The organism is Streptomyces aquilus (assembly GCF_003955715.1).
Lineage (GTDB): Bacteria > Actinomycetota > Actinomycetes > Streptomycetales > Streptomycetaceae > Streptomyces > Streptomyces aquilus.
The window spans coordinates 9111755-9168074 of sequence record NZ_CP034463.1 but is presented as its reverse complement, the minus strand read 5'-3'; the positions used below and the strand labels follow the sequence as shown (position 1 = coordinate 9168074).

Here is a 56320-nt window from a genome sequence, read left to right as displayed (position 1 = left end):
GAAGCGATGACCATGACTGTGACGACGACGACACGCATCAGCCCGGACTGGCCCTGCCAGGTCAAGCCGCCCGGCAGCTACGACTGGGAGCGCTCGGCCGCCCGGTGGCTGCGCGAGCTGGTGCCGGCGCGCTACGCCAGCTACCCGGCGCTCATCCGCCACCCCGTCCTGCTCGCCCGGCATGCGCAGATCCAGGTCCAGCACGAGATCCGGGTCGCCCGCACCGCCCTGCAGACGGCCCGCGCCGACCTGCCGGGGCTCGGACTGCCCGAGTCGGTCATCGAGCACACGATCAAGCTGTACGCGGCAGAAGTGATGCAGCTCCAGCACATCGCGCGCAGCGTCCGCGCGGTCACCGGCGCCCTGATCGACCACAGCGCCGGGCGCTGACGCCGCACGTCGGCGAAAGCTCCCCGAGCCGGCGCTGTCGAGCGAAGACGGTCCCGGCAAGACCGCCGTCGTGGTGCGCTGCGTGTGCGATGCTCTTGGCGTGACGAGCGAGCCCGCCATCCCTCCGGATTCCGGTTCCACGCCCGACACGGTCGCATTGGCCAAGATCGTCGCCAGACAGCGTGCCGAGATGGACCGGTTGCGGGACCAGGCTGCGACCTCGGCGGTCGTGGAGCGGGCGAAGGGGGCCGTGATGGCCCTGACCGGCTGTTCCCCGGACGCCGCCGGGGAGGAGCTGGCCAAGCGGGCGAAGGCCGCCCACCGCACGCTGCTCGAGGAGTGCTGGCTCACCCTCGGCGAGCTGGTGCCGCCGCTGACCGTCGCGGTGCCCGCCCCCGGTCCCCGTTCCGCCCTGCCCGAGGTCCCGTTCGCCCTGCGCAGCACGGCCGACCTCGGCCGGCTCGGCAAGGCCCTGGTCCGCGTGGGCACTCCTCAGGACCTGGCCCGCTGCCTGCTGGAACACCTGTCGCCGGGCGCCGAGGCCGACGCGATCATGATCTTCGCGCAGCTGCCCGCCGGGGGCCTGGAACTGATCGGGCACGCCGGCATCGACGACAGGCTCGCCGCCCAGTGGCGCCGGGTGCCGCCGGTCAGCGGGATCGCCGCACTCGAAGCGCTCCGGAACCGGGAGCCCCTCTGGCTGGAGGACCTCGGCTCGGACAGCGGGCGGCACCTCCTGATCGGCGACCCTCCCGAGCGTTGGCGGTCCCGCGCCTGGGTGCCCGTGGTCGCGCGGGAGGCGGCCGAGATCTGCATCGGCTTCCTGCGCGCCCGGGGCGGGCCGTTCGCCGCGCACGAACGGGAGCACCTCCTGGCGGCCGCCCAGCTGTGCTCCGGCCGGCTGCGCGCCTTCGACGCCCGCACCGAGCCGACCGGCGCCAGCCCCGTGCAGGAGGTGTTCGACGCACTGCCCGGCGCCAGTCTGCTGCTCAGCCCGCTGCGTGCCACGTCCGGCGAGGTCGAGGACTACCGCATCGCCGCCGCGTCCGCGGAGGCGTTCGACGCACTCGGCCGCACCGGCCGCGAACTGATCGGCCTGCGGCTCCTGGAGTGCTTCCCCGACCTCGCGGGCGAACCCCTGTGGCACGGCTGCCTGCACACGCTGGCCACCGGCGAACCGTACGACGGCGAGCCCTTCGTCCAGCAGGCGATGGTCGCCGGGGTCGCCGAACTGTCCACCTACACGGTGCGGGTGGCGAAACTGGGCGACGCGCTCACCGTCACCTGGATCCGCCACGACTCCTCCGACCTCCAGGAGCAACGGCTCGCCGACGTCCAACGGCTCGGCAACCTCGGCTGGGCGAACTGGAACCTGCTCACCCACGAGGTGGGCTGGTCCTCCCAGGTCTACGCCGTCCTCGACCGCGATCCCGCCGACGGCCCGCTGCGGATCACCGCGCTGCCCGAACTCGCGCTGGCCGAGGACGTGCCCGCGCTGGCCCGCGCCGTCGGGGAACTCGTGCGCCGCGGCCGACCGCTCGCCATGCCCTTCCGGATCAGGGCCGCGGACGGCGTCCGGCACCTGCGGATCGTCGCCGAGGCGGTCACGGACGTGCACGGCAGCCCGGTCGAGGTGCACGGCTTCCTCCAGGACCTCACCGCGCAGCGCAGCGCCGAACTGGCCCTCGTCGAGAGCGAGCAGGCCATGCTCACGCAGCACGACGTCCTGCGCGCCGAGCGCACCCTCGCCGCCAGCCTCCAGCACGCGCTGCTCCCGTTGCCCACCCGCCCGCTGCGGTTGTCCGGGCTGCGCGTCGAAGTCGCCTATCTGCCCGCCCAGTCGGGGGTCCATGTCGGCGGAGACTGGTTCAGCGCCATCGAACTCCCCGACGGCGACGCCCTGTTCGTGGTCGGCGACGTCGCCGGGCACGGCCTCGACGCCGTCGCCACCATGGCCCAGCTCCGGTTCACCGCCAAGGGCATGGTCATCACCGGCTCCTCGCTGACCGGCGCGCTGGCCCGGCTCAACACCCTGCTGCTGCACTCCCGCGACTCGCACGGCACGGCCACCATGGTCCTGGCCCGCTACTCCCCCGCCGAGCACCGGCTGGTGTGGGCCCAGGCCGGGCATCCGCCGCCGTTGCTGCACCGCGGCGGCGAGGTCCGCTATCTGGAGCGGCCGGGCGGCATGCTGCTCGGGGCGAGTGCCTCACCGGCCTTCGAGGAGGCCGACATCCGGCTGGAACCGGGCGACCGGCTGCTGCTCTACACGGACGGGCTGGTGGAGCGGCCGTCGGAGGGCATCGACCGGGGACTGAAGCGGCTCTCGGAGGCGGTCCTGAGCCACCCGGCCGACGGGCCCGGCTCGCTGCGCCCCCTGCTGACGGACCTGCTCGAAGAGGAGCGGCGCGACGACGTGTGCGTGCTGGACATCCGGGTGCCGGAGTTCGAGATCTGACGTCCCGCGGCGACGGGGGTTCCGGTCAGGGCGCGTCGTCGTCGCGGTGTCGCCAGTACCAGATCGCGCCGATGACGAGGGCCAGCAAGAAGACGGTCGGCAGGACGAGGCCCGGGACGCGGGAGAGGGTCATCGGCGTGGCCTTCGGTGCAAGGTGCGCTGGACCCTCCATGATGACGTCCCTCGTCACGTCATCCGCGCTGCTTTTGCCGGGCGTTACCCGGCGTTCGAGAGGGGCCGCCGCGCAGTCAGCCGCCGCCGGTGCTCGTCCTGGATTCCAGGTCGCGGCGGGTGTCGTCGCCGTAGACGCCGGTCTCGTCGCCGCGGATGCCGTACCAGAGCTGGAACCGGGCGACGGCCTCGGTGAGGTCGGGGTCGTAGGTGCCGTTGGTGGAGCCGTTCTCGTAGACGTTCGGGATGCGCAGCAGGCGTCGTTGGAGGTCGGTCACCTCGGGGCCGCTGTCGCCTTCGCGCAGGGTGCCGGCGCCGTCCGGGTCGGGGTCGGTCGTGGCGGGCGCGGTCGGCGAGGACGGCGGGGCGGAGGGGGTGGAGGGCGTGGGGGACGGTGCGGGGGCGGCGCCGTCGGCCCGGCCCGGGAGCAGCAGGGCGCAGCCGAAGCCGACCAGGGCCGCGGCGCCGACGGCGACCACGATCGCGGCGCGGCGCAGTCCGGGACCGAAGCCGAAGCCGTCGCCGTGACCGACGGGGCGGCGGGTGCCGCGTGACCCGGCGTCGAAACGGCCGCGGACGGGCGGCAGTTCCTGAGTCGCGCCCTCCGCGGCGAAGTCCTCCGCGCCGAAGTCCTCCGCGCCGAAGTCCTCGTCGTCGGACAGTCGTCGCGGCATCACCACGGACTCGAAGCCGGTGACGCGCGGGGGCATGTCCTTCATGAGTTCGGCGAGGGCGTCGGTGCGGCGCGGGCGCAGCACGCGGATCGGTTCGAGGACCGGCCGGTCGTCCGGCTGCCCGGGCTCGGGCGATGTCGACACGTGGTTCTCCTTCCGTCCCCCGTGCTTCGCGTAGGGATACGGGTCAGACGACTCAGGAGTTCATCCGTTCCTCACCGTCCGCCGAAAAGAAACGATCGATACGATCGGTTCAGTAGACGCTATTGAGCGTTTGAGCGATAGCGTGCTAGAAACCGCCGTCATGACGACTCGTTGGTCACGTCGCGGCGTGCTCGCCGCAGCCGCAAGCACCGGTACCGCCGTCGCGCTCGGCGTCCCCGCCCAGGCGCACGCCGCTCCTCAGTCCGCCGTGCGGGCCGCGGAGGCGGACGAGTTCGCGACCCTGCGGGCGAAGTGGCGCACGCTGATCCTCGGCGAGGGCTTCAGCCCCACCGCCGAGCCCTTCAAGAGCCGGCTCACCGAACTGGGCGCCACCGCGGCCCAGTTGCGGTCCGCCATGGCGCCGGCGTCCGGCTCCCTGTGGCCGGACCTCGTGTACGCGGACCCGGAACCCGACACCGACCAGGAGTCGTACGGCTACTCGGGCAACCTCAACACCAGCTACAACCGGCTCAGTACGCTGGCCCAGGCCTACTGCCAACAAGGCACCGGCCTCACCGGCGACGCGACGCTCAGGACCGCGATCCTCACCGGGCTCGACCATCTGCACAGCGAGGTCTACCACGCCGGCCAGGCCCGCTACGGCAACTGGTACAGCTGGCAGATCGGCGCCCCGCAGTCGCTGCTGGACGTGTGTGTGCTGATGTACGACTCCCTGTCGGCGACGCAGATCGCGAACTACGTGGCCGCCGTCGACCACTTCGTGCCCGATGCGGCGGTCGCGAGCTACAGCGGCACCAGCACCGGCGCCAACCGCGTCGACCTGTGCCGGGTGCTGGCGCTGCGCGGGATCGTCGGCGCGAGTGCCGCGAAGGTCGCGCTGGCCCGGGACGCCCTCTCCCACGTCTTCCCGTACGTCACGAGCGGCGACGGCCTCTACCAGGACGGGTCGTTCGTCCAGCACACGACCGTGCCCTACACGGGCTCGTACGGCTCGGTGATGCTCGGCGGGCTCGGGATGCTGTTCGCGCTGCTCACCGGGTCGACCTGGCAGGTCACCGACGCGAACCGGCAGATCGTGTTCGACGCCGTGGAGAACGCGTGGGCGCCCTTCCTCTACAACGGGCTGGTGATGGACGGCGTCTCGGGCCGGGCGATCAGCCGGGGCGTCTCGGCCACCGACGCCAAGCAGATCCAGCAGAACGACCATCTGCGCGGTCATCCGATCCTCGCGTCGATCGTCCTGCTCGGGCAGAGCGCGAGCGCCACCGAGAACGCGCGCTGGCGCGGACTGGTGAAGGGCTGGATCCAACGCGACTACTACAGCCCGCCGATGAGCGACCCGTCGCTCGGGCTGACGGGCCTCGCCCGTCTCAAGGGCGTCGTCGACGACACGACGGTCACCGCGATCGCCGAGCCGACCGGCCACCGCCTGTTCACCGGCATGGCCCGGGCCACCCACCGCAGACCCGGCTGGGCGGCGTCGATCAGCATGGCCGACCGCAGGATCACGTACTACGAGACCGGCAACGGCGAGAACCTGCGCGGCTGGCACACCGGCTCCGGAATGCTCTACTGGTGGGGCGACACCTACGCCAACGGCCAGTACAGCGACGCCTTCTGGCCTACCGTCGACCCCTACCGCCTGCCCGGCACCACGGCCTCCCGCAAGGCACTCGCGGACGCGGCCGGCGGTGACTGGGGCGCGTCACTGCCGGACGTGAACTGGGTCGGCGGGGCCACGGACGGCCAGCGGGCCGCGATCGGCCAGTATCTCAAGGGACTTCAGTCCACGCTCATGGCGAAGAAGTCGTGGTTCTGCGTGGACGACTCGATCGTCTGCCTCGGCGCGGGCATCAAGTGCACCGACGGCACCGCGGTCGAGTCGACGATCGAGAACCGCAACCTCGGCCCGACCGGAAGCCATTCCCTCACCGTGGACGGCACCGCATACCCGGCCACCTACCCCTGGTCACAGACGTTCACCGGGGCCCGCTGGGCGCACATCGGCGGCATGGGCGGCTACGTCCTCCCCGGCGGCGCGACCTTCACCGCGCTCCGTGACGCACGTGACGGGAAGTGGAGCGACATCAACAAGGGCGGTTCCACCACGGTCCTCAACCGCAAGTACCTGACGCTGTACGTCGATCACGGCTCGAACCCCACGAACGGCGGATACGCGTACCTGCTCATGCCGGGCGCCACGGCCGCGCAGACCCAGGCGCGGGCCACCGCCACCGGCTGGCTGACCGTGCTCGCCAACACCGACGACCAACAGGGCGTGACCGTGCCCTCGTCGGGGTTCACGGGCGTCAACTTCTGGTTCGGCGGCACGGTCGGCGACCTCGTCGCGAGCGACCCCTGCTCCGTGATGATCAGCGAGAAGAGCGACGGTACGGCGGTGCTCTGCGTCAGCGACCCGATGCGGATGCGCACGAGCCTCACGCTCACCTGGAACCGGGCGGTCTCCGCCGTGCTGTCGAAGCCGTCCACCGTCACCTCTGCGACGACGGGCTCCTCGCTCCGGCTGGCGTTCGGCGACCTCAGCGGCACGACCGGGGCCACCCAGAAGATCACCGTCAGGCTGGGGTGACCTTCAGGAACCGGCGCAGGGACGTCTTCATCGCGGTGACGAAGGCGTCCCTCGTCCCCTCTCCCAGCGCCTCCAGCGACAGATAGGGGTTCAGGTCCTCCAACTCCACCAGCAGCAGCTCCCCGCCCGGTGCGCGGCAGGCGTCGACGCGCTGGATGCCGTGGTCGAGGGTGTTCCAGTCGACGAACCGGCGCGCGAACTCCAGGTCCTCCGCGGTGGGGTCGTACGGCTCCAGCTGCCAGCGCCGGTCGGGGTGCGGGGCGTGGAGGGCGTACTGGAAGTCGTGGTCGACGAAATAGAAGGACACCTCGTAGGCGAAGTCGACGCAGGGCTGGACCAGGACGTCCCCGGTCGCGAGGACGCGGGCCTCGTCGGCCGGGACGATCCTCAGGCCCATGGAGTCGGCGCCGAGCTTCGGCTTGACGACGTACCGGTCCGTGTCCGGCAGCCGGTGCAGGTCCTCGGCGCGGTCGACGGTGGGGATGACCGGGAAGCCCGCCGCGTGGAGGTCGAGCAGGTACTGCTTGCCCGCCATGTCGGCCCTGCCGGAGAGCGGGTTGTAGACGCGCGCCCCGGTCGCCAGCGCGTGCTCGCGGAAGGCGTCGTAGGACTCCTGGTACGTGAGCACGGGGCCGCTGTTGCGTACGACGACCGCGTCGAAGGCGTCCATCAGTGCCACGGCGTCCCGCGGGTCGCACAGGGCGAGGTCGAAGTCCGCGCGCAGCCGTGCGGTCAGGTAGATGTCCTCGTCGCAGTACCGCCGCCCGCGCGCCTCGTAGGCGAGGTCGGTGACGTACAGGATGCGCGGCATGCGGGCTTCTCCTCGGTTTGTCTCCTCGACGGCGGGAGCCGATCGTATGCGGCGGGCGCCTGTCGAACAAAATGTCGGATCGCCAGGTCACAGACCTGCCGTCCACAGCTCGTGCCGGCCGATCCCCTTGAGGTCGGCGAGCACGGTGCGGCGGGGCGCGGGAGTGACGGAGGCGTACGACGGGACGGCGAGGACCCTGCACCCCGCCGCCTCGGCGGCGGTGACGCCGGTGGGCGAGTCCTCGACGGCGAGGCAGGCTGCCGGGTCGACGCCGAGACCGCGGGCGGCGGCGAGGTAGGGGTCCGCGGCCGGCTTGGTGCGGGGCGTCTCGCCCTCGGCGACGGTCGTACGGAACCGGTCGGGGCCGAGGATGCCGAGGACGGCGTCCACGACGGGCCGCGAGGAGGCGGAGACCAGCGCCGCCGGAATGCCCAACTCCTGGAGAAGGTCGAGCAGTTCGAGCGCACCCGGCAGCGGGGTCGCCTCCTCGCGGACGGCTGCCAGGAAGCGTGCCTCCAGGTCGGCGGCGAGCTGCTGCGGGGCGTCGCCGGTGAGGGCGTGGAGGTGGGCGGCCGTGTCGGAGACCGAGCGGCCCAGGACGTGGGCCGCATCGGCCCCGGGAACCGTCTCATGGACCGTACGCAGCCACAGCGACTCGGTGTCGACCAGAGTGCCGTCCATGTCGAGGAGCACGGCGTGCGGGGCGGCGGCGAAGGGGCGGCCGTCCAGGGTCCAGTGCCGGTCGGGGTGGCGGCCGAGGGCCGCGAACACCTGGGCGCCGACGTCCACATGGCGGAGCGCGGGCGGTGCGGCGCCGATCCCCGGACCGGCCGCGGCCAGCCACGCCGTGCGCTCCTCCGGCGTACGCCCGCCATGGCCGCCCGCGTCGACATGGCCGTGGTCGGTGACGACGAGGACGGTCCAGTGTTCGTCGGCGTACGAAGGGCGGGACCGGATCGCGGCGAGCAGCCGGCCGAGGCGGCGGTCGGCCTGTCGTACGGCCGCCTCGTAGGCCTCTCCGCAGCCGAGGAAGTGGGCCGTCTCGTCGGGCGCGCCGAGGTAGACGAACGAGGCGTCCACCTCGTCGACGGCGAGGACGGCCGCGGCCGCGTCGGTGATCTGTTCGTCGCAGCGTTCCCAGGACTTGGGGGTGTCCGCGACGGGCTCGATGAACACGCTCCGGGACGGGGCGCGGAACAGGGGCCCGCCGTCGCGGACCTGCATCAGCGGGCGCCAGCCCGCGGCGACGAACGTACGGCGGCCGTCCTGTTCGGCGAGCCGGGTCGCGAAGTCGGGGAAGACGTCGAGGCGGTGTCCGGTGAAGTCGTTGCTCCACACGCCGTGTTTGGCCGCGGTGACGCCGGTGACGATCGTCGCCCAGCACGGTCCGGACATGGTGGGGGTGTCCGCGTCCACCTCGACCGGGGTGAGGAAGCCGTCGGCGGCCAAGGCGGCGAGGTGCGGGGTGGGCAGGCGGCGCAGTACGTCGAGACGTACGCCGTCGATGCCGACGACGAGGACACGACTCTGCATGGAACGTCCTTCCGGGTAAGGGGGGTTGGCGTGTCAGGCCGAGCGGGAGAGTTCCTCCGGGCCGACCTCGTACGCGAACGGCAGGCCCTGCGCGTAGCGGACGACCTCGTCGACGGCCCAGTCCGTCATCCGGTGCAGTTCGTTGCCGAGGGAGCCCGCGATGTGCGGGGTGAGCAGGACGTTGGGCAGCGCGTACAGGGGCGAGTCGGCGGGCGGCACATCCGGTTCCGTGACGTCGAGGACGGCGTGGACACGGCCGGTGACCAGGTGGGCGGTGAGGGCGGCGGTGTCGACGAGCGAGCCGCGCGCGGTGTTGACGAGGGTGGCGCCGTCCTTCAGCAGGGCGATGCGGCGGGCGTCGAACATGTGCCGGGTCTCGGGGAGTTGGGGCGCGTGGACGGAGACCACGTCGCTGCGCCGGACGAGTTCGTCGAGCGGCAGCGGCGTCACCCCGAGCCCGCGGGCCTCGGCGGCGTCGACGTACGGGTCGTGCAGCAGGACGTCGACGTCGTGCGGGCGCAGCAGGTCGATGACACGGCGGCCGATGCGGGAGGCGCCGACGATGCCCACGGTGCGCCGGTAGTTGCCGTGGCCGCTGTAGTACGGGAGCAGGTCGGGTCGGGCGCGGGTGGTGGCGTAGAGCTGGGCGATGTCGAGGACGCGCTTGCCCGCGAACAGGATGGCGGCCAGGGTGAATTCGGCGACGGGCAGGGCGTTGGCGGCCGCCGCGGAGGAGACCCTGATGCCGTGCCGCCAGACGGCTTCGGTGACATGGTGTTTGACGGAGCCCGCCGCGTGGACGACCGCCCGCAGCCGGGGCAGTCGGCGCAGCGCCTCCTCGGTGAGCTCGGGTGCGCCCCAGTGGGTGAAGAGGAGTTCGGTGCGGGCGAGTTGGTCCGTGTCGTCCAGCACGGTGACCGCGGTGGTCGTGTCGACGCGGGCCACGGAAGACAGTCGGTCCAGGGCGCCTTCGGTGAGCAGGCGGTGGTGGATGTCGGCGCCCATGGCGAGCAGCGTCTGCGGTCGGGGCGCGGTCGGCAGGGGGCTGGTGCTGTTCAGGGGGGTGCCTTCCGGTACGGGCGACGTGGGGGGCGTCGGGCGTGCGGGGACCGTCACGTGAGTCACGCGAGTCACTTGACCGCACCGGCCGTCAGGCCGGAGCGCCAGAAGCGCTGGAGGCACACGAACGCGACGATCAGCGGGACGACGGCGACGAGGGAGCCCGTGATGACGAGCGAGTAGTACTCGGGCTGCTGCTGGGTGACGCTGTTCCACATGAACAGGCCCAGGTTGACCGGGTAGAGCGAGTCGTCGTTGAGCATGACGAGGGCGCCGAAGAAATTGTTCCAGCTGGCGGTGAACGAGAACAGGAAGATCGTCATGAAGCCGGGCGCCAGCATGGGCAGCGAGATCCGGGCGAACAGCCGCAGTTCACCGGCGCCGTCGACGCGGGCCGCCTCCAGGACCTCGTTCGGCACATAGCCTTCCGAGAAGACCCGGGCCAGATAGACGCCGAAGGGGTTGACCAGGGCCGGCAGCAGCAGCGCCCAGTAGGTGTTGACGATGCCCGCCTTGCTGGCGAGCAGGTACATCGGCAGCTGGATCACGGTGGTGGGGACGAGGACACCGCCGAGCACCACGCCGAACAGCTTCTCCTTGCCCCGGAACGCGTACTTGTCGAAGGCGTAGCCCGTGGCCACGCACAGGAGGGTGGAGGCGGCGGAGCCGACGACGGAGTACAGGACGCTGTTGCCGAACCAGCGCAGATAGATGCTGTCGTTGAAGGTCAGGACCCGCTGGAGGTTCGCGAAGAGGTTGAAGTCGCCGAAGCTGAAGCCCGAGGTGGCGAACAGGTCGCGGTGGTTCTTGGTGGCGGCGAACAGCAGCCAGCTGACCGGCATGAGCGTGTAGAAGGCGGCGACGAGGAGGATGCCGTTGACGACGCCCGGGGAGAGAAGGAGGTGCGCGGAGGTGCGGCGCCGGCTCTCGGCCGGCCCAGGGCGCGCGGCGGTGTCGCTCTGGGATGTGGGTGTGGTGCCGTGGGTGAGGGTGCTCATGACGTGGCCGCCTTCCACCGGTTGCCGAGCCGGGTGACGAGATAGGAGAGGGCGATGCCGAGCGCGGCGAGCAGCAGGGACGCGGCGGCGGCGAGTCCGTAGTCGTGCCGCACGAACCCGGCCTTCCAGATGAAGAGCGTGGGCGACCACTCGGTGTCGATGGCGGGCGCGCCCCGCTGGTTGAGGAGTTTCGGCTCGGTGAAGATCTGGATCGCGCCGACGCAGGTGAACAGAACGGTCATGACGACCGCGGAGGCGATCATCGGGACCTTGATGCGCAGGGCGGTGCGCAGGGCTCCGGCGCCGTCCACGACGGCCGCTTCGATCACTTCGCGCGGCACGGCCTGCAACGCCGCGTAGAAGATGACCATGTTGTAGCCGGTCCACTGCCAGGCGCACAGGTTGACCATCGAGGCGAGCACATGATCGTCGCGGTAGAAGTCCCAGGACCCGCCGAGCGCGCCGATCCAGTCGAGCACGGGGCTGAGGCCGGGTGTGTAGAGGTAGATCCAGATGATCGAGGCGATCAGTCCGGGGATCGCGTGCGGCAGGAACAGGGCGAGCTGGAAGAACCGCTTGGCGCGGGCCAGGGCCGAGTCGACGAGGAGCGCCAGGGCGAGCGAACCGCCGATCATCACCGGGATGTAGAGGGCGCAGTAGAGGGCGATGTGGGCGAAGGACGACCGGAAGCCGTCGTCGGACAAAGCGTCGGTGTAGTTGTCGAGGCCGGAGAAGACGCGTTGGGCGCCGCCGAAGCCGAGGCCGGAGGACTGTTCCTGGAACAGGCTCATCCAGAGCGCGTAGCCGATCGGCGCCACCATGACCACGGTGAACAGGACGAAGAACGGGACGATGAAGAGCGCGGCGGTACGACGCTGACTGCGGCGGAGCCGTGCGGCGCCCGGGGCGGGGGCTTGGGCTGGGGCTTTGGCCGGCGCTTTGGCAAGGGCCTTGACCGGCGCTTTGGCAGGGGCCTTGGCCGGGGGCCGGCGCCGCATGGCCTGCCGGCTCGCGGGGCGGGCGGAGGGGAGTGCCACGGGGGCTCCTTGACGGGCGGGGGTGGTGGAGTGGGCCGGGTGGGCCAGGCGGGCCAGGCGGGCCAGGCGGGCCAGGCGGGCCAGGTGGGCCAGGTGGGCCGGGGGTGGGTGTCGCTGGCCCGCGCTTGCGGGGTGCCGCCGCGCCCACCCGTGTCGGTGCTCGGGTGGGTGCCGGACCGGTGGCGGCGGTGCGTGGAGATGCAGTGGCGCTCCTCGCTACTTCGCGAGTTTGAGGCCCCGGTCCTCGATGCCCGACTCCGCCTTCTGCTGGCCCGCGTTCACGCCCGCCACGAAGCCCGACTTGGCGGCGGTGTCCTGGACCGCGGTGTAGACGTCCATCTGGTCGGGGCCCCACGTCCAGCCGGGGACGATGGTGTCGACCTGCTGGGAGGCGAGGGCGTAGACGTCCTGCCCGTTGAGGTACGCGGTGTCGAACTTGGCCGCGGCCACCGCACGCATCTCCGGGTTGGCCGGCAGTGCGCTGCTGGGTGACTCCAGGTCGGCGAGGCGGGCCTCGACGCCGGCCTTGTTCGTGGTGAGCCAGGTGATGAACTCGGTCGCCGCCTCGGCGTGGTCGCTGCCCTTGAGGACGCCGTAGGAGGTGCCGCCGTAGTTGCCGCTCGCCGCGGTGCCCCAGTTGGGCAGGGGGCCACCGCCCACTTGCCGGCGAGGTCGGGCATGGAGGTCTTCATGCCGCCCGCGGACCAGGACGCGCCGAGGAAGGAGAGTGTCTTGCCGGAGGTGCGCGCCTTGGTCTCCTCGGGGCTCCAGCCGGCGTAGGACTGCACGAGGTCGTCGTTGACGAGGCCGTCCCAGTAGGCGGCGACCTTCTGGGTGGCGGCGTCGTTCACGCCGGGCTTCCAGGCGTCGCCCTCGGTCGCGAACCACTTGCCGCCGGCCTGCCAGGACAGCGCGGCCAGCAGCGCCGGGTCGCTCTTCGGCATGGAGGCGAGGCGGACGTTCTTGTCCTGCTCCTTGACCTTCTCCGCGGCGGCCTTGAACTCGTCCCAGGTCTTGGGGACTTCGATGCCGTACTTCTTGAACAGGTCGGTGCGGTAGTAGTACAGCTGCGGGGCGACGTCGTAGGGCACGGTCCAGGTCCTGCCGCCGAAGGTCACCAGGCTCTGAACGGACTCCGGGAACTTCGACTTGACCGTTTCGCCGGCGTACTTGGTCAGATCGATCAGGTTTCCCTGGCTCGCGAACTCGGGGACCATCTGGTACTCGATCGTGGCCACGTCGGGCGCGTTACCCGCCTTCACGGCGTTGGCGAGCTTGCTGTAGCCCTCGGTGCCGCTCGGTATCTCGGCGAGCTTCACCTGGATGTCCTGGTGCGTTCTGTTGAACGCCTCGACGGTCGACTTGGCGCCGAGTGTCCAGGTCCAGTAGGTCAGGGTGACCGGCTTGCCGTCGGACGCGGCGCCCGACGAGTCGTCGCCGCCGCAGGCGGTGCCGGTGGCCAGCAGGCCCAGCACCGCGATCGCGGCGAGAGATGCGGTACGGAACGAACGTGAAGTGCGCGTCATTGCACGTCTCCTACGAGACCTCGAACGGGAAGAGGCGGTCGCAGGACATCTTTTGTGCGCGGACGATCAGAGTCAAGAGCGTTCGCGCAATACAATCAAAACGATCGAACATCGCTCAGTAGGCGATCACTTCACTTCAGGACGCTCAGTTCGCGGGGCGGCGGCCTCCGCAGGACGCACGGATCTTCAACTCCGGGAGGAGATCGAGGTGTTGACGCGGCGCCGGGTCCGCCGCCCCGCCCGACCGCTCCGCGAGCCGCTGGAGGAGCAGCTTGGCGGCGAGCTCCCCGACCGCCCGCTTGGGCGGCGCGACGGCGGTGAGGGGCACGTCGGCGAGGCCGGCCACCTCGTCCTCGTAGACGATCAGCGCGAGGTCGTCGGGCACCCGGATACCGCAGGCCTGGAGGCGCGGCACCAGCACGATGGCGTCGGCGTCGCTGTGCACGAGGGCCGCGGTGACACCGCGCTTCTTCACCGCCTCGACCAGGTAGTCGACGCTCGCCTCGTAGTCGCCGTGCTCCCGCACGGTCGGCGCGCCCGTCGCGACGTCGAGGCCCAGGGACTGCACGGCGGCCTGATAACCCGCGGTGATCTGCGCGGCGTGCGGCCCCTCCTGCAACACGGCGGTGATCTTGCGGTGGCCGAGCGCGGCGAAGTGGCTCACCGCCACGGCCGCCCCGTGGGCGCGGTCGGTGCGGACCCGGTCGAGCGCCGCCGCGGGGTTGGTGGGCGGGGCCAGGCGTTCCACCAGGACGGCGGGCACGCCGTGCTCCAGCAGCCACTTCTCCTGGCCGTCCACGGGGACACCGTCGAACCAGCTCGGCGCGACGATCAGCCCCTCCGCCCCGCCCGCGACCAGGTGTTCGGCCTGTACCGCGTCCTCGGCCTCCACATATCCGGTCACGCCCAGGACGAGCCGGGCGCCCTGGGCGGCGGCCGCCTCCCGCGCGCCGTGCACGATGTCCGCGAAGAGGTTCTGGGTGTTCGGCACGATCATCCCGATCACCGCGCCCTGGGCCCGCTCCGGCCGCACCGGGGTCTCGGCCGCGCTCTCCCCCGGCCACACCACCGCGCCGTGCAGCCGCTGCACCCGCCCCTGCGCGGCCAGTGCCTCCACGTCGCGGCGCAGGGTGACCGCGGACACCCCCAGCTCGGCGGCGAGTTCGGCGACCCGGAGGCTGCCACGCTGCCGGACGAGTTCGAGCACTCGCTCATGACGCTGGTCGACATGCAGTCGCATGGAATCCCCCTGGTGCGAGGCCTGGACGAACGTTCTCGGGGCCGACGCGGAGCGTGATCCCGGGCCGCTCACTCTACGCCCACAAGCGTATCGATCACTTCCGATCAATACGATCGCCACACGTCGTCGACACACTCGGAGTGCACTCAGTCCCCCAGTCGAAGCGCACTGAGTGCCATACAGGACGTACCGGTGCTACGTTCCCGTCCATGAGCTCCAGCAGCGCGGCGCCCCGGCGCGGTGAGAAGACGGAAACGGCGGCCGCCAAGCCGCCCATGCGTGACGCCCTGGTCGCGGCGGCGTTCCAGCTGTTCCTGGAGCGGGGGTACGAGCAGACCACGGTCGACGACATCGTGGCGCTGGCCGGCGTGGGTCGGCGGTCGTTCTTCCGCTACTTCCCCTCCAAGGAGGACGTGGTCTTCCCCGACCACGAGCGCTGCCTGGCCGACGTCACCGAGTTCCTCGCGGCCGGCGACGACGCGGACGACCCGGTGCTGCGGGTCTGCGAGGCGGTCCGGCTGGTGCTGCGGATGTACACCGAGAACCCGACCTTCTCGGTGCAGCGCTACCGGCTCACCAAGAAGGTCCCCGGCCTGCGCGCGTACGAGCTGTCCGTGGTGTGGCGCTATGAGCGGGCGTTCGCCGAGTACCTGCGCCGTCGCCTCGCCGGGCGGCGCGACGGGTCGCTCCGGGCCGACGTGATCGCGGCGGCCGTCGCCGCCGCGCACAACAACGCGCTGCGCTCGTGGCTGCGCTCGGACGGCAAGGGCGACGTGGGCACGGAGATGGACCACGCGCTCGGCTACGTCCAGTCGGCCTTCGGCCCGTCGCCCGCCCCCACCGACCCCGGACGGTCCGACGGCTCCGAGGACGTCGTGGTCCTCGTCTCCCGCCGCGGGGCGCCGCTGTGGCGGGTCGTCCAGGAGATCGAGGCCACGCTGGGCCGCGATCCGGAGCAGGGCTGACCCGGCCGTCGACCGGCCTCCGAAATTCTGGGGTACCGAGTACCTTTACGGATGACACTGAGTGCCATACGCTGCGGATGTGCACGGTCGCACGGAGCGCCGCGCACGTCCGTGCCCGGGTGACCCGCGCACGTGGGATTCCGGTCGAGCGCAGGGAGTTGACCAGCGTGTACCACTACTCAGGAAGCGTTGCTCATCAGTCATCCGGTTCCGCGGCGGCCGTCCTCGAGCCCACGGCCCCCGACCAGAACGCCATCGTCTTCCAGCGCTGCAACTGGTGCGGCACCGCGATGTACCACCGGCTGCTGTGTCCGGTCTGCCAGGGCAGCGACCTGCGGACGGAGCGCAGCGAAGGTGTCGGGACGGTCCGGCACTCCACCGTGGTGCACCGCAACACCCCCGGCGCGCGCAATGTGTCGATGATCGAGATGGCCGAGGGCTTCGTCGTCCGCGGCCGGGTCATGGGCCCGCCCATCGGCATCCACAGCGGCGACCGGGTGCGGCTGTCCACGGCCAAGGACCCTGTCCGCGGCGAGCCCGTCTTCCAACTGCTCGACGAGCCCTACCGCGCCTGGACCTGACGGCCGGAATGAGCGCGTAAGGAACCTGACGGACCAGTCCGGCTGCTCTCCGCTGGCTTGATCGCATCGTTCGGTCGTTTTCCGTCCCCTCGCACAGACAACCCACAGGCGTCTGTCACCCGTCCTCCGGGGCGCGAGAGGCTTCCGGGACCGACGGGACGCCTGCGCTCGGGGTGTTGAGGAGAGGGACTTGATCCGTGCCCGGCGAATATGTGTGACCGCCGTGGCGGTGCTGGCGGCCTTCGTGGGGTCGCCCGGACCGGTACAGGCGCAACAGGCGCCTGATGCGGGGGTGTTGAGTGCGAGTGGGGAGAACGGGCTGCCGCCGGGGTGGCGGATCGACGGGGAGGGGGCGGCGCGGAAGCTGGTCTGGCGCGCCGCGAAGCCCGTCCCCATGGGAGACGCCCGCGTCGAGTTCCGGGCCGGGGACCGGCTGCTCGGGGTGCCCCGGCCGGCGAAGGACGGTCGCACCTTCCGGCTGGACCTCGCGGACGCCGCCACCGGCGCTCTGACCGACCTTCAAGTGACGGCCGGGGGACGTCGGTTGGACGCGGCGGCGGGTCACCGGGACAAGGTCTCCGGGGCCGCTCCGCGGCAGCCGGCCGCGCTGCCCGCGAACTCCGTCGACCCGGGCAAGCCCGGTTCGTACCGCACGGTCAGCGGGGAGTACTCGCTCCCCGCGGTGCGGCTGCCCGGCTACAAGGAGCCGATCGAGATGCGGGCCGAGGTCGTGGCCCCGAAGGGTGCCACCGGTGCGCGGCCGCTCGCCCTGTTCCTGCACGGCCGTCACTCCACCTGCTACAAGCCGGGCTCCGAGGACGACGTGACCGGCGACTGGCCCTGCGCGGACGGGTACAAGCCGATCCCCAGCCATCTCGGTTACCTGCGCGACCAGCGGCTCCTGGCCTCCCAGGGCTATGTGACGGTGTCGGTCTCGGCGAACGGCATCAACGCCCAGGACGCGGACGCCGACGACGCCGGCGCCCAGGCGCGCTCCTCGCTGGTGCGCCTGCACCTCGCCCACTGGGCCGACTGGGCCGCCCGGCCGAACACCGCTCCGGCCGCCGTACGTCAGGGCGCGAAGGCCGATCTCTCCCGTGTCCTGCTCGTCGGGCACTCGCGCGGCGGCGAAGGCGTCAACCGGGCCGCCATGGACAGCCTGTACCCGGCGCCCGCCGCCCAGGACGGCTATCGGGGCCCGGTGCGCTGGAAGGTGCGCGGGACCGTGCTCATCGGACCGACGATCTTCGGCCAGAATCCGGTGGCGGACGTGCCGTCGGTGACGCTGCTGCCGGGCTGCGACGGCGATGTGTCGGACCTCCAGGGCGAGGTGTTCACCGACGGGACGCGCGGGATCAGCCGGGGCCGCGCACTGCACAGCGCGGTGTACGTGGTCGGCGCCAACCACAACTACTTCAACAGCGAGTGGACCCCGGGCCAGGCCCAGGCGCCCGCCTGGGACGACTTCGGGAAGGACGAGGAGCGGCCCGACCGCGTCTGCGATCCGGGCACGGCCACCCGACTGACCGCCGATCAGCAGCACAAGGCGGGCGCCACCTACATCGCCGCCGCGGCGCGGCTGTTCCTCGCCGGGGACGACAAGGTGCGCCCGCTGCTGGACGGCTCCGGCAAGCGGGCCCCGTCCGCGGACCCGGCGCGGGTGCTGACCCACGCGGTCGGCGGCCGACGTACGGGCGGCTTCCTGCCGGACGGCCCGGTCGCGGTGACCGGTGCCCGGCTGTGCTCGGCGATCGACCCCGACCCCGCCGCGGCCTGTCTGCCCGCGGACACGCAGGGGGCGTCGCCGCACTTCGCGTGGTGGGAGACCGAGCGGGAGACGGGCCGCCGCGCGGTCGACCTGAAGTGGTCGGCGCCGGGCACCGCGGCGCGGATCACCCCGGACAAGCCGCTGTCCCTGGCCGGTTCGCAGAAGCTCGCGCTGCGGGTCTTCGTACCGCCGAACACCACGGGCACCAAGCTCGACGTGTCCGTCACCGACGCCGCCGGACGCAAGGCCGCCCTCGGCCGCGTCCAGGTGGACGGCCTGCCGGGCACCGACCGCACCGCCTCCTACTGGGCGCGCGAGGTACGCGTACCGCTCACCGCGGCGACCCGCGCGGGGCTCGACCTCACGCACCTCAAGTCCCTGGCACTGACCCCGCGTTCCGGCTCGGGGCAGGCCTGGCTGATGGACGCCTGGGGCTGGGCCCCCGGTACCCCGGCGGTCACGGCGGCGGCCCTGCCCCGCGTCGACGTCGGCCGCACGGTCGTCAAGGAGGGCGACTCGGGCACCGTCACCTACCGGGTCCCGGTAAAGATCTCCGGTCACGGCAGCGGCCAGGTCCGGGTGTACGTGCTCGACCCGGAGACCGGCTCCGGCACCGAGAAGCTGGTGACCGTGCGTCCCGGGAGCGACGCCATCGACGTACCGGTCGAGGTCAAGGGGGACACCACCTTCGACTACGACAAGCAGCACGACATCGCGGTGAAGGCGGTGCGGGGCGCCGTCGTGGGCGCGCACCGCGGCGGGATCACCGTCCAGAACGACGACCCCGAGCCGGTGATCACGCTGGCCCCGGTCGCCGACCGGGTGACCGAGGGCGAGACGCTCAAGTGGCGGCTGTCGCTGGCCGAGCCCGCGGCCGTGGACATCTGGCAGCCCGTGCGGGTGCTGCCGGTCACGGACGGGGCCGAGCTGTCCACGAAGGACGTGGACCCGCAGTGGCTCCTGGACTACTCCGGTGACGTACCGGACCCGGAGCGGCCGCTGTCCCGGGCGAACCTGTGGGTGTGGCTCACCATCCCGGCGGGACACACGAGCACCGACTTCGACGTGGTGACGATCCGGGACCAGGTGGCCGAGCCGACCGAGTCGATGCGTCTCGCGCTCACCGACTACGACGCCGAGCCGCTGCCGGACCGCCCGGTGCTGACCGGGACGGTGCTGGACGCCTCGTAACGGGGCCGCACACAGCCGAAGGGGGCACGGACGAGTCGGTCCGTGCCCCCTTCGGTCGTCACAGGGTGATGCGGAGGCCCACGGTGCCGTCCACGCCCCGGCGCAGCCGGCTGCCGAGAAGGCTGAGCCGGCCCGTGACGCCGTACTTGCGTGCGATCAGGGTGCGGTACCGGGCGCTGGTCCCGGCGTCGCAGATCTCGGCGGTGGCCGGTACCTGATCGCCGGTCGGGTTGCCGCGCAGGTCACAGGGGCCGACGAGGACGTCGGCCCGGTTCCGGATCCGCTTGACCTTCCAGGAGTCGGCGACCGTCCACACACCGAGCGCGTCCCCGTCGCGGACCACCCACACCGGGGTGGGGACGGGGGTGCCGTTCTTGCGGTAGCTGGTGATCAACAGGTACTTGCCGGCAGCGAGCCGCTCCAGCGGCGTGTCACTCATGGCGGGAGTCTAGGCAGCGGGCGCCGGACCGCCGCCGCCAGGGCGCGCGAACAATTCGGTTCACCTCCGGTTTCGGCCGGGGGATGCTGGGGGTGACGGACCGGACAGGGGGCTTGTGCGTGACCTGGAATCCTGAGCACGGCGTACGGGGCCCGCTGGAAGTCGTCTGCGACGAGTCGGGGTCGGACGGGGAGAACCTCACGGGCGGCAACACCGATGTGTTCGCGCACGGCAGTGTGTCGCTGCCGCTGGAGGTCGCCGCCGCGTACGTCCAGGAGGTCCGGGACCGGATCCGCTCGCCCGCCACCGAGTACAAGGCGGGTCATCTGCTGCGGGAGAAGCACCGGGACGTCCTGGAGTGGCTGCTCTCGCCCTCGGGTCCGATCGACGGCCACGCCCATGTCCATCTCACCGAGAAGGCGTACTTCGTCGTCAACCGGACCGTCGACCTGCTGCTCGGCGACGGGACCGAGGCGCTCGCCCTGTACCGGGAGGACCGGCCGGCGGTCGGCGCGCAGCGGTGGCGGGGCTTCCTCGACGCCGCCAACCGGCTGCTGCGGGTGCGGCTCGACGGGGAGGCGGACGGTGCCGTCGACGGCTTCTTCCGTACGGTGGACGACCTGCGGAGCGCTCGGCCTCGGTCGCAGATCCTGGAGCGGCTCGCGACCGCCCGGCCCCGCGCCGACGCCTACCGTGCGCGGCTGCTCGAAGGGCCGCCCCTGATTCCCGTGCTGAATCCGCTGCTGCCCGCCATCGTGCACACGGTCGCGCACTGGAGCGCGGGCGGGCGGACGGTGCGGGTGGTGCACGACCGGCAGAACATGCTCACCGAGCAGCGCATCGCCTGGATCGAGCGGCAGGCGGTGCGGGCCGGGGCCGGGTTCGAGGGCATGGAGCTGGTCCAGGCGCGGTGGGATCCGCGGATCCAGCTGGCCGACTTCCTCGCGGGCATCGCCCGCAAGGTCGCCTCCGACGTGCTCAACGGCCATGTCGATCCGGTGCTCGTGGAGCTGCTGCGCCCCTATGTGGGGCCGACGTCGGTGTGGGGCGACGGGCGCAGCTGGGCGGTGCTCTGGCCGGGCCCGGTGGACGGAGTTGCCCCCGCACCCTCGGCAGACGTCAACTTCGCGGTCTAGATTGCGCCTTGACGCAGTATCCGAGCCGGCACTCCAGGAGAACAGAGCCCCGTGACGGACCACTCGCCGACCGCCGCCGCGTCCCTGCGTGGCCGGATCAACACCCTGCAGCCGCACACGGCGCGGATCTGGAACTACTGGCTGGGCGGCGGGGACTACTACGAGGTGGACCGGGTGGCGGGCGACCGCATCCGTGAACTCCACCCGGCCATCGACGAGTACGCCCGCGCCGACCGGCTGTTCCTGGGCCGCGCGGTGCGCCATCTCGTCGTCGAGGCGGGCGTCCGGCAGTTTCTGGACATAGGCACCGGCCTGCCCACCGCGGACAACACCCACGAGGTCGCCCAGCGTCTCGCCCCGGACGCGCGGGTCGTCTACGTCGACAACGACCCGCTCGTCCTGGCCCATGCCCGCGCGCTGCTCACCAGTACGCCCGAGGGCCGCACCGACCACCTCGACGAGGACCTGCGCAACGTGGACGCGATCCTCCAACGGGCCGCCGCCACCCTGGATTTCACCCGCCCGGTCGCGCTGATGCTGCTCGGCGTGGTCATCTTCCTCGGGGACGACGAGGACCCGTACGGCATCGTGCGCCGCCTCATGGACGCATTGCCCGCCGGGAGCCACCTCGTCCTGTCGCACACCGTGGTCCATCCGGCGATGCCCGACGTGGACGCGGCCGTCCGGTTCTGGAACGCGCACGGCACGCCCCGGCTGACCCAGCGCTCGCCCGAGGCGGTGGCGCGGTTCTTCGAGGGTCTGGAGGTGCTGGCGCCGGGAGTGGTGTCGTGCTCGCGGTGGCGGGCCGAGGGCGCGCACGGGTCCGAGCCTGCCGAGGTGGCGCTCTACGGCGGGGTCGGCCGCAAGAAGTGATCCCTGCCGTGGTGAACACGGCAGGCGTGGGGCGCGTATGAAGGGAGGGCACTCGACTTCCCCGAGGCCCCGCGGTGTTGCCGCCGCACGTTCGGGGTTCGGGAGCCATGCATGAGGCACGCACGACGACGGATGGTCCGGCGAGTGACACGGCTGGCCGCGGTCGGCGGACTCCTGCTGGGCGGCACCATGGTCACCCGCGCCGTCGCGAGCGAACCCGCGGGCCCCTCCGCCTTGCCCCGTACGACCGCGGCGTCCGCGGCGCAGACCGGCACCGAGCTGGTGTCGCGGCTGGGCACCTCCCGTACGGCGGGCAGCTGGATCGGGGACGACGGCCGCGAGGTCGTCGCCGTCACCGACCAGGACGCCGCCGCGCAGGTGCGCAAGGCGGGTGCCACGGCGAAGGTCGTCCCGCACAACATGGACGAACTCAAGTCGGCTACGGGGACGCTGCGTTCGGCGCCCCGGGTGGCGGGGACGGCGTGGGCCGTCGACTACCGGACCAACGAGGTGGTGGTACGGGCCGACAGCACCGTGTCCGCCGCCGACTGGCAGCGGCTCACCCAAGTCGCCGAGCGCATCGGCGGTTTCGTGCGCATGGAGCGCACCGAGGGCACCTTCACCCCGCGCATCAACGGCGCGCTGCCCATCCTGTCGACGGGCGGGCGCTGTTCGGCGGGGTTCAACGTGACCGACGGGCAGCAGGACTTCATCCTCACCGCCGGGCACTGCGGGCCCACCGGGTCGGTCTGGTTCGCGGACAACCGGGGCCGGACCCAGCTCGGCGAGACGACCGTGCAGAACTTCCCCGGCGCCGACTTCTCCCTGGTCAAGTACGACAGCGGCCGGGCGGGCGACGGCGCGGCGGTGGTGTCCGTGGGCGGTGGCAAGGGCGTGCTGATCACCGGCGCGGCCGATCCGGCCGTCGGGCAGCGGGTGTTCCGCAGCGGCAGCACCAGCGGGCTGCGCGACGGTCAGGTGACGGGGCTCAACGCGACGGTCAACTACCCCGAGGGGACGGTGACCGGGCTGATCGAGACGAACGTGTGCGCCGAACCCGGGGACAGCGGTGGCCCGTTGTTCTCCGAGGGGATCGCGCTCGGGGTGACCTCGGGCGGCAGCGGTGACTGCACGTCGGGCGGTACGACGTTCTTCCAGCCGGTGACGGCGGCGCTGAACCAGCTCGGGGTGCAGCTGCTGGTGTCGGCTCCCGCGGGCGGCGGGCAGCAGAGCGGCGCACCGACTCCGTCCGCCTCCGCCCCCCAGGGCGCGGCCGCTCCGGGTGCGGCCACGCCGGGGTCCTCGGCGCCCGCGACGGGCGGTGGCGCGGAGGGCGAGACGCTGCTGGCCCGGCTCACGGACACCCGTAACGTCGGCCCGGGGCTGCTGGTCGTCGGGGGCAGTCTGATCGCGCTGGTGGCGACCCGGTACATCCGGGCGGAGCAGGACCGCAAGGCGTACCAGCGGTACTACTCGGCGACCTGGGGCTGATGCCGGACAGGAGAAAAGAGGCACCCGTGGAAACGGGTGCCTCAGGTGGCGTTGAGTGTCTTCCGAGGCTGGATGTCAGGCCGGCTGGGGGGCCGCGGCGGCCCACTCCAGGACGAGCCGCTGGTACTCCTCGCGCTGCTCGCCGCTCAGTGTCCCGCCCGACCGGAACCACAGGGCCCGGATCTCCTCGTTGACCTCGTCAGCCGACCTGTCGGAGGCGGGTTCAACACTGGTGGACATGATGTGAAGCATACGGGCCCCGAAGTGAAGGCGCCGTGAGTAAGTACGAGCAATACGGACATTTCGGACCGTGTTGCTGATCACGTCCATCTGTCCACCCCGGTCAGGGAGTTCGCCCAGCTCAGACGTGGTGGAACTCACGCTTCCGCGGTGCCGAGCACCAGGACCTGGATGGCCAGGACAGCCGCTCCGCGCGCCCAGTCGTGAAAGTCGGACACCTTGGTCTCCAGGTCGATCGGCGCGGCCAGGGGATGCCGGTGGAAGCGGATGGTGCCGTCCACGACCTTGCCCGCCACGTCCATCAGGCCGACGCCCTCACCGGCGAGCAGGATCTTCTGCGGCATCGCGAAGTTGGCGATCTGGGCGATCAGGGTGCCGAGCGCCCGCGCGGCCTCGTCGATGACCCGGGCCGGCATGGGCTCGCCCGCGGCGGCGAGGGCGAGGATCTCCTCGTAGGTGTGGTCGCGGCCGGTCGCGGCCCGCACCTGGTAGCGGATGTTGGGGATGGCCAACAGGGAGACGGCGCTGCCCCGTTCGCCTTCGGGGGTGAGCGGGCCGTTGGGGGTGACGATCCAGTGGCGCCCGAAGCCGCGGTCCTCCTCGGCGTAGGGCACCCGCCGTCCGTTCAGCACCAGTCCGTAGCCGACGCCGGCGCCGATGGTGAGCACGACGAACCTCTCGAGGCCGCGGCCGGCGCCGAACCAGGTCTCCGCCTCGACGAGCGCGGCGACGTCGTTCTCCACGACGACCGGCAACCCCGTGCGGTCCTCGACGAGTTCGGCGAGCGGGACGTCCCGCCAGCCCAGGAACTGCGACTCCCCCACGACGGCCCGCCCCTGGACCAGCCCGCCCACGCCGATGCCGATTCCGGCGACCCGCGAGGGGTGGGCGCGGGACAGCTCGTCGGCCATCTCCGCGAGCACGTCGGCGACTTCGGCGGGGTCGTGGGTGGTGAGAGCGCGGTCGTGGCGGGCGACGATCTCGCTGCGCAGGGTGGTGACGACGCCGTAGACCATGTCACCGGTCACCTTGAAGCCGATGAAGGAACGGGAGTCGGCGACGACGTCGAGCGGCTGCGAGGGGCGGCCCTGGCGCACCTCGGCGGGGCCGCCCGCCTCGGGGACCTCGATCAGCAGCCCGGACTCGATGAGCGGCTTGGTGAGCCGGGTGAGGCTGCCCGCGGACAGGTCGAGGCGGCGCGCGAGCTCAGAGCGCGACAGCGGCCCGTGGACGAGTACCTCGATCGCCACCGAGCGCTCACCGGGACTCAGGGGGTGCCAGCTGGCGGCTGCTGCGGTCATGACGGTCAGTATCCCCCGCTCGTTTTCTTTTGCCATGGAAGCAATATGACCAGTCTAGGAGGGAGTGAGTGGCTGGGAAAAGATGATTGCACACCTCTTGACGCCCTTATTCTTTCGCCACAAAAGTAAGTGACCCGAGGATGAGCCGCCGCAGACGAGGGAGTCTCCCGATGACCATCGCCTCCAGCAGCCCTCCGTCGCGCCTCCCCGTGGGCGGCGCCGAGGGCGCACGGACGACACCGAGGACGAGGGCAGCGAAAGCCCGGGAAGGCGGCGGGGACGGCCGGCTCGCCGCGGTGTTCCTGGCACCGGCGCTGCTGGGCTTCCTGGTCTTCCTGCTCTGGCCGACGCTGCGGGGCATCTATCTGAGCTTCACCCGCTTCAACCTGCTGACGCCCGCGCAGTGGGTGGGTCTCGACAACTACGACCGGATGGTCCACGACCCGATCTTCTGGGACTCGCTGCGGGTCACCGTCGTCTACGTGGTCATCAACATCGGGGTGCAGACGGTGTCGGCGCTCGCCATCGCCGTGCTGCTCCAGCGGCTGACCCAGTCGGCGGTGCTGCGCGGCATCGTGCTCACGCCGTATCTGATGTCGAACGTCGTCGCGGGCATCGTCTGGCTCTGGGTCCTGGACACCCAGCTCGGCATCGGCAACGAGATCATCGCGGGCCTCGGCTTCGACCGCATCCCGTTCCTCAACGACGAGACCTGGGCGATCCCGACGATCGCCCTGATCAACGTGTGGCGGCACGTCGGCTACACCGCCCTGCTGCTGTTCGCGGGGCTCCAGGCCATCCCGAACGACATGTACGAGGCCGCGAAGGTGGACGGCGCGAGCGAATGGCGCATGTTCTGGCGGATCACGCTGCCGCTGCTGCGTCCGGTCCTGGCGGTCGTGCTGATCATGACGGTGATCGGATCGTTCCAGGTGTTCGACACGGTCGCCGTGGCGACCAACGGCGGTCCGGCGAACGCCACCAACGTCCTGCAGTTCTACATCTACGGCTCCGCCTTCGGCCGCTTCCAGTTCGGCTACGCCTCCGCGATGTCGGTGGCGCTGCTCGTGGTGCTCAGCGCGATCACCGTGCTCCAGTACCGGATCACCCGCGCCGGTCAGACGGACCTGGGCTGAGGAGAGAGGAGACACCGACATGGCCGCTGTGACCGCTCCGCCGACCAGGACGAGTCCCGTGTCCGTACGACCGCTCAGGCGCCGGCCCTCCGTGGGCCGGGTCGCGGCCTGGGTGGTGATGGCCGCGATCGTGCTCGTGACCCTGCTGCCGTTCTACTGGATCCTGCGCACCGCGCTGTCCTCCAACACCGCGCTGGCCGCCCACCCCGGCGACCCGCTGCCCGTCGACTTCACCACCGGTGGCTTCGAGCGGGCGCTCGGACTGCAGTCCACGAAGGAGGCGATCGCCCAGGGCGGTGCGGCCGGCGGGCTGAAGTTCTGGCGCTATCTGATCAACTCGGTCGTCGTCTCGACCCTGATCACCGTCTGCCAGATCTTCTGCTCCGCGATGGCCGCCTACGCCTTCGCCCGGCTGCGCTGGCGCGGCCGGGACAAGGTCTTCGGGCTGTTCCTGGCCGGGCTGATGGTGCCGACCATCTTCACCCTGCTGCCGAACTTCGTGCTCATCAAGCAACTCGGCCTGATCGACAACCTGTTGGGCATCGCCCTGCCGACGATGTTCATGACGCCGTTCGCGGTGTTCTTCCTGCGGCAGTTCTTCATGAACGTGCCCCGCGAGGTCGAGGAGGCCGCGCTGCTCGACGGCGCCGGGAAGGTCAGGATCTTCTTCCGGGTGATGCTGCCGATGGCGTCCACGCCGATCCTCACGCTCGGCGTGCTGACGTACATCACCTCCTGGAACGACTACTTCTGGCCGCTGATGGTGTCGTACAGCGACAGCTCGCGGGTGCTGACCGTGGCGCTCGCCATCTTCCGGGCACAGACCCCGCAGACCGGTTACGACTGGTCCGGGCTGATGGCCGCCACGCTCATCGCGGCCCTTCCCATGCTGCTGCTCTTCGGCGTCTTCGCGCGCCGCATCGTCAGCACCATCAGCTTCACCGGCGTCAAGTAAGGGGACCGGGATGCGAATTCGAACCGTGGTGGCGCTCACCGGAGCGCTGACGCTGTCCCTGGTCTCCGGGTGCGCGCAAGGCGGCGCGGCCGGCTCGGGCGCCGGCTCCGTGACGTACTGGCTGTGGGACGCCAACCAGCTGCCCGCCTACCAGGCCTGCGCGCAGGGCTTCGAGAGGGAGAATCCGGGCCTCGACGTCAAGATCACGCAGATGGGCTGGGCCGACTACTGGACCAAGCTCACCGCGAGCTTCATCGCGGGCACCCAGCCGGACGTCTTCACCGACCACATCCAGAAGTTCGGCCAGTTCGCCGACCTCGACGTGCTCGAACCGCTGGACGACCTGGGCATCGACGACTCCGCCTACCAGGCCGGGCTCGGCGCGAACTGGATCGGCCAGGACGGCCACCGCTACGGCGCCCCCAAGGACTGGGACACCGTCGCCCTCTTCTACAACAAGAAGCTCACCGAGGCCGCCGGCCTCACCGCCGACCGGCTCAACTCCCTGTCCTGGAACCCGAAGGGCGGCGGCACCTTCGAGAAGGCCATCGCGCATCTGACCGTCGACCGCGACGGCAGGCGCGGCGACGAACCGGGCTTCGACAAGAACCACGTCAAGGTGTACGGCCTCGCCACGGGCGGCGCGGGCGACAGCGACGGGCAGACCACCTGGAGCCCGTTCACCGCCTCGGCGGGCTGGAACTACACGGACAAGGCCCGCTGGGGCGACTCCTACGCGTACGACAGCAAGACCTTCCAGTCGGTGATCGACTGGTACTTCGGGCTCGCGAAGAAGGGCTATCTCGCGCCCTACACCGACTACACCGACGGCGCCAACCCGGCCAACGCCCAGGTGGCCTCCGGCAGGGCGGCGACCGCCTTCGACGGGGCCTGGATGATCTCGACGTACTACGGCACCAAGGGCCTCGACGTCGGCACCGCCGTCACCCCCACCGGCCCGAGCGGCAAGCGGGCCACCATGATGAACGGCCTCGCCGACTCGGTCACCAAGAACGCCCGCAACAAGGAGGGCGCGAAGAAGTGGGTGAAGTACCTGGCCTCGGACGAGTGCCAGAAGACCGTCGGCGGCTACGGCATCGTCTTCCCGGCCACCCCCGACGGCACCGCGGCGGCCGTGGCGGCGTACCGGAAGAAGGGCATCGACGTGTCCGCCTTCACCGAACCGGTCACCGACAAGCGGCACGCCCGGACGTTCTCCTTCCCGGTCACCGACTACGCGGCGGACGTGTACGCGCTGATGCGGCCGGCCATGCAGGACGTCTTCGCCAACGGCGCCCCCGTGAGCGGACTGACCAAGACCAACGACCAGATCAACTTCATCCTCGGCCAGTGAAAGGCACATCCTCCATGACGTTCTCCCTCGGCATCGTCGGCGCCGGGCAGTTCTCGGGCCAGTTCGCCAAGCTGTTCCTGGCCCACCCCGGTGTCCGCGACGTCCACGTCACCGACCTCCTGCCCGAGCGGGCCGAGCAACTCGCCGCCGCCGAGGGCCTGTCGGGGACCTTCCCGTCGTACCAGGCCATGCTGGAGTCGGAGGCCGTCGACGCGGTCGCGATCTTCACCCAGCGCTGGACGCACGGCCCGCTGGTCCTCCAGGGCCTCAACGCCGGCAAGCACGTCTACTCCGCGGTCCCCATGGCGATCACCACCGAGGAGATCGCGGCGATCATCGACGCGGTCAAGGCGACCGGGCTGACGTACATGATGGGCGAGACCAGCCAGTACAACCCGGCGACCGTGCACGCCCGCAACCAGATCGCCGAGGGCGCCTTCGGGCGGCTCTTCTACGCCGAGGGCGACTACGTCCACGACATGGATCTCGGCTTCTACGAGGCGTACCAGTACAGCGGCGGCGACAACTGGAAGGCGACCGCCAGCTATCCCCCGCTGCTGTACCCGACGCACTCGGTGGGCGGGGTGCTCGGCGCCTGGCAGACGCACGCGGTGAGCGTGTCCGCGATCGGTGTGGTCGACGACCGGGGCGACGGGGTCTTCGACAAGGAGGTCAGTCAGTTCGGCAACGACTTCTCCAACGCCACCGCCCTGTTCGAGGTCGCGGGCGGCGGGTCCTTCCGTACGAACGAGTTCCGGCGGGTGGGCTACCCGTCCCACATCCGCGAGTCCCGTTTCCGTTTCTTCGGCACGGAGGCGAGCATGGAGCAGCTCGCCACCTACGCGCTGTGGCAGGACAAGAAGGGCGTCAAGGACATCAGCGAACTCCTGGAGCCCAAGCCGACACTGTCGCCTGACGACCCGTCACTCCAGCACATCGCGCCGGACCTTCGGGCCGCCTTCACCTCCGGCTCGGCGCCGGTGCACGACCGCTCGCGGCTGCCGCGGGAGTTCGACCACCTGCACAACGGCCATGAGGGCAGCCACCACTTCCTGGTGGACGACTTCGTCACCGCGGTCAACTCCCGCACGCTGCCGTCCGTCAACGCCTGGGTGGCGGCCCGCTACACCCTGCCGGGCATCATCGCGCACGAGTCCGCGCGGCAGGGTGGGGTACGGCTGGAGATCCCGGACTTCGGGGACGCACCGCGGTAACCGGCCTGTGCCGCAGGCCGGGTGGCCGATCAGGTGCCCGGCTTGCGGCCGTAGATGAAGACGTCGTCGCCCTTCTTCAGCAGCGACCAGTACTTCTTGGCGTCCTTCTTGGTCATGTTGGTGCAGCCGTGCGAGCCCGGCGGGTTCCACATGCTGAGGTTCACCGAGTGGAAGGCCTGGCCGCCGTCGAAGAACTGGCTGTACGGCATGGGCACGTTGTAGATGTTCGAGACGTGGTCGATGTCCCGCCAGTAGATCTTCTTCAGACCGGTGCGGGTCTCGTAGCCGTCGCGTCCGGTGCGCACCGGGACCGGCCCGTAGACCAGCCTGTCGCCGTCCTGGATCCAGCTCAGCTGGAGGGTGAGGTTGACGCAGGCGATCCGACCCTTGTTGGTCGGGCACTTGCCTTCCTTGTTGGGGTTGTTGCCGACGGCCTTCTGCTTCTTCATCAGGTCCATCACACCCCAGGTGACGGAACCGGCGTAGCCGACGTTCGGCTTGATGCCGTGCTTGTTCTGGAAGGCCTGGATGGCCTTGCAGTCGGTCGTCGACTGCTTGCCGTCGACCGTGAGGCCGAGGAACTTCTCGACCTGCTTCTGGTACGGGCCGGTCTGTGTCGTGCAGCTCGCCGCCTGCGCGGGCGCGGTGCCCAGCGCGAGGGTGAGCGGTGCGGCCAGTCCGGCGACTGCGAGGGCGACGGCCCCTCGTCTGCGTATGTCCCCCATGATGTGCCATGCCTTTCCGTGTCCGGTGCGATCTCCCTGTTTGACCGGTGCACGGGGGTGGCGGTTGTATGCCGGCTCAGGCTGTGACGAAACGGTGAACTTCCAGCTCGTCACAGCGGCGCAGCAGCTCGACCGCACGGCCGAGGACGTCCGGGGTGGCGGTGAACGGCAGCCGCAGATGATGGGTGAGCGTGGCGCGGTCGGCGGCGAAGTGCGGGCCGGGTGTCACCGCGAGCCCGTGCCGGGCCGCGCGGGCCGCCAGCTCCGTCGCGGGTGTCGTGCCGAGATGCAGCCACAGGGACAGCCCGCCGTCCGGGACCGTGTACGTCCATCCGGTGCCGTCGAGGAGGCCTGCCAGGTGATCGCGCTGGGCGCGCAGCCGGGACCGGCGGTCGGCCAGCACCGCGGACAGCCCCTCGCCGAGCAGTTCGGTGGCGATGAGCTGTTCCAGCGGCGGTGGCGACAGTTGCGCCTGGAGCGGGTTGCGCCGCAGCTGTCGTACGAGATCGGCGGTGGCCCTGATCCAGCCGATCCGCAGGCCGGTCCACAGGGTCTTGCTGGCCGAGCCGATCTGGACCACGCGCGGCCCGGCGAGGTGGGGTTCGCTGCCGGGCGGTGTTCTGAGGTCGAGGTCGCGCAGGGTCTCGTCGGCGATGACGGTCAGGGGCAGCCGGGCGATCTCCGCGCGGGTGGCGGCGTCCATGTGGGCGCCGGTGGGGTTCTGGAAGTCGGGGACGAGATAGGCGAGTTGGGGGCTCCGGGTGCGTACGGCCGCGGCGAGGTGCCCGGTGTCCCAGCCGCCCTCCGACGTCACGGGCACCGGGAGGAGACGCGTGCGGCGGGCACGCAGGACCGCCAGCGCGCCCGGGTACGACGGGCTCTCCACGGCGACGGGCCGACGGCGGTCGGTGTGGAGCTGGTCGAGGAGCAGAGTCAGTGCGGCCTGCGCTCCGGAGGTGACGAGGATCTGTTCCGGACGGGTCGCGAGGCCGTCCCGGGTGTACCGGTCGGCCAGCAGTTCCCGCAGCCGCGGCAGGCCCGCCGTGGCGGCGCCCGAGTCGACGAGCAGGGCGGCGCTGCGCTCGGTGGCCCGGGCGAGGGCGGCGAGGTAGGCGTCGTGGGGTGCGGACGTCAGGGCGAGGGTGAGGTCGAGGTCGGCGTCACCCGCTCCCCCGCGGTCCAGGGACCAGGGGGTGGTGCGCTCGGTGAGTCGGGCCGGGAGACGGACGTGGCTGCCGCTGCCGTGGCGGGTGTGCAGCCAGCCGTCGTCGCGGAGCTGGGTGAGGGCGGCGACGACGGTGCCGCGGCTGACACCGAGGACACGGGAGAGCTCCCGCTCGGAGGGCAACCGGGTACCGGCGGGCAGCCGACCGTCGACGACGGCCTCACGGACGGCCGCGGAGAGGGACCTCGCGAGCGGGCCGGGCCGGTCCCGCCAGGGGCCGAGGACGGTGGCGAAGCCCGGGGGCGGTGGTGCGGGGCGGTCGCTGGCGGTCGGGGCGGGGCCCGTTGTCACCGGTGCGGGGCCCTCGCTGCGGCCTGAAGCCGGACCAGCCCCCATCGGCGCGGGGCGGTCGCTTGAGCTCGCAGCCTGACCAGACGCCACCCGCGCCGGACGGTCGCTCAAGCCCGAAGCCGGACCAGACGCCACCCGCGCCGGACGGTCGCTCAAGCCCGAAGCCGGACCAGACGCCACCCGCGCCGGGCGGCCGCTGAAGCCCGAAGCCGGACCAACCCCCACCCGCGCCGGGCGGTCGCTGGAGCCCGAAGCCGCGCCGGACGTCACCGGTGCGGGGTGGTCGCTGGGGCTCGGGGGCTGGCCGGTTGTCATTGGTCCAGTTTCGCTCAAGTGGACCAGCCTTCGGTCGCCTCCCCTCCCCTACGCTCCCCTCCATGCACCGCACTCTCGCCGACGACCTCTCCCGGCTCCCCGAACTCCTTTCCACCGCTCGCGACTTGGCCGTCCAGGAGCTGGCCGGACTGGCCGAGCGGCCGGTCGTACGGCTCGACAAGGCGCCCGATCCCGAGGCGCTGCCCGGCATCGGGGCCGGAGGCGAGGCGGCGCTCGCGCGGTTCGCCGAGCGGTGGGCGCCCGGGTTCTCCGGCTCCGCCGGGCCCCGCTATCTCGGCTTCGTGACCGGTGGCGCGACGCCCGCCTCGGTCGCCGGGGACTGGCTGACCGGCGCCTACGACCAGAACGGCTCGGGGGCGGCCGGCTCCTGGGCGACGGCGCTGGAACGCGAGACGGTCGGCTGGCTGCGGGAGCTGTTCGGGCTGGGCGCGGCGCACAGCGGCGCCTTCGTCACCGGGGCCACCACGTCCAACACCGTGGGCCTGGCCATCGCCCGGGAGTGGCTGGGCGAGCGGCTCGGCGTGTCCGTGTCCCGCGACGGCACCGCCGCTCTCGGCCGGGTCGAGGTGCTGTCCGGCAGCCCGCACTCCAGCATCGGCAAGGCCCTGTCCGTGCTCGGCATCGGCCGCGACCGGCTCCGCTCGGTGCCCGTGCTGCCCGGCAACCGGGAGGCCGTGGACGTCGCCGCCCTGGACCGGGCCCTGTCCGAGCTGGACGGTCGCCCGGCGATCGTGGTGGCGAACGCCGGCACCGTGAACACCGTCGACTTCGACGATCTGCGGGCCATCGCGGCGCTCAAGGAGCGGCACGACTTCTGGCTGCACGTGGACGCCGCGTTCGGCGGGTTCGCCGCGCTCTCCCCGTCGTACGCCGCGCTCGTCGACGGCCTCGACGCCGCCGACTCCGTCTGTGTCGACCTGCACAAGTGGCTGAACGTGCCGTACGACGCGGCCGTCCAGTTCACCCGGCGCCGGGACCTTCAGGTGGCCGTGTTCCACAACGCGTCGCCGTATCTCGGACTGCCGGTCGGCGAACCGGACTTCGTGCACCTCACCCCCGAGAACTCCCGGCGGCTGCGCGCCCTGCCGGCGTGGTTCTCGCTGGTCGCGTACGGCCGCGAGGGGCACCGCGAGATCGTCGAGCGGAACGTGGCGCTGGCCCGTGACCTCGGTGAGCGGATCGCCGGGCTCGACGGACTGCGGCTGCTGGCGCCGGTCCGGCTGAACGTCGTCTGCTTCACCCTGGCTGAGGATCCGACGCGGGAGCGGGTCGCCGAGCTGGCGCACGCGCTCGCCGAGACCGGCGAGGTCTTCGTGACCCCGACCGTCTACGACGGCACCCCCGGGCTGCGGGCGGCGTTCAGCAACTGGCGTACATCGGCGGACGACGTGGACCGGATCATCGGGGCTGTGACACGGGTGCGGTGACCGGGGCACGGTCCGGGAGGTCGCGGCGGGCGCGGACCGGCGAGAGGAAGACCGGCAGAAAGGCCGTCGCCAGCAGCGCCCCGCCGGCCCACAACGTGACCCGCACACCGGCCAGTTCACCGAGTGCGCCGGAGACCGCCGCACCGAGCGCGAGCGCGCCGGTCAGGACGAAGCGGAACGTCGCGTTCATCCGGCCGAGCAGCTCGTCCGAGGTCATCCGCTGGCGCAGGCTGACACCGAGGACGTTGTCCGTACCGGTCTTGAACAGGGCCAGCGTCCAGCCCGCGCCCGCGAGCCACAGCCACCCGCCCCGGTCGATCAGGGGCACCAGCAGCGCGGCGGGCGCGAGGGCGACACCCGCCAGCCCGAGGGACCGGCCGTAGCCCAGCCGTCCGGCGAGGGGGCGGGCGCAGCGGGCACCGAGCAGGAGGCCGAGGCCGCCCGCCGCCCAGAACAGCCCCAAGGCGCCGGCGGGCAGGTCGAGTTCACGGACGAACACGACGGGCAGCATGGTGTTGACGATCTGCATGCCGACGTTGGTGAGGGCGGCGGTGAGTGCGAGGGCGCGCAGTTCCGGGTTGCCGAAGACATGGCGCAGGCCTTCGGCGATCTGCGCCCACAGGGTCGCCGGCCGTTCCGGTCCCGCCGGTTCCCGCGACTGCCGGATCCGGGTGAGCTGGAGCGCGGAGGCCAGGTAGGTCACCGCGGTGCACAGCACGGCCACGGGGGCGCTGAGCAGCTGGACCAGGGCGCCGCCCGCGCCGCGTCCGGCGACGTTGCCCACGGCCTGAAGGCCGACCATGGCAGCGTTGGCGGGCACGAGGGCCTCGCGGCCCACGAGACGGGGCAGTGTGCTCTGGGAGGTCACGTCGAAGAACACGGTCGCGGCGCCGTTGAGCAGGACGACGGCGTAGAGCTGGCCGAGGGTGAGCGTGTCCGTCCACCAGGCGACGGGGACGGAGGCGTAGAGGACGGCACGGGCCAGGTCCGCCAGGATCAGCACCCGGCGGTGCCGCATCCGGTCCACCCAGGCCCCGGCGGGCAGCCCGATGAGCAGGAACGCCAGCGTGCTGAGGGTGGCGAGCGCGCCGACCTGTCCGGGGCCCGCGTCGAGGGCGGTGACGGCGATCAGGGGGACGGCGACGTAACTGACGTTCGTGGCGAGCTGGCTGAGGGCGCTCGCGGCGAAGAGGGTGCGGAAGTCGGCGGCGCGCCAAGGCGAGTCGGGCAGGGCGGGGAGGTCGGCGTCGGGCCGGGTGCTGGCGTCGGGCTGGGTGTCGGGCACACGAGAACGCTGCCCGACGCCGTCCGCGCAGGACAAGTGAAAAGATCTACAGCGAAAGTTAAGCGCTACTTCGCAGTCGGGGGCATGCGCCGGGCGCGCCGGAACCCGCTGTCGCCGACGGTGAGACCACCGTCCACGACGAGGGTCGTGCCGGTGATCCAGGAGGCGTCGCGGGAGGCGAGGAAGGTGATGGCGGCGGCGATGTCCTCCGGCTCGCCGACGCGGCCGAGAGGGTACAGCGGGGTGAGGAGGGCGAGTTCGTCGTCGCGGCCTTCCCAGGCGGTGGTGCGGACCGTGCCGGGCGCGACGAGGTTGACGCGGACGCCCCGCTCGGCGGCGTGCCCGGCGAGGGTGCGGGTGAGGGAGCCGAGGCCCGCCTTGGCCGCGCTGTAGGCGTGGTTGCCGAAGTCCGCGAGGCCGTTGACGGAGCCGACGTTGACGATCGCGCCGCGGCCGGAGGCGGCCAGGTGCGGAAGGGCGGCCCGGCAGCAGCGGTAGGCGCCGGTGAGGGTGATGTCGAGGTCGGCCGTCCACTCGTCGTCGGGTTCGTCCTCGAACAGCGGGGCGTCCGGCGTGCAGTGGAAGGCGTTGTTGACCAGGACGTCGAGGGTGCCGAAGGCGGCGGCCGCGTGGGCGACCGCCGCCTCGACCGCCGCCCGGTCGGCCACGTCGCAGCCGTACGCCTCCGCCGCCAGACCCTCGTCCCGCAGGCTCGCCGCGGTCTTCTCCGCCGCCTCGGTGTCCCGGTCGGTGACCAGCACGCGCGCGCCTTCCGCGGCGAACCGCCGGGCGGTGGCGGCGCCGATGCCGCGGGCTGCGCCGGTGAGGAGAACTCCGTACCCCTGGAAACGTGTCATGCGGCCGAACCGTAGGCGGCCCCGCCCGTCAGCGGTAGCCGGTCACGTCGGCCGGCTTGCCCGCGTCCTGGACCTCGACGATGTAGCGCCAGGCGTCGGGGCGGCTGCCGTCGAGGTCGGTGAAGCCGTAGAGCTGGGCGAGGCCGCCGCTGGAGAGGGACTGTCCGTTGAAGCGGGACACGTCCGGGTCGGCGGCGAGGGCCGCGACCGCTCGGCCGACGTAGCGCGGGGTCTCGGAGATGGCGAAGTGCGGGACCTGGGTGAGGGCGTCGCGCCAGTTGTCCTCGCGCACTCCGAAGCCTTCGAGCATCATCTCCGAGCGCAGCCAGCCCGGCGTCAGGGCGACGGCGGTGGCCCCGCGCGGGCCCAGTTCGTGGCCGAGCGCGAAGGCCATCCGCAGGACGGAGGACTTGGCCAGGTCGTAGAAGAAGGTGGCGCGGTAGTTCGTGGCGTTGTACTCGGCGGTGCCGTCGGTCATCTCGACGACCAGGCCGCCGGGGTGCCGCAGCAGCAGGGGCAGGGCGAAGTGGTTGGTGATCGCGTGGGTCTCGACGGCGAGCCTGAGCAGCCGCAGTCCGTTGTCGAGGTCGTGCTCCCACACCGGGCTCTCCCACTCGAAGAGCCGCTCGCCGCCCCAGACGTCGTTGACGAGGACGTCCAGGCGCCCCTGGTCGTCGGCGATGCGGTCGACCAGCGTGCGGACCTGCGCCGGTTCGAGGTGGTCGGTGGGGACGGCGATCCCCGTGCCGCCCGCCTCGGTCACCAGGTCGGCGGTGTCCTCGATGGTCTCGGGGCGGTCGTACTCCGAGCGGCGCTCGCGCGTGCTGCGTCCCGTGACGTACACGGTGGCGCCGGCCGCCCCGAGCTCCACGGCGATGCCCCTTCCGGCTCCCCGCGTCGCCCCGGCGACCAGCGCGACCTTGCCCTTCAGTGGCTGTGCTGCCATGTCCGAACCTCCTGTACGACCGTTGGTGTCGATTCCACGGTCTCCGGTAAGCCGGACATCTTCTGTCGCCTTTTGAATCCGCTGTCGCGTTGTCCCGTCCGGGTCACCCGGCCGGGCGCAACCTCTCGCCCAGTTCGTCGTCGTCCGCGACGATCCACACGTGCCCGCCCTGGTTGGTCTCGCGCACGAAGTCGCGCAGCGCCGCGCTGTCGTCCAGGTGGCGGGAGACGTCCCCCACGACGGCGAGTCGCACCCGGTAGTTCACGAACTTCTGCATGACCGCTCCGGCGACCCCCGACCGCAGCCGGAAGAACTCCTCCGCGACGCGCTCGGCGGGCACGGCGACCACGTCGGCACCCCGCCCCATGGCGTCTCCGATCAGATCCAGCGCGGCACGCTCGCCGTCGAGCGCGGGTCCGTCGGGCGTGCAGCGCAGCACGGTGACGCCATGGAGGTTCACGAGTTCGTCAGTGGTCATGACAGGCGAGCCTAGCCGTGCCCCGCCACGGCGCTCCGGGGATTTTCAGTGGCCCCGGGCGATCCACTCCTCCAGCTGCGGGGCCTCCGCCCCGATGGTCGTGGAGTCGCCGTGCCCGGTCAGGACCTTCGTCTCCGGCGGCAGCTCCAGCAGCCGGTCGCGGATGGAGTCGATGATCGTCGGGAAGTGGCTGTACGACCGACCCGTCGCCCCCGGTCCGCCGGCGAACAGCGTGTCGCCCGTGAAGACCGTGGCGAGCCCGGGGTCGTAGAGGCAGACCGCGCCGGGCGCGTGCCCGGGGGTGTGCAGGACCCGCAGGTCGGCGCCCGCGGCCTCGATGACCTGGCCGTCCTGGAGGTGGGCGTCGGGGTCGCGGTCGGGGTGGGTCTGCTTCCACAGCGGCAGGTCGTCGGGGTGCAGCCAGATGGTGGCGCCGGTGAGGTCCGCCAGTTCGGGCGCGGCGTCGATGTGGTCGTTGTGGGCGTGGGTGCACACGATCGCCGTCAGCCGGCGCTCGCCCACGGCTTCGGCGATCGCCCGGGCGTCGTGCGCGGCGTCGATGACGACGACCTCGTGGTCGTCGCCGACGATCCACACGTTGTTGTCCACGTCCCAGGTACCGCCGTCGAGGCTGAACTGGCCGGAGGTGACGAGGCGTTCGATGCGGGCGGTCATCAGAGCACCACCACCGAGCGCAGGACGTCGCCGTGGTGCATGCGCTCGAACGCCTTCTCCACGTCGGTGAGTTCGATGGTCTCGGTCACGAACGCCTCCAGGTCCAGGCGGCCTTGCAGATGCAGGTCGATCAGCATGGGGAAGTCGCGGCTGGGCAGGCAGTCGCCGTACCAGGAGGACTTCAGCGCGCCACCGCGGCCGAACACGTCCAGCAGCGGCAGTTCGAGCTTCATCTCCGGGGTGGGCACGCCGACCAGGACGACCGTGCCGGCGAGGTCACGGGCGTAGAAGGCCTGCTGGTAGGTCTCCGGGCGGCCGACCGCCTCGATGACGACGTCGGCGCCGAAGCCTCCGGTCAGTTCGCGGATCGCCTCCACGGCGTCCGTCTCACGCGAGTTGACCGTGTGGGTGGCGCCCATGGTGCGGGCCTTCTCCAGCTTGCGGTCGTCGATGTCCACCGCGATGATCCGCGCCGCGCCCGCGAGGTTCGACCCGGCGATCGCCGCGTCTCCGACGCCGCCGCAGCCGATGACGGCGACGGTGTCACCCCGGCCGACGTTGCCGGTGTTGATCGCGGCGCCGATGCCGGCCATCACCCCGCAGCCGAGCAAGCCCGCGACCTGCGGGGACACCGAGGGGTCGACCTTGGTGCACTGTCCCGCCGCGACCAGCGTCTTCTCCGCGAACGCGCCGATCCCCAGGGCGGGCGACAGCTCGGTGCCGTCGGTCAGGGTCATCTTCTGCTTCGCGTTGTGGGTGTTGAAGCAGTACCAGGGGCGTCCGCGCAGACAGGCCCGGCACTGCCCGCACACCGCACGCCAGTTGAGGATCACGAAGTCACCGGGGGCGACGTCCGTGACGCCCTCCCCCACCGACTCGACCACTCCCGCGGCCTCGTGGCCCAGCAGGAAGGGGAAGTCGTCACTGATGCCGCCCTGTTTGTAGTGCAGGTCGGTGTGGCACACGCCGCACGCCTGGATCCGCACCACGGCCTCGCCCGGTCCCGGGTCGGGCACCACGATCGTCTCCACCCGGACCGGCTCGTCCTTGCCCGGTGCGATCACGCCGCGTACTTCCTGCGCCATGGTGGTGAACCCTTCCTTCGGCCCTGTCGGTTCTCCCCCGACCCTACGGGTAACCGATCAGTAACGGCACGGGAGCGGAGCCCTCCGGGCTCAGGTCAGGAAGTCCCGTACGGCCCGGCCGAGCGCCGGCTCGTCGCGGGTGTCCGCCGCGCCCAGGACCAGCAGCCGGTGCGGTACATGGATCAGGGTCTCGGCGACGTGCCCCGCCAAGATCCCCGGGCGGCCGGGTTCGACCAGGACGACGTCCGCGCGGTCGGCGGCGAGGGCGGCCGTCCGCAGGCCGATCTCGTCGAAGGGACGGACGGTGGTCGCGTAGAGCACGGTCACGTCCAGCCCGGCGGTGGCGCGCAGCACCGGGTCGAGCGTGGCGCCGACCGCGAGGACCACACCGCCGAGCCCGTCCCGTACGCGCTCGAAGCCCTCCCCGCCGCCGCGCGGCTCGGCGTTGGACTCGGCGGAGACATGCACGTACGCCCGCTCCCCCTCCCGCACCGCGCCCAGCACGGCCCTGCGCACCTCGTCGGGGTGCCCCGGCACGTGCACGGTCCATCCGGGGGTGGCCGCGAACCGATTCAGTTCCTCCTCGGCGCCGTAGCCCAGGAGGAGGGTGCCACCGCCGGGGCCGTCCTGCGGGAGGGACTCGGTGGCGGCGAGGAGCATGTCGGACTGCACGGAACGACCTCCGGGTGAGGATTTCTCGTAAAGGCGTCAAGAACCCGTCAGGAATAACTCGACGGTTTCTCATGGGGTTCTGGATTCCCTTCGCCCGGGCCGTTCACCCCGTGAAATTCAACCTTTAACAAGTCCACAGGAATGTGGCTCTCTCTTTGCCCGGTCCAGATCCCTGCCTGGTTCTTCGCCGTGTCCTTTCGCGCTTAGGTGGACGCTGGCTCGCCCCGCAGCCGGAGTGGAAGGGGACATCCCGTCATGGTCCACAGCGACCCGCGTTCCGCAGCTCGTCCGTGCGTCCGCCTCATCGCCGGGCCGACCGGTGTCGGCAAGAGCGCGGCGGCCACCGCGCTGGCCCGGGAAACCGGCGCCCCGGTCGTGGTCGCCGACCGGTTGCAGTGCTTCACCGACCTGGCCACCACCAGCGCCCGCGCGGGCGCCGACGTACCGGGTGTGCGCCGCCACTGGCTCGGGGACCGTACCTTCGCCGACGGCGACCTGTGTGCCGCGGCGGCCACGGACGCGCTGGTCGCGCTGGTGGAGCGGCTCGGCCACCGGCACCGCCTGGTGATCGTCGAGGGTGGTTCGATCTCCCTGCTGCGGGAGCTCGCCGCCCGGCGGACCGCGCTGGACTGGCGGCTGACGGTCCAGCTGCTCGCGCCGCCCGACCGGGCCGAGTACGTCGCGAACCTCACCCGCCGGGCCCACGAGATGCTCGTCCCGGACCCGCCCGGCCGCAGCCTCCTCGACGAACTCGCCGCGCTCTGGCGCGAGCCCCGGCAGCGGTGGCTCGCGGCGTCCGTGAACGGCTTCGAGGCGGTCCTCGAATGCTGCGCCAAGTACGGAATCGACGTGCCGACCATCGGCGAACAGCCGATTTCCGCGCACGTTCTGGACCGCATGGCCACGCTGATCGCCGAACGGCACGCCGAGCACGGATTTCTCCAGCACCGGGTGTTCTCCGAAATTTTCGACGGCCGAACAATGGATTCCGGTTCCGGGGCGACGGCAGTGGAGCGTGCAGCATGAATGCAATCCGCGACAGGGCATTCGCCGCGCACGATTTCGGCCACATCGTCGAGTCCCGGCCGCTCGACGTCCTCTCGCCGCGCTCCGGTGCAGAGGTCCAGGGCCTGGTCGCCTTCGCGGACCGGCACCGGCTGCCGGTCACGGCCCGCGGCCGCGGACTCGCCCCGTACGGGCAGAGCCAGGCCGACGGCGGTTACGTCCTCGACATGGGCGCCCTGAACGAGGTGCGCTGCGTGCCGGGCGAGCGGACGCTGGCCGCCGGGGCGGGTGCGACCTGGGGTGACGTCGTACGCGCCACACTGGCCGTGGGCCTCGTACCCCCCGTCCTCCCCGACCATCTCGGCGCCAGCGTCGGCGGGGTGCTCAGCACCGGCGGCTTCGGCGCCTCCAGTCACCGGTGCGGGCTCGTCGCCGACTGGTTAAGGGAGTTGGAGGTGGTCACGGGCACCGGCGAGCGGCTCGTCTGCTCCGCCGAACGGCACCCGGACCTCTTCCGGGCGGTCCTGGCGGGTCTCGGCCAGTGCGCGCTGATCCTGCGGGCAGTCCTGCGCCTGGTACCCGCACCCGAACGGGTCCGTCGCTACCGGCTCTACCACGACGGTCCCGGCTCCTACTTCGCCGACCAGCGGCGCATCGCCCGCGACAGCCGGTTCACCCATGTCGAGGGCCAGGCCCGCCCGGCCCTCGGCGGCGGCTGGCGCTACATGATCGAGGCGGTCGCCCCGCACGACGGCGAACTCCCCTGTGTCGACGACCTGTTGATCGGCGACCTCGGCCACGACCGGGACACCCAGGAGATCGAGGACCTGTCGTACGCCGAGTACCTGCATCGTCTGGACCGCGACGAACGGCTGCTGCGCGCCACCGGCGAGTGGGACCGCCCGCACCCGTGGCTCGGCCTGCTGCTCCCGGAGGAGGTGGCCGAAGCCTGTGTCCCGGGTGCGCTCACCGAGCCCGAGCAGCAGGGCCTGCGCACCTGTGGAGTCGTGCAGCTGCGCCCGCTGAACGGCCGTACGCTGCGCGCGCCGATGCTGCGCAGGCCGGCCGGTGAACTCCTGTGTCTGCTCTCCGTGATGCGCACCGCGCCGCCCGCGGCCCCGGACACGGTCCGCCGCATGGTCGCCGCCAATCGCGCACTGTACGAGCGGGCCCGAGCCGTCGGCGGGGTCCTGCACCCCATGAGCGCGCTGGCGATGACGCCGGAGGACTGGCGAAGCCACTTCGGCCCCGCCTGGGCCGACCTCGCCCACGCCAAGGAGCGCTACGACCCGCACGCCATCCTGACCAGGGGTTACGGGCTGTGGGCGGGAGCGCGGTGACCGTCCTCCACGGCGCCTCCTCTGGCCGCCGACCCGGCCGTCCGTGTACGGCGCCTCCCCCTGGCCGCCGACCCCGCCGCCCGTGGAGCGAACTCCGCGCTCAGGGGCGGCGGTTGCGCCTTCGTACCAGGGCCCGCACCGACTTCGACCCGACGATGCCGACCAGCATGCCTGCGAACGGGAGCGCGATGTCGACCCACGGGTCGCGGATGGGCTTGTAGACGGCCGTACCGTCCTTGATCTCGATGTAGCCGAGCGGCCTGGCGTCGACACCGCCTCCCCCGCCGCCTCCCTCCCCGCTGCGCGCGGTGCCGCTCCCATGCCCGGTACCGCCGCCGAAGCCGAAGCTGACCCGGGCGACGGGGACGACGGTGACGCCGTCCCCGGTGATCGGCGCGCCGTACACGGCACTGACGGTGGCCTTGCCGCCGAGCTTCTCGGCGAGGCGTTCCAGCAGGGTGGTGGAGGCGTGGACGGCGCCGAGTTCGGTCGACGGCACCTGGACGGGGGTCTCTTGGCTGGCGTCGGGTTCGGTCGACGGCGTGGACGCGGAGGTCTCTTGGGCGGCGGTCATCGCCTCACCCTAGGCCGGAGGCCGCCGCTCCGGCAGGAGTCGTGACGTTTCCCTGGCTCTCCAGGCGGCGCAGCCGTTCGGCGTCACCGGTGCGCGGACACGTGGAGCAGGCCTCGGCCGGGCGGATCGCGTAGAACATGCAGCAGCCGGTACGGGTCCGGGTGGGATGGCGGCGGCCGTCCGACCCGGCCAGGTGGCGGAAGTCGGCGCCACTCGGGTACGGCGGTACGGCCACCGGCAGCACCTCGGTGGCGGCTGTGATCGCGGCGTCTTCCTGGCCGAGCGTCCGCCCGAGGTACCACAGGGCGGAGACGAGGTCGTCGGAGACCATGCCCCACAGGGCGCGTGAGCGGCGGCGGGTGACGGGACCGATCGCGGCGAGCAGGGGACGCATGTGTTCGGCGAGCGCCATCCTCAACTGGGCGCGCAGCTGCTCCTCCTGAGGGAACGTCAGCACGCCGGGCAGGCCGACCACCGGGTCGTCGGCCAGACAGGCGAGTTCGCTTCCGGGGGTGATGGTGTACGTCCCCGAGGCGAGGTCGAGGCGAAGGTCCTCGGGGCGGATGCCCGGCACTCGGCGTTCGAGGTACCAGGGGCCGCCCATGAGCATGCCGACGGTCCAGGCGTAGTCGTGCAGGGCACGGGACGCGGCGACGTCCGGGCGGGGGCGCACACCGTAGCGATCGTGAACGCGTGCCGCCTCCGCCTCGACGAAGGCCTCCAGCGCGGCACGATCGGTCGCCAACTCGGCCGCCGTCACGCCCCCTCGCCCCGCGGGCGCGACGCGCACGTCCAGCGCCTCGCAGAGAGCCGCCAGCCGCCGATAGCCGTCACCGAGCGCTTGGGCGACGGCACCGTCCGGTGAGGTCTTCAGGGCCACGGGCATCGACGTGCTCCCACGGAGAGGTTCAATAGGCAAGCCTTACCTTAGCTCGATCAAGGGACCTCCATGTCAAGCGGCGTCAAAGCATTCTCACAGCCGGTTGAAAACTAAAGCAAGCCTCACCTAAGCTCACCGCTCGTGACTGCGACCCAACGGGGCGCACCCCCCACAGGTGTGCCCTTCCGTGCCTTCAGGCACATACCGCTCCTCCTGACCGGCCTCGCCGCCCTGACCCTGTGCACCGCACTGAGCCTCGCGCTCGGCACCCGCTCCGTACCGCTCCCCACGGTGGTCGAAGCCCTCTTCGGCGATGCCCACGGGCGGGACGCGCTCGTCGTGACCGGGCTGCGGCTGCCGCGGACCGTCATCGGCCTCGTGGTCGGCGCCGCGTTGGGCGTCGCCGGTGCCGTTGCGCAGGCAATCACCCGCAACCCGCTCGCCTCGCCGACCACCCTCGGCATCAACGCGGGCGCGTCCTTCGCGGTCGTCGTCGCGATCTTCGCGCTGAAGCTCAACGACCCGGTCGAATATGTGTGGTTCGCGTTCGCCGGTGCCGCCGCGGCGGCGCTGTTCGCCCAGGCGCTGGCCCGCCGCGCCGGGGACATCGATCCGGTACGGCTCGCGCTCGGCGGCACCGTGCTCCAACTCGTGCTGCTGTCCTGGACGTCGGCGGTGATGCTGCTGAACCAGCGCACGCTCGACGAGGCCCGCTTCTGGCTCGCCGGTTCCCTGGCCGGGCGCCCGCTCGACACGCTGTGGCCGGTCCTGCCGACGCTGCTGCTCGGGATCGTCGTCGCGCTGGCCGTCTCCCCCGCCCTCAACGCCCTTGCCCTGGGCGACGATTCGGCCCAGTCCCTCGGTGTCCCGGTGGCCCGCATCCGGCTCGCGGGCGGCATCGCGGTCGTCCTGCTCGCCGGGTCGGCGGTCGCGGTGGCGGGACCGGTCGCCTTCATCGGCCTGGCCGCCCCCCATCTCGTACGACCGCTGCTCGGCGCCGACCACCGGCTGCTGCTGCCCGGCTGTCTGATCGCGGGCCCGCTGCTCCTGCTGTCGGCCGATGTGCTCGGCCGGATGGTGCTGCGCCCCTCGGAGCTGGAGGTCGGCATCGTGACCGCGTTCCTGGGCGCGCCCCTCCTGGCGCTGCTGGCCCGGAAGGTGGCCCGATGACGAGCGGTGTTCGTACCCGGGTCCTGGTCTTCGCCTTCCTGGGGCTTCTGACACTCTTCGCGCTGCTCACCGTCTCCCTGACGACCGGCGAGATGCGCATCCCGGCCGGCACGGCCCTGCGCGCCCTCGTCGGGCTCGGCGACGGCGGTGACGTACTGGTGGTGCAGCAGTTCCGGGCGCCCCGCTCGGTGGCGGCGATCGCCGGCGGTGCCGGGCTCGGGGTCGCGGGCTGTGTCCTGCAACGGCTGTTCCGCAATCCGCTGGCGTCCCCGGACGTCATGGGGGTGACCGGCGGGGCCTCGCTGGGCGCGGTCGCCCTCCTCGCGGCCGGCGCCTCGCAGACCCTGATCCCCTTGGGCGCGTTGGCCGGTGGGCTCCTGTCGGCCCTGCTGCTCGGCGTGTTCGCCTGGGGTTCCGGGCTCTCCGTCACCCGCCTTGTACTCACCGGCCTCGCGGTCCAGGCGGGCCTCGCCGCCGCCGTGAACCTGATGATCGTGCGCTTCCCGGCCGAGCTCGCCGGGTCGGCGCTGCAATGGACCACGGGTTCGGTGTACGGGCGGACGTGGACGGAGGTGTGGGGTGCGGGCGGCGCCCTGCTGGTCGCACTCGCCGCCGCGTTCGTCCTGCACCGCAGGCTGGCCGTGCTCGATCTCGGGGACGACTCGGCGGGCGCCCTCGGTCTCAACACGGCCACGGCACGCCTCCAACTCCTGGTCCTGGCCGTCGTGTTGGCCTCCCTGGCCGCCTCGCTCGCCGGCCCCGTGACCTTCGTCGCGCTCGCCGTGCCGCACATCGTGCGGTTCCTCACCGGGCCGCCGACCGCCGTGTCCCTCGCCCTCGCCGGACTCACGGGGGCGGTGCTGCTGCTCGCCTCCGACCTGGTGGTGCAGCACCTGCTGCCGATCGAGGGGCTGCCCGTCGGCGCGGTGACGGCCACGCTCGGCGCGCCCTGGCTGCTGGTGCTGATGTTCCGGCAGAGCTCGCCCGTCCAGAGGAGCCACGCATGACCGCGAAGACGCCCGTGAACACGCCCAACCAGCTCGCCACCGAGGGCCTCGACCTCCGCTACGGCGACCGGCTCGTCGTCGGCGGCCTCGACCTCACCCTTCCCGGCGGCGCCGTCACCGCGATCGTCGGCCCCAACGCCTGCGGCAAGTCGACGCTGCTGCGCGGCCTGAGCCGCCTGCTGGCCCCGTCGGCCGGCACCGTCACCCTCGACGGCTCCGACATCCACCGCATGCCCGCGAAGGCCCTGGCCCTGCGCATGGGTCTGCTGCCGCAACAGCCGGTCACGCCCGAGGCGATCACCGTCGAGGCCCTCGTACGGCTGGGCCGCTACCCGCACCAGCGGCTGCTCAGCCCCTGGTCGGCGGCCGACCAGAAGGCGGTCGACGAGGCTCTGGAGCGCACCGGCACCACGTCCCTGCGCGACCAGGCCGTGGACCGGCTCTCCGGCGGTCAGCGGCAACGCGCCTGGATCGCCCTGGCGTTGGCACAGGACACCGAGCTGCTCCTGCTCGACGAACCCACCACCTTCCTCGACCTCAGGCACCAGCTCGACGTGCTCGACCTGGTCGCCGAACTGCACGCCGAGGCGGGCCGTACCGTGGTGATGGTGCTGCACGACCTCGGACAGGCCGCCCGTTACGCGGACCACATGGTGGTCCTCAAGGACGGCCGGCTCGCCGCCGCCGGTGCCCCGGCGGACGTCCTCGACGCGGAGCTGGTCAAGTCCGTGTTCGACGTGGACTGCCGGGTCGTCCCCGACCCGGAGACCGGCACCCCGCTGGTCGTCCCGAGAAGCAGCGCGGCCCGGCGCTCCGCCGCGACCGCCTGACCCGCTCACCTACCCAGAAAGAACAACCCCCCATGTTCCAGCGCTTCCCCCTGCCCGGAATCAGAAGGATTCTGGCCACCCTGCTCGCCGTGATACTCGGTACGGCAGCCCTGGCCGCCTGCGGCGGCTCCGACTCCGACTCCGACGACTCCGCCGCCAAGCCCGCCGCCGACGCGGCCGGTTTCCCGCGCACCCTCAAGACCGTCATGGGCGACGTGAAGATCCCGTCCCAGCCCAAGCGGGTCGTCGTCCTCGACACCGGTGAGCTGGACGACGTCACGCTGCTCGGCATCGACCCGGTCGGCGCGGTCGCCCCGCACTTCAAGACCGAGGGCGGCTTCCCGACGTATCTCAAGGGCGAGTTGAAGGACACCGCCGACGTCGGTCCGCTCCTGGAGCCCAACCTGGAGAAGATCGCCTCCCTCAAGCCGGACCTGATCCTGTCCTCGAAGGTCCGCCACGAGAAGGTCTACGACAAGCTCAGCGCGATCGCCCCGACCGTCTTCACCGAGACCACCGGCGGTGTCTGGAAGGAGAACCTCAAGGTCCACGCCGAGGCGCTGGGCCTGGAGAAGGAGGCCGCGGCCAAGCTCAAGGAGTACGAGACGCGGGCCAAGGCGCTCGGTGCGGCCATCAAGAAGAAGGACGGCGGCACCATGCCGACCGCGTCCGTGGTCCGCTTCATCGCCGGTCCGACCCGGCTGTACCAGTCCAACTCCTACAGCGGCGTCGTCCTGAACGACATCGGTTTCAAGCGGCCGTCCTCGCAGGTCTCCGACGACCCCGAGGTCACGATGAAGGACGTGAGCCCGGAGGAGATCGACCAGGCCGACGCCGACCTGATCTTCGTCACCTCCGCGGACGTCGACGACAAGACCCAGAAGAAGCAGGTCACCTCCAACCCGGTGTGGAAGGACCTTCCGGCCGTCAAGGACGGCAAGGTCTTCGAGGTGCCGGACGAGACCTGGATGTCCGGCATCGGTGTGCAGGCCGCGGAGCAGATGCTCGCGGACGTCGCCAAGGCCACCGGCGTCGAGCTCCCCGCCAAGTAACTCCCGCTGAACCGGGGCGGGCCATGGCCCCCGGCCGGGCCCGCCCCCGTCAACCCCCCACCCGCTAGCGGAAGTTCCTTCTCCCTCATGCGCCTGTACCTGCTCGCCCTCAATCCGACCGACTCCGTCACCGAGGGCTTCCTGCCCGCCGCGCACCGGCTGGGCCTGGACGTCACCGTCCTCACCGACCAGCCCGCCGCCCACCGCGCCACGTATCCGGACGTCGAGGTCCTGGAGTGCGACGTCCGAGACTTCCGGGCCGTCGTCGCCCGCATCTCCACCCACCACCGCCCCGACGCCGTCTTCACCAACAGCGACCACCTCCAGACCCAGGCCGCCCTGGCCGCCGCCTACTTCGACCTGCCCGGCAAGGACTGGCGGGCCACGCTGCGCTGCAAGGACAAGGCGGAGATGCGCCGCCGGCTCGCCGCCGTTGGCGTGGACACGGTCTGGTCGACGGAGATCACCGCGCCGACCGCCCTTCCCGACGCCCCCTACCCCTGTGTCGTCAAGCCGCGCGAGGGCGTCGCCAGCGAGGACGTCGTCCTCGTCGACGGTCCCGAGGAGCTGGCCACCCGTTCCAAGGAGATCTTCGAGCGCCGCCCGGACGCGGTCCTCGTCGTGGAGGAGTACCTCCCCGGCGAGCTCTACACCCTGGAGACCCTCGGCGACAGGCAGGTCCGGCACGTCCTCGGCGGCTTCCACACCGAGCTGTCGCCCCCGCCCTACTTCATCGAGGAACGCCTCACCTTCGTCCCGGCCCACCCCGAGCCGGTGGTCGCCCAGGTCCTCGCCCAACTGGACGCGCTGGGCGTCGGGTTCGGCGCCTGCCACACGGAGTTCGTGGTGCACGAGGGCCGGGCGCGGATCATCGAGGTCAACTACCGGGCCATCGGCGACCAGTGCGACCTGCTGCTGGCCCGGCTCCTGGAGATCCCGCTCTTCGAGCACATCCTCCGCGCCCACCTGGGCGAGCCGCTCCCGGCGGACCTCGGCGCCCGCCGTGACGGTGCCGCCCGCCTGGAGTACCCGTGCGCCGACCGCGCCGGCCTCCTCACCACGGCCCCGGCCGCCACGGAACTCACCGTGGACGGCACACACCTGATGTACCGTCCGCTGCGGGCGACCGGCGAGCGGCACGAGCTGTACCGCACCAACCGCGACTACCTCGGCGTCCTGCGGGCCACCGGCACCGACCAGCCGACGGTGGACCGGGTGACGGCCGACTTCCTGGCGGGCCTGCGCTGGGAGATCCAGCCGTGACGGCGACGTGTGAGGCACAGCTGCTGACCCGTGTCCTCAGCGCCCTGCTCCGCGAGGACGTCGTGGGCCTGCGCACCCGCAGCACCCTCGTCGAACGCCCGGACGGCCCCTGGCTGCGGCTGCCCGCCGAGGGCGACGCGCTCCTGCTGCCCGTCGTCGAGGACGGCTTCCAGTGCGAGTACGCGGCCCGACTGCCCCTGCTGGTCCGCGAGTCGGACGGCGGGGAACTCAGCTCGTACGACACCGTCCTCAGCGCGCTGCGCGCCCTCGCCGACCCCGTCGACCGTGCCGGCTACGACGCCTTCGCCGAGGAGTGCCGGCAGACGCTGGCCACCATGCGGCTGCACGCGACCTCGCCCGTCGACTTCGACGCGGACTCCACCCGGTGGCCACCACTCGCGTACGACGCCCTCGCGGCCCGCCTCGACCATCCCGTGTATCCCACGGCTCGCGGCCGCGCAGGACTCACCGAGGATCAACTGCGCTCCTACGCACCCGAGTTCCACCCACGGTTCGCCCTGCGCTGGCTGGCCGTGCCCCGCGAGTCCGTCACCCTCGCCGGAACGCTCCCGAAGTTCTGGCCCAGTTGCACCGACCTCGGGCTGGCGGCGGCCGAGGGCAGTCATCTGCCCCTGCCGGTCCACCCGTTGACCGTGGCCTCCCTGCGCGAGGCCGGCCTTCCCGAGGGTGCCCTGTTCGCCGACCGCGCCCACCTCGACGTCGTACCGACCCTGTCGATGCGCACGGTGGCCGTGGACGACACGCACCACCTGAAACTCCCCCTCGCCACCTCCACGTTGGGCCTGCGCAACAAGCGGTCCATCAAGCCCGGCACCCTCGTCGACGGCGCGGCGGGACAGCGGCTCGTCGAGGCCGTGCTCGCGCGTGAACCCCGGTTCCGGGACACGATCCTGCACGCCGACGAGACCACGTACGCCCATGCCGGGCACGAGTTGCTGGCGGTGCTCTGCCGCCGTTTCCCGGCCGGGCTGGACGACGCCGAGGTCGTCCCGCTGGCCGCACTGCTCGCCGAAGCGCCCGACGGGCGGCTGGTCCTCGACCACCTGGCCGACCGCTTCTACGGCGGCGACCCGCTCGCCCTGCTGGACGCCCTGCTGACGCTGCTCTTCGACTGGCAGACCACGCTGTTCGGCTACGGCGTCGCGCTGGAGTCGCATCAGCAGAACGTCTCGCTGGTGCTGCGGCCCGGAAGTCTGCGGCTGCTGTTCAAGGACGACGACGGGCCTCGGATCAACCCCGCACGGCTGGGTGCGGTCCTGCCAGGGCCGTGGGGTTTCGACGACGCGCGGACCTATGTCGACGGCGACGGGCCGGTTGCCGACGTGTTCACCACCATCACCGTCCATCTGTGCGCGGGCGCCTACGCGTTCGGGCTGCCGTGGCTGCGCCGGGCCGTGCTGGACCTCGTACGGGACCGGCTGGCGGAGGCGGTGGACCGGCTCGGCGGCGACGCCGGGGAGGTGCTGCGGACCCGGGTGCTGCGGGCGCCCCGGCTGCCGGTGAAGGCGATGGTCACGGCCGGGACGCTGCTGTCCAAGGAGCGTTCGGGCGCCACCGACGTCAACAAGCACTACACCACCGGCCCCAACTACCTGCTCACGAACGGGGGTCCGGCATGAGCGCCGCCCAGGCCGTCCGGCTGCCGCACGGCGGCTTCGGGCGCGGCCAGGTGCACGCCGTGGCGGGCTGCTACTTCGTTGCCTCCTTCGCGGCCCTCGGCCTGCCGCCGTATCTCACCGCGATCCTCCCGGAGTTGGGCGACCACCAGGCCCGCTGGGCGGGGGTCCTGTATGTCGTGCCGACCGTGTTCGGCGCGCTCGCGGCCCCCCTGTGGGGGCGGCTCGCCGACCGCTACGGCCGCAAACGCCTGCTGCTGCGAGCCCAGTTGGGGCTCACCGTCGCGTTCCTGCTGGCGGGCTGGGCCGACTCGCTGGCGACCTTCACGCTGGCGCTCGTCCTCCAGGGTGTCCTGGGCGGCACGTTCGCCGCCTCCAACGGATATCTGGGCGCGGCCCTGGAAGGCCCGGCGCTGTCCAAGGCGCTCACCCTGATGCAGGGCAGCGCCCGGGCGGCGCTGGTGGTGGCGCCGATCGTGGTCGGCACACTGTCCGGCTGGCTGTCCCCGCACCGCCAGTACGCCCTGCTCGCCGTACTGCCGCTGACGGCCGCGCTGCTGCTCGCGGCGCTGCCGGAACCGGGGCCCGGCGAGCAGCGGAAGACCGATGCCGTCGCCCCTCCGCGGACGGCTCCCGTGATCTCGCTCCGGGCGCTGTACACACTGGAGTTCGCGTTCGTGTTCTCCACCGTCATCTCCTTCCCGTACCTCATCGCCCTGGTCGACGAGCGGCTGCCGGGCACCTCGCCGACCCTGTCCGGAGTGCTCTTCGCCCTCCCCCACCTGTGCTATCTGGTGGCCGCGCTGGCCGTGCACTCCGCCTTCCGGGACCGTCCCCGGGCCGGGATCGTGCTCGGGTTCGTCCTCATCGCCCTCGGTCTCGCCGGACACGGCGTCGCCGCGCACCTGCCCGCGCTGATCGCCGTACGGCTGCTGCTCGGCGCCGGTCTCACCCTCGGCCTGGTGTGTCTTCAGGTCCTGGCCGCGGAGTGCGCCAAAGGGCGGGCGCCCGGCGGCATGTTCGGCTCCCTGGAGTTCTTCTCCAAGGCCGGCGCGGTCGTCGCGGGCCTCGCCGCCGCCGCGGGCAGCGCCCACTTCGGCCCGGCCGCACCCGTGCTGACCGGGGCCGCCGCTGCCGCCGTCACCGCCCTGGCGACCCTCCTCCCCTCCATCACCCCCCGCTGGAGCCGCTGATGCCCCCGCTCGCCCCCACTCCTGAGCGCGCCACCCTGCCCACGGCCGACGAAGTGGTGGCCCACACCCTCCTCAACTGTCTGCTGCGCGAGGTGTCCGGGCCCGAACGCCAGAGCGTCGTCGCCGACGGCACGCTCCTGCTCCGGCTGCCGCGCCGCGGGGTCCTGCTGCGCGTCGCCCTGCGCCGTACCTCGCTCCTCGGCGCGCACCGCTTCACCGGGCCCGTCCACGAGCAGCGCGGCACCGACTGGGCCGAGGTCGACTGGCGACGCCTCGCCGAGTACACGCACGACGAGTTGTCGCTGCGCACCGGCGTGCGCAACGAGGAGTTCCTGGAGCAGGTCGCCTCCAGCCACGCGTCCGTGACGACCGCGCTCACCACGCCCAGCGCCTCGGCGACCGACGCCTACCTCGCCTCCGAACAGTCCCTGCTGTTCGGCCACCGCTTCCATCCCACCCCCAAGGCCCGCACCGGCGACCCGCGCGCCTGGTCCGCGTACGCGCCGGAGGCCGGGGCCGTCTTCCCGCTGCGGCATCTCGCCGTACGCGACCATCTGATCGCCGAGGAGGCCGCCGAGCCGTCGGCCGTCGCTCCCCTGGACCGCCCGCGCGCCGACGTCCCGGACGGCTACCGGCTGCTGCCCGCCCACCCCTGGCAGTACGAAACCCTCCGCGACCATCCGACCCTGCGCGCGGCCCTCGCGCGCGGCGACGTCCTCGACCTCGGCCCGGGCGGGCGGCCGTTCGCGGCCACGGCGTCCGTGCGCACGCTGTACGACGGGGAGACCTTCCTCAAGTTCAGCCTGAACGTGCGGATCACCAACTGCCTGCGCAAGAACAGCAGTTACGAGCTGTCCGGCGCCGTCGCCCTGACCCGCGCCCTCGCCCCGGCCCTGGCCGACCTCGCCCAGCGTTTCCCCGGCAGCGCCGTGCTGCGCGAGCCCGCCTACCGCACCCTCGCCCTGCCGGGCCCCGACGGCGCCCCGGACCGGGCCCTGTTCGAGGGCTTCGGCGTCATCGTCCGCGAGGGCCTGCCCGCGCGGCTCGCGCCCGGCACCACCCCGCTGCTGGCCGCCGCGGTGGCCGACGAGTACCCGACCAGCGCCGCACAGATCTCCCGCCTCCTCGGCACCCCGGACGCCCGCGCGGCCCTCGACTGGTGGTCGGCCTATCTCGACCTGCTGATCCCCCCGGTCCTGGCCGCCTACTTCGACCATGGCCTGGTCCTGGAACCCCACCTCCAGAACGTCCTGGTCTGCGTGGACCGCGCCGGCCGGCCCGCCCAGGTCCTCTTCCGCGACCTGGAGGGCACCAAGCTGATCCCCGAGCACCACGCCGACACCCTGGCCGCGCTGCCGCCCGAGGTCGCGACCCCGATGACGTACGACGCGCGGCGCGGCTGGGACCGGGTCGTCTACTGCCTGCTGGTCAATCATGTGGCCGAGCTGCTCGCAGCCCTCGCCGACCTGCACCCGCAGGCGGAGGCCGCGTTGTGGAACCGCGTGCGGGCGACGCTCCAGGCCTACGCGGACCGCCACGGCTGCCCGCCGCGCCTGGCCGCCCTCCTCGCCGGCGTCCCGCTGCCCGCGAAGGCCAACCTGCTCACCCGCTGGGAGCGCAAGGCCGACCGTGAGGCCGGGTACGTCCGCCTGCCGTCCCCGCTCGCCGAGGACATCCTGACCGGGAGCACCCGATGACGACGACCCGCACGGTCCACGACCACGCCCGTTCCCTTCTCCCCGACGAACTCCCCGCCTACCTCTACGACTTGGCGGCGCTCCGCGCCCACGCCGCGACCGTCCGGGACGCACTCCCCGAACGCGTGGAGCTCTACTACGCGGCCAAGGCCAACCCCGAACCGGAGATCCTCGCCGCGCTCGGTCCGTACGTCGACGGCTACGAGGTCTCCTCGGGCGGCGAACTCGCCCATGTCGCCAAGGCCGTGCCCGGCCGTCCGCTCGCCTTCGGCGGGCCCGGCAAGACGCCGGACGAGGTGAGGGCGGCGCTGGAACAGGGAGTCGAGCGCTTCCATGTCGAGAGCGCGTACGAGCTGCGGATGCTGGCCGAGCTGGCGCGGAGCGGCGGACGGCGGGTCGCGGTGCTGCCGCGCGTCAACCTGCCCCTCTCGGACGGCTCGTTGGCGGGCAGCTCACTGGCGATGGGCGGGCGTCCGACCCCGTTCGGCATGGACCCGGGCCAGGCCGCCGAGGTCGTGCGCACGCTCGCCGACGGCACCTACCCGCACCTCGAACTCCGCGGCGTCCACGCCCACTTGGCGAGCGGTCTGGAGGCGTCCGAGCTCCTCGCTGCGGCCGAGGCGGTGGTCGCCTGGGCCACCGGCCTCGGCGTCCCGCTCGCCGAGGTCAACGTCGGCGGCGGCATGCACGTCGACTACACCGCTCCCGAGCGTCGCTTCGACTGGGCGGCATACGGCAGCGGGCTCGCCCGACTCACCGAGACCCACCCGGAGTTGACGCTGCGGATCGAGCCGGGCCGGGCGCTGACGGCGTACTGCGGCTGGTACGCCACGGAGGTGCTGGACGTGAAGCACAGTCACGGCGAGGAGTTCGCCGTGGTCCGGGGCGGCACCCACCACCTGCGGACCCCGGCGACGAAGGGCCACGACCAGCCCTGCGCGGTCCTCCCGGTCGAGGCGTGGCCGCATCCGTGGCCGCGCCCCGCGGCCGAGGGCGAACACGTCACGCTGGCCGGGCAGTTGTGCACACCGAAGGACACCCTCGCGCGCCGGGTGCCCGCCGCCGGGCTGCGGGCCGGTGACCGGGTGCTGTTCTCGCTGGCGGGTGCCTACGCCTGGAACATCTCCCACCACGACTTCCTGATGCACCCGCGGCCCGGCTTCCACTTCCTGGACGCCGGGCCGGGACAGGGCGGCTAGAACCGGAGCAGGGCGGCTAGAAGGGGTAGTGCGCCTGCTGGGTGGCGATGGTCACCCAGCGGGTGTTGGAGAAGGCCTCGATGCCCCAGCGGCCACCGAAGCGGCCGTACCCGGAGGCCTTGAAGCCGCCGAAGGGGGCCTGCGGCTCGTCGGCCACCGACTGGTCGTTGATGTGCACGATGCCGGTGCGGATCCGACGCGCGACAGCGAGGCCGTGGGTGGCGTTCTCGGTGATGATGCCGCAGGTCAGGCCGTTGTCGGTGTCGTTGGCGACGGCCACCGCGGTGGCGTCGTCGGCGAACGTCTCCACCACGCACACCGGCCCGAACGCCTCCGCGTGATAGAGCTCGGCGTCCTTCGGCACGTCCGTGAGCACGGTCGCCGGGTGGACCGCGCCGTCCGGCTTGCCGCCGCCGGTGAGGACCTTCGCGCCCTTGGCGACCGCGTCCTCGACCAGCCCGGCCACCCGCTGCGCGGCGGAGGCGGCGACCAGCGGGCCGACCACGGTGTGCGGGTCGGAGGGGTCGCCGGACGGGAGCGAGGCGGCCTTGGCGGCGAACTTCCGCGTGAACTCCTCGGCGAGGGACTCGTGGACGAGGATGCGGTCACCGGACATGCAGATCTGCCCGGCGTTCATGAACACACTGAAGGTGACGGCGTCGACGGCGTAGTCCACGTCCGCGTCGGCCAGCACGATCACCGCGTTCTTGCCGCCCAACTCCAGGACGGCGGGCTTGAGATGACGTGCCGCGTGCTCGCCGATGATGCGGCCGACGTTGGTGGAGCCGGTGAAGTTCACGGCCCGCACCCGCTCGTCGGCTATCAGGACCTCGGCGATCTCGGCGGCGTCCGCCCGGTCGTTGGTGATCACGTTCAGCACGCCGTCCGGCAGCCCGGCCTCACGCAGCACGTCGGCCACGAACAGGCCGCAGGCCAGCGGCGCGTCCTCGCTCGCCTTGACCACGACCGTGTTGCCCGCGGCCAGCGGCGCCGCGACCGCCCGTACACCGAGGATGACCGGCGCGTTCCACGGCGCGAACGCGGCGACCACGCCCACCGGCTCGCGCACCGCGAGGCCGAGGGCGCCCTGCTCCTGCGCGGTGAGCACCTCGCCGCGCGGGGCCGTCACGCCGGCCGCCGCCTCGCGCAGCATGTTGGCGGCGAGCGCCACGTTGAAGTACGCCCACGGCCGGGTGCCGCCGGCCTCGCCCGCCATGAGCTCGGCGACCTGGTCGCCCTTGCCCTCCAGCAGATCGGCCGCCTTCAACAGGATCGCGCGCCGGGCGAAGGGGGCCAGCGCCGCCCACTCCTCGAACGCCGCGTCGGCCGCGTCCACGGCCCGCCGCACGTCCTCGGGGCCCGCCGCCGCGACGGTCGCGTACACCTCCCCGGTGTACGGGTTGAGGTCCTCGGCCGTCCGGCCGGAGGCGGCGGGCACGTCCTTGCCGCCGATGAGGAGTTCGCGGGTGATGGGCATGATGCGGACCTCTTCGTTCGCCACGACAATGTGTGCACTGCGAGAAAACGTTCGCCAAGTGAACCAAGATTCACTTGCTAAGCGCATGCTCCGCGCGGCCCCGGGCAATGTCAAGGGCCGCCCGGTTGCCCGGACGGCCCTTGGTGTGGACGTGCGCGTACGAGTCCGTACACGGATCAGATCACTACTGGATACCCGGCAGCAGCCCGGTGACGGGGGCGACCAGGTCGGTCACCTGGCTCAGCTGGTTCAGGTCGTTCAGGCGGTTGAGCTGGGCCAGCTGCTCGGTCGGGCGCGGGATCTCGGCCTTGTGCTCCGCGGGGATGTCGCTCACGGACAGGGAGTCGAGCGTGGCCATCGGGCTGAGCCTGGCGGTGTCGGCGTCCACGGGGGCCGCGCTCGCCATCGGGGCGGCGAGGCCGGTGACACCGGCGGCGAGACCGACGACGGCGACGATACGTCGAGTGGAGATCATGTTGTCAGCAACGCCGACACGCCCGGCGCGGACACGGGTGCCGGACCGCTCTCACCCGTCAGGCGCAGTGCCCCGGTTGCGCTTGCCGAGACCGGCGGGGCGGAGGAGTCTCGAAGGTGAGACCCGGGCGGCCCCTCCCCTCGGGCCGCGGGCCTCACAGGAGGTCATCATGGGCGCGTTCAGCACGGAGACATTGCGTCAGGGCATCGAGGGAGACAAGGCC

At 72.0% G+C, this 56320-nt stretch carries 51 protein-coding genes and 1 pseudogene (1 of these 52 only partly in view); 26 read left to right on the top strand and 26 right to left on the bottom strand.

Annotation, left to right across the window (positions count from 1 at the left end; all coding sequences use genetic code 11):
• Positions 1-6: 6 nt before the first annotated feature.
• Both EJC51_RS41965 and EJC51_RS41960 read left to right on the top strand, forming a co-directional pair.
• Positions 7-390, top strand: coding sequence for a hypothetical protein (locus EJC51_RS41965; protein WP_126275893.1), 384 nt, complete (start codon positions 7-9; stop codon positions 388-390).
• A gap of 100 nt (positions 391-490) precedes the next feature.
• On the top strand, positions 491-2848 hold the full coding sequence (locus EJC51_RS41960; RefSeq protein ID WP_425276824.1) for a SpoIIE family protein phosphatase: 2358 nt from the start codon (positions 491-493) through the stop codon (positions 2846-2848).
• Between the two features lie 25 nt (positions 2849-2873).
• Here EJC51_RS41960 and EJC51_RS48015 read toward each other — a convergent pair whose 3' ends face one another.
• Together EJC51_RS48015 and EJC51_RS41955 are read right to left on the bottom strand one after the other, a co-directional pair.
• Complete coding sequence (locus EJC51_RS48015; protein WP_166682781.1) at positions 2874-3020, bottom strand: hypothetical protein; 147 nt, start codon at positions 3018-3020, stop codon at positions 2874-2876.
• A gap of 76 nt (positions 3021-3096) precedes the next feature.
• On the bottom strand, positions 3097-3837 hold the full coding sequence (locus EJC51_RS41955) for a peptidoglycan-binding domain-containing protein (protein ID WP_126275892.1): 741 nt from the start codon (positions 3835-3837) through the stop codon (positions 3097-3099).
• Positions 3838-3997: 160 nt separating this feature from the next.
• On the opposite strand from EJC51_RS41955, the gene EJC51_RS41950 reads away from it, so the two are divergent.
• Complete coding sequence (locus EJC51_RS41950; protein ID WP_126275891.1) at positions 3998-6448, top strand: polysaccharide lyase 8 family protein; 2451 nt, start codon at positions 3998-4000, stop codon at positions 6446-6448.
• Here EJC51_RS41950 and EJC51_RS41945 read toward each other — a convergent pair.
• From EJC51_RS41945 to EJC51_RS41910, 8 genes and pseudogenes are all read right to left on the bottom strand, one after another.
• A complete protein-coding gene (locus EJC51_RS41945) occupies positions 6435-7259 on the bottom strand; it encodes an ATP-grasp domain-containing protein (RefSeq protein WP_126275890.1) in 825 nt (274 codons plus the stop codon). The genes EJC51_RS41950 and EJC51_RS41945 overlap by 14 nt on opposite strands.
• An 87-nt stretch (positions 7260-7346) precedes the next feature.
• A complete protein-coding gene (locus EJC51_RS41940) occupies positions 7347-8792 on the bottom strand; it encodes an HAD-IA family hydrolase (protein WP_126275889.1) in 1446 nt (481 codons plus the stop codon).
• 33 nt (positions 8793-8825) lie between these two features.
• Positions 8826-9797: a hydroxyacid dehydrogenase gene (locus EJC51_RS41935; RefSeq protein WP_166683043.1), complete on the bottom strand. Its 972-nt coding sequence runs from the start codon at positions 9795-9797 to the stop codon at positions 8826-8828.
• A 125-nt stretch (positions 9798-9922) separates the two neighbouring features.
• Positions 9923-10849, bottom strand: a complete 927-nt coding sequence (locus EJC51_RS41930) for a carbohydrate ABC transporter permease (RefSeq protein ID WP_126275888.1) — start codon at positions 10847-10849, stop codon at positions 9923-9925.
• Positions 10846-11886 (bottom strand): carbohydrate ABC transporter permease, encoded by a 1041-nt coding sequence (locus tag EJC51_RS41925; protein ID WP_244363088.1) that lies wholly within the window; start codon positions 11884-11886, stop codon positions 10846-10848. Before EJC51_RS41925 ends, EJC51_RS41930 begins: the two co-directional genes overlap by 4 nt.
• 216 nt (positions 11887-12102) lie before the next feature.
• Positions 12103-12546 (bottom strand): extracellular solute-binding protein, encoded by a 444-nt coding sequence (locus EJC51_RS49445; RefSeq protein WP_341870738.1) that lies wholly within the window; start codon positions 12544-12546, stop codon positions 12103-12105.
• Positions 12547-12611: 65 nt separating this feature from the next.
• A pseudogene (locus EJC51_RS49440) lies at positions 12612-13412 on the bottom strand (ABC transporter substrate-binding protein); the annotation flags it as partial.
• A gap of 145 nt (positions 13413-13557) precedes the next feature.
• Positions 13558-14652: a LacI family DNA-binding transcriptional regulator gene (locus EJC51_RS41910; RefSeq protein ID WP_126275886.1), complete on the bottom strand. Its 1095-nt coding sequence runs from the start codon at positions 14650-14652 to the stop codon at positions 13558-13560.
• A gap of 209 nt (positions 14653-14861) precedes the next feature.
• Here EJC51_RS41910 and EJC51_RS41905 point away from each other — a divergent pair, with 209 nt between their 5' ends.
• The 3 genes from EJC51_RS41905 to EJC51_RS41895 all read left to right on the top strand — a co-directional run bounded on the left by EJC51_RS41905 (position 14862) and on the right by EJC51_RS41895 (position 19157).
• Entirely contained in the window at positions 14862-15617 is a 756-nt protein-coding gene (locus EJC51_RS41905) for a TetR family transcriptional regulator (RefSeq protein ID WP_126275885.1), read from the top strand.
• Positions 15618-15784: 167 nt separating this feature from the next.
• Positions 15785-16198: a Zn-ribbon domain-containing OB-fold protein gene (locus EJC51_RS41900; protein ID WP_126277338.1), complete on the top strand. Its 414-nt coding sequence runs from the start codon at positions 15785-15787 to the stop codon at positions 16196-16198.
• 190 nt (positions 16199-16388) lie between these two features.
• The gene (locus tag EJC51_RS41895) at positions 16389-19157 is read left to right on the top strand and encodes an alpha/beta hydrolase (RefSeq protein ID WP_126275884.1); all 2769 of its coding nucleotides are present in this window, start codon (positions 16389-16391) and stop codon (positions 19155-19157) included.
• A 58-nt stretch (positions 19158-19215) separates the two neighbouring features.
• Here the strand turns inward: EJC51_RS41895 and EJC51_RS41890 are convergent, their stop codons facing one another.
• Positions 19216-19596: a PPOX class F420-dependent oxidoreductase gene (locus tag EJC51_RS41890; RefSeq protein ID WP_126275883.1), complete on the bottom strand. Its 381-nt coding sequence runs from the start codon at positions 19594-19596 to the stop codon at positions 19216-19218.
• Positions 19597-19715: 119 nt separating this feature from the next.
• On the opposite strand from EJC51_RS41890, the gene EJC51_RS41885 reads away from it, so the two are divergent.
• The 3 genes from EJC51_RS41885 to EJC51_RS41875 all read left to right on the top strand — a co-directional run bounded on the left by EJC51_RS41885 (position 19716) and on the right by EJC51_RS41875 (position 23096).
• Positions 19716-20732 carry a hypothetical protein gene (locus tag EJC51_RS41885; RefSeq protein ID WP_126275882.1) on the top strand — a complete coding sequence of 339 codons (1017 nt, stop codon included), beginning with the start codon at positions 19716-19718 and terminating at the stop codon, positions 20730-20732.
• 51 nt (positions 20733-20783) lie between these two features.
• Positions 20784-21605, top strand: coding sequence for an SAM-dependent methyltransferase (locus EJC51_RS41880; RefSeq protein ID WP_126275881.1), 822 nt, complete (start codon positions 20784-20786; stop codon positions 21603-21605).
• A 111-nt stretch (positions 21606-21716) separates the two neighbouring features.
• The gene (locus tag EJC51_RS41875; protein WP_126275880.1) at positions 21717-23096 is read left to right on the top strand and encodes a S1 family peptidase; all 1380 of its coding nucleotides are present in this window, start codon (positions 21717-21719) and stop codon (positions 23094-23096) included.
• Between the two features lie 75 nt (positions 23097-23171).
• Here EJC51_RS41875 and EJC51_RS48010 read toward each other — a convergent pair whose 3' ends face one another.
• The gene (locus EJC51_RS48010; RefSeq protein WP_165951053.1) at positions 23172-23336 is read right to left on the bottom strand and encodes a hypothetical protein; all 165 of its coding nucleotides are present in this window, start codon (positions 23334-23336) and stop codon (positions 23172-23174) included.
• 137 nt (positions 23337-23473) lie between these two features.
• The gene (locus tag EJC51_RS41870) at positions 23474-24637 is read right to left on the bottom strand and encodes an ROK family transcriptional regulator (protein ID WP_126275879.1); all 1164 of its coding nucleotides are present in this window, start codon (positions 24635-24637) and stop codon (positions 23474-23476) included.
• A 170-nt stretch (positions 24638-24807) separates the two neighbouring features.
• On the opposite strand from EJC51_RS41870, the gene EJC51_RS41865 reads away from it, so the two are divergent.
• Genes EJC51_RS41865 through EJC51_RS41850 form a run of 4 tightly spaced genes read left to right on the top strand, consistent with a single transcriptional unit; the run spans position 24808 to position 29296 of the window.
• Positions 24808-25773 (top strand): carbohydrate ABC transporter permease, encoded by a 966-nt coding sequence (locus EJC51_RS41865; RefSeq protein WP_126275878.1) that lies wholly within the window; start codon positions 24808-24810, stop codon positions 25771-25773.
• Positions 25774-25792: 19 nt separating this feature from the next.
• Entirely contained in the window at positions 25793-26728 is a 936-nt protein-coding gene (locus EJC51_RS41860) for a carbohydrate ABC transporter permease (protein WP_126275877.1), read from the top strand.
• Positions 26729-26738: 10 nt separating this feature from the next.
• Entirely contained in the window at positions 26739-28082 is a 1344-nt protein-coding gene (locus EJC51_RS41855) for an ABC transporter substrate-binding protein (RefSeq protein ID WP_208870776.1), read from the top strand.
• A 14-nt stretch (positions 28083-28096) separates the two neighbouring features.
• A complete protein-coding gene (locus EJC51_RS41850; RefSeq protein ID WP_126275876.1) occupies positions 28097-29296 on the top strand; it encodes a Gfo/Idh/MocA family protein in 1200 nt (399 codons plus the stop codon).
• A gap of 29 nt (positions 29297-29325) precedes the next feature.
• Here EJC51_RS41850 and EJC51_RS41845 read toward each other — a convergent pair whose 3' ends face one another.
• Together EJC51_RS41845 and EJC51_RS41840 are read right to left on the bottom strand one after the other, a co-directional pair.
• Positions 29326-30021, bottom strand: a complete 696-nt coding sequence (locus EJC51_RS41845) for a L,D-transpeptidase (protein ID WP_126275875.1) — start codon at positions 30019-30021, stop codon at positions 29326-29328.
• 76 nt (positions 30022-30097) lie between these two features.
• A complete protein-coding gene (locus EJC51_RS41840; RefSeq protein WP_166682957.1) occupies positions 30098-31537 on the bottom strand; it encodes an aminotransferase-like domain-containing protein in 1440 nt (479 codons plus the stop codon).
• 377 nt (positions 31538-31914) lie between these two features.
• On the opposite strand from EJC51_RS41840, the gene EJC51_RS41835 reads away from it, so the two are divergent.
• Positions 31915-33300: a pyridoxal phosphate-dependent decarboxylase family protein gene (locus EJC51_RS41835; RefSeq protein ID WP_126275873.1), complete on the top strand. Its 1386-nt coding sequence runs from the start codon at positions 31915-31917 to the stop codon at positions 33298-33300.
• Here EJC51_RS41835 and EJC51_RS41830 read toward each other — a convergent pair.
• The 7 genes from EJC51_RS41830 to EJC51_RS41800 form a co-directional block, all read right to left on the bottom strand.
• Positions 33272-34531: an MFS transporter gene (locus EJC51_RS41830; protein WP_126277336.1), complete on the bottom strand. Its 1260-nt coding sequence runs from the start codon at positions 34529-34531 to the stop codon at positions 33272-33274. The two genes, EJC51_RS41835 and EJC51_RS41830, sit on opposite strands and share 29 nt — an antisense overlap.
• A gap of 119 nt (positions 34532-34650) precedes the next feature.
• Positions 34651-35442, bottom strand: coding sequence for an SDR family NAD(P)-dependent oxidoreductase (locus EJC51_RS41825; protein WP_126275872.1), 792 nt, complete (start codon positions 35440-35442; stop codon positions 34651-34653).
• Between the two features lie 28 nt (positions 35443-35470).
• Positions 35471-36388, bottom strand: coding sequence for an SDR family oxidoreductase (locus tag EJC51_RS41820; protein ID WP_126275871.1), 918 nt, complete (start codon positions 36386-36388; stop codon positions 35471-35473).
• A 103-nt stretch (positions 36389-36491) separates the two neighbouring features.
• Positions 36492-36866: a DUF4180 domain-containing protein gene (locus EJC51_RS41815; RefSeq protein WP_126275870.1), complete on the bottom strand. Its 375-nt coding sequence runs from the start codon at positions 36864-36866 to the stop codon at positions 36492-36494.
• 45 nt (positions 36867-36911) lie between these two features.
• Entirely contained in the window at positions 36912-37541 is a 630-nt protein-coding gene (locus EJC51_RS41810) for an MBL fold metallo-hydrolase (protein ID WP_126275869.1), read from the bottom strand.
• Complete coding sequence (locus EJC51_RS41805) at positions 37541-38626, bottom strand: S-(hydroxymethyl)mycothiol dehydrogenase (protein ID WP_126275868.1); 1086 nt, start codon at positions 38624-38626, stop codon at positions 37541-37543. The genes EJC51_RS41810 and EJC51_RS41805 overlap by 1 nt, the downstream gene beginning before the upstream one ends.
• A 90-nt stretch (positions 38627-38716) precedes the next feature.
• Positions 38717-39298 carry a transketolase gene (locus EJC51_RS41800; RefSeq protein ID WP_126275867.1) on the bottom strand — a complete coding sequence of 194 codons (582 nt, stop codon included), beginning with the start codon at positions 39296-39298 and terminating at the stop codon, positions 38717-38719.
• Positions 39299-39553: 255 nt separating this feature from the next.
• Here EJC51_RS41800 and EJC51_RS41795 point away from each other — a divergent pair, with 255 nt between their 5' ends.
• Together EJC51_RS41795 and EJC51_RS41790 are read left to right on the top strand one after the other, a co-directional pair.
• Positions 39554-40324: an isopentenyl transferase family protein gene (locus tag EJC51_RS41795; protein ID WP_126275866.1), complete on the top strand. Its 771-nt coding sequence runs from the start codon at positions 39554-39556 to the stop codon at positions 40322-40324.
• Positions 40321-41643, top strand: a complete 1323-nt coding sequence (locus EJC51_RS41790) for an FAD-binding protein (RefSeq protein ID WP_126275865.1) — start codon at positions 40321-40323, stop codon at positions 41641-41643. Before EJC51_RS41795 ends, EJC51_RS41790 begins: the two co-directional genes overlap by 4 nt.
• Positions 41644-41743: 100 nt before the next feature.
• Here the strand turns inward: EJC51_RS41790 and EJC51_RS41785 are convergent, their stop codons facing one another.
• Positions 41744-42217, bottom strand: coding sequence for a spore germination protein GerW family protein (locus EJC51_RS41785; RefSeq protein ID WP_126275864.1), 474 nt, complete (start codon positions 42215-42217; stop codon positions 41744-41746).
• 4 nt (positions 42218-42221) lie between these two features.
• The gene (locus EJC51_RS41780) at positions 42222-43103 is read right to left on the bottom strand and encodes a (2Fe-2S)-binding protein (protein ID WP_126275863.1); all 882 of its coding nucleotides are present in this window, start codon (positions 43101-43103) and stop codon (positions 42222-42224) included.
• Between the two features lie 171 nt (positions 43104-43274).
• Between EJC51_RS41780 and EJC51_RS41775 the strand changes: the two genes are divergently transcribed.
• The 9 genes from EJC51_RS41775 to EJC51_RS41735 all read left to right on the top strand — a co-directional run bounded on the left by EJC51_RS41775 (position 43275) and on the right by EJC51_RS41735 (position 54145).
• Complete coding sequence (locus EJC51_RS41775; RefSeq protein ID WP_126277335.1) at positions 43275-44267, top strand: FecCD family ABC transporter permease; 993 nt, start codon at positions 43275-43277, stop codon at positions 44265-44267.
• Entirely contained in the window at positions 44264-45274 is a 1011-nt protein-coding gene (locus EJC51_RS41770; RefSeq protein WP_126275862.1) for a FecCD family ABC transporter permease, read from the top strand. Before EJC51_RS41775 ends, EJC51_RS41770 begins: the two co-directional genes overlap by 4 nt.
• Positions 45271-46104, top strand: a complete 834-nt coding sequence (locus EJC51_RS41765; RefSeq protein ID WP_126275861.1) for an ABC transporter ATP-binding protein — start codon at positions 45271-45273, stop codon at positions 46102-46104. The genes EJC51_RS41770 and EJC51_RS41765 overlap by 4 nt, the downstream gene beginning before the upstream one ends.
• A 32-nt stretch (positions 46105-46136) precedes the next feature.
• Complete coding sequence (locus EJC51_RS41760; RefSeq protein ID WP_126275860.1) at positions 46137-47156, top strand: ABC transporter substrate-binding protein; 1020 nt, start codon at positions 46137-46139, stop codon at positions 47154-47156.
• An 87-nt stretch (positions 47157-47243) separates the two neighbouring features.
• Positions 47244-48419 carry an ATP-grasp domain-containing protein gene (locus EJC51_RS41755; protein WP_126275859.1) on the top strand — a complete coding sequence of 392 codons (1176 nt, stop codon included), beginning with the start codon at positions 47244-47246 and terminating at the stop codon, positions 48417-48419.
• Complete coding sequence (locus EJC51_RS41750; RefSeq protein ID WP_244363084.1) at positions 48416-50059, top strand: IucA/IucC family protein; 1644 nt, start codon at positions 48416-48418, stop codon at positions 50057-50059. Before EJC51_RS41755 ends, EJC51_RS41750 begins: the two co-directional genes overlap by 4 nt.
• Positions 50056-51249, top strand: coding sequence for an MFS transporter (locus tag EJC51_RS41745; protein WP_126275858.1), 1194 nt, complete (start codon positions 50056-50058; stop codon positions 51247-51249). The genes EJC51_RS41750 and EJC51_RS41745 overlap by 4 nt, the downstream gene beginning before the upstream one ends.
• On the top strand, positions 51249-52946 hold the full coding sequence (locus EJC51_RS41740; RefSeq protein WP_126275857.1) for an IucA/IucC family protein: 1698 nt from the start codon (positions 51249-51251) through the stop codon (positions 52944-52946). The genes EJC51_RS41745 and EJC51_RS41740 overlap by 1 nt, the downstream gene beginning before the upstream one ends.
• Positions 52943-54145 carry a type III PLP-dependent enzyme gene (locus EJC51_RS41735; protein ID WP_126275856.1) on the top strand — a complete coding sequence of 401 codons (1203 nt, stop codon included), beginning with the start codon at positions 52943-52945 and terminating at the stop codon, positions 54143-54145. Before EJC51_RS41740 ends, EJC51_RS41735 begins: the two co-directional genes overlap by 4 nt.
• Positions 54146-54161: 16 nt before the next feature.
• On the opposite strand, the gene EJC51_RS41730 is transcribed toward EJC51_RS41735, so the two are convergent.
• Together EJC51_RS41730 and EJC51_RS41725 are read right to left on the bottom strand one after the other, a co-directional pair.
• A complete protein-coding gene (locus EJC51_RS41730) occupies positions 54162-55622 on the bottom strand; it encodes an aldehyde dehydrogenase family protein (protein ID WP_126275855.1) in 1461 nt (486 codons plus the stop codon).
• A 184-nt stretch (positions 55623-55806) separates the two neighbouring features.
• Positions 55807-56097 carry a hypothetical protein gene (locus tag EJC51_RS41725; RefSeq protein WP_126275854.1) on the bottom strand — a complete coding sequence of 97 codons (291 nt, stop codon included), beginning with the start codon at positions 56095-56097 and terminating at the stop codon, positions 55807-55809.
• A 169-nt stretch (positions 56098-56266) separates the two neighbouring features.
• On the opposite strand from EJC51_RS41725, the gene EJC51_RS41720 reads away from it, so the two are divergent.
• Positions 56267-56320 carry the 5' end (the start) of a nuclear transport factor 2 family protein gene (locus EJC51_RS41720; RefSeq protein WP_126275853.1) on the top strand. The gene runs 300 nt beyond the window's last position, so the window shows 54 of its 354 coding nt (coding positions 1-54); it begins with the start codon at positions 56267-56269; the stop codon falls past the right edge of the window.

Bases quoted from the DNA above. Each gene is read 5' to 3' on its own strand.
- EJC51_RS41965 (WP_126275893.1), top strand. From the start codon at position 7: ATGACCATGACTGTGACGACGACGACACGCATCAGCCCGGACTGGCCC.
- EJC51_RS48015 (WP_166682781.1), bottom strand. From the start codon at position 3,020: ATGGAGGGTCCAGCGCACCTTGCACCGAAGGCCACGCCGATGACCCTC.
- EJC51_RS41950 (WP_126275891.1), top strand. From the start codon at position 3,998: ATGACGACTCGTTGGTCACGTCGCGGCGTGCTCGCCGCAGCCGCAAGC.
- EJC51_RS41945 (WP_126275890.1), bottom strand. From the start codon at position 7,259: ATGCCGCGCATCCTGTACGTCACCGACCTCGCCTACGAGGCGCGCGGG.
- EJC51_RS41940 (WP_126275889.1), bottom strand. From the start codon at position 8,792: ATGCAGAGTCGTGTCCTCGTCGTCGGCATCGACGGCGTACGTCTCGAC.
- EJC51_RS41935 (WP_166683043.1), bottom strand. From the start codon at position 9,797: ATGGGCGCCGACATCCACCACCGCCTGCTCACCGAAGGCGCCCTGGAC.
- EJC51_RS41930 (WP_126275888.1), bottom strand. From the start codon at position 10,849: ATGAGCACCCTCACCCACGGCACCACACCCACATCCCAGAGCGACACC.
- EJC51_RS41910 (WP_126275886.1), bottom strand. From the start codon at position 14,652: ATGCGACTGCATGTCGACCAGCGTCATGAGCGAGTGCTCGAACTCGTC.
- EJC51_RS41905 (WP_126275885.1), top strand. From the start codon at position 14,862: ATGAGCTCCAGCAGCGCGGCGCCCCGGCGCGGTGAGAAGACGGAAACG.
- EJC51_RS41890 (WP_126275883.1), bottom strand. From the start codon at position 19,596: ATGAGTGACACGCCGCTGGAGCGGCTCGCTGCCGGCAAGTACCTGTTG.
- EJC51_RS41875 (WP_126275880.1), top strand. From the start codon at position 21,717: ATGAGGCACGCACGACGACGGATGGTCCGGCGAGTGACACGGCTGGCC.
- EJC51_RS48010 (WP_165951053.1), bottom strand. From the start codon at position 23,336: ATGTCCACCAGTGTTGAACCCGCCTCCGACAGGTCGGCTGACGAGGTC.
- EJC51_RS41870 (WP_126275879.1), bottom strand. From the start codon at position 24,637: ATGACCGCAGCAGCCGCCAGCTGGCACCCCCTGAGTCCCGGTGAGCGC.
- EJC51_RS41865 (WP_126275878.1), top strand. From the start codon at position 24,808: ATGACCATCGCCTCCAGCAGCCCTCCGTCGCGCCTCCCCGTGGGCGGC.
- EJC51_RS41860 (WP_126275877.1), top strand. From the start codon at position 25,793: ATGGCCGCTGTGACCGCTCCGCCGACCAGGACGAGTCCCGTGTCCGTA.
- EJC51_RS41855 (WP_208870776.1), top strand. From the start codon at position 26,739: ATGCGAATTCGAACCGTGGTGGCGCTCACCGGAGCGCTGACGCTGTCC.
- EJC51_RS41850 (WP_126275876.1), top strand. From the start codon at position 28,097: ATGACGTTCTCCCTCGGCATCGTCGGCGCCGGGCAGTTCTCGGGCCAG.
- EJC51_RS41845 (WP_126275875.1), bottom strand. From the start codon at position 30,021: ATGGGGGACATACGCAGACGAGGGGCCGTCGCCCTCGCAGTCGCCGGA.
- EJC51_RS41835 (WP_126275873.1), top strand. From the start codon at position 31,915: ATGCACCGCACTCTCGCCGACGACCTCTCCCGGCTCCCCGAACTCCTT.
- EJC51_RS41825 (WP_126275872.1), bottom strand. From the start codon at position 35,442: ATGACACGTTTCCAGGGGTACGGAGTTCTCCTCACCGGCGCAGCCCGC.
- EJC51_RS41820 (WP_126275871.1), bottom strand. From the start codon at position 36,388: ATGGCAGCACAGCCACTGAAGGGCAAGGTCGCGCTGGTCGCCGGGGCG.
- EJC51_RS41815 (WP_126275870.1), bottom strand. From the start codon at position 36,866: ATGACCACTGACGAACTCGTGAACCTCCATGGCGTCACCGTGCTGCGC.
- EJC51_RS41810 (WP_126275869.1), bottom strand. From the start codon at position 37,541: ATGACCGCCCGCATCGAACGCCTCGTCACCTCCGGCCAGTTCAGCCTC.
- EJC51_RS41805 (WP_126275868.1), bottom strand. From the start codon at position 38,626: ATGGCGCAGGAAGTACGCGGCGTGATCGCACCGGGCAAGGACGAGCCG.
- EJC51_RS41795 (WP_126275866.1), top strand. From the start codon at position 39,554: ATGGTCCACAGCGACCCGCGTTCCGCAGCTCGTCCGTGCGTCCGCCTC.
- EJC51_RS41790 (WP_126275865.1), top strand. From the start codon at position 40,321: ATGAATGCAATCCGCGACAGGGCATTCGCCGCGCACGATTTCGGCCAC.
- EJC51_RS41785 (WP_126275864.1), bottom strand. From the start codon at position 42,217: ATGACCGCCGCCCAAGAGACCTCCGCGTCCACGCCGTCGACCGAACCC.
- EJC51_RS41780 (WP_126275863.1), bottom strand. From the start codon at position 43,103: ATGCCCGTGGCCCTGAAGACCTCACCGGACGGTGCCGTCGCCCAAGCG.
- EJC51_RS41770 (WP_126275862.1), top strand. From the start codon at position 44,264: ATGACGAGCGGTGTTCGTACCCGGGTCCTGGTCTTCGCCTTCCTGGGG.
- EJC51_RS41765 (WP_126275861.1), top strand. From the start codon at position 45,271: ATGACCGCGAAGACGCCCGTGAACACGCCCAACCAGCTCGCCACCGAG.
- EJC51_RS41760 (WP_126275860.1), top strand. From the start codon at position 46,137: ATGTTCCAGCGCTTCCCCCTGCCCGGAATCAGAAGGATTCTGGCCACC.
- EJC51_RS41755 (WP_126275859.1), top strand. From the start codon at position 47,244: ATGCGCCTGTACCTGCTCGCCCTCAATCCGACCGACTCCGTCACCGAG.
- EJC51_RS41745 (WP_126275858.1), top strand. From the start codon at position 50,056: ATGAGCGCCGCCCAGGCCGTCCGGCTGCCGCACGGCGGCTTCGGGCGC.
- EJC51_RS41740 (WP_126275857.1), top strand. From the start codon at position 51,249: ATGCCCCCGCTCGCCCCCACTCCTGAGCGCGCCACCCTGCCCACGGCC.
- EJC51_RS41735 (WP_126275856.1), top strand. From the start codon at position 52,943: ATGACGACGACCCGCACGGTCCACGACCACGCCCGTTCCCTTCTCCCC.
- EJC51_RS41730 (WP_126275855.1), bottom strand. From the start codon at position 55,622: ATGCCCATCACCCGCGAACTCCTCATCGGCGGCAAGGACGTGCCCGCC.
- EJC51_RS41725 (WP_126275854.1), bottom strand. From the start codon at position 56,097: ATGATCTCCACTCGACGTATCGTCGCCGTCGTCGGTCTCGCCGCCGGT.